This window comes from Maribacter corallii (assembly GCF_047345415.1).
Taxonomy (GTDB): Bacteria; Bacteroidota; Bacteroidia; order Flavobacteriales; family Flavobacteriaceae; genus Maribacter_C.
This window is the reverse complement of sequence record NZ_JBLFEP010000006.1, coordinates 403,700-461,370: the sequence shown is the minus strand read 5'-3', so window position 1 is coordinate 461,370 and position 57,671 is coordinate 403,700. Positions and strand designations below refer to the sequence as shown.

Here is a 57,671-nt window from a genome sequence, read left to right as displayed (position 1 = left end):
GTAAGTCCGTTAGTTGCTTCGTAGTTATCGTCTAAGCCGTTTCCGTTCGAATCTTCATTAGAAGGAGCGATAAACGAGAGTACAGACTGCGCCTCTACATTATCCAAAACTCCATCATTATCGGAATCGAGATCTAAATGGTTCATAATACCATCGCCATCGCTATCGATCGTGGTACCCTCGACCTCATCTAAAATACCGTCGCCATCGTCGTCGATATCCATATCGTCTGGAACACCATCCCTATCGGTATCCATAAAAATGATGTCTAAAGGGGATAAATCGGGGATTGTGTCGAAGGAAGCTGTGGTCGTGAATAAGGTGATAAGAAGTAACGTAATGCCATAAATACCTCTTCCCGTGAAGGTTAAGAAAGTAAATTTTTTCATAATGATGTCAGTTTTCCATTAAACTAATCACCATGGCCTCGTAGGTACTATGTAGTAAGATGCTGGGGCAACTTTATAACGCAAGATATATCTAAAAATTATAAAGCCAAACAGTTTTGAGATTCGAAATTATGAATTCTCCATCAACAACAGGTATATTCGTCAAAGAGCAAGAATATCAATATTTTAACATTTGTATACATACGTCATACCACGATTAAAAGACTATCTCCATTTGGCAAAATTCGATGAAATACCGTAATAACCGACTACTTTTTTGTTGTTTGTAGTATACACGATGCATGAATACAGTAGTTTAGGCATTGTAAAACGCTCTTCGAATTTAAAATGGCACCTGTCCAATAAACACATTATTTGCCTTATTTTTGCTCAAATTTTTGGCATGGGATTTAAAGAAGAGATAGCTAGGCGGAGGACATTCGGAATCATTTCCCACCCCGATGCCGGTAAAACAACTCTCACAGAAAAGCTATTGTTATTCGGGGGTGCTATTCAGGAAGCAGGAGCCGTGAAGAACAACAAAATCAAGAAAACGGCTACCAGTGACTTCATGGAAATCGAAAGACAGCGTGGAATATCTGTTGCAACCTCGGTCTTGGCTTTTATCTATAAGGACAAGAAAATCAATATTTTGGATACCCCCGGCCACAAAGATTTTGCTGAGGACACTTTTAGAACGCTAACGGCGGTGGACAGTGTTATCGTAGTAATCGATGTTGCAAAAGGTGTGGAGGAACAAACGGAAAAATTGGTGGAAGTCTGCCGCATGCGAAACATTCCGATTATCGTATTCATTAACAAATTGGACCGGGAGGGAAAGGATGCTTTTGATCTTCTTGATGAAGTGGAGCAAAAACTCGGATTGTCGGTTACACCCTTGAGTTTCCCAATTGGAATGGGCTATGACTTCAAAGGAATTTATAATATTTATGAGCGGAATATCAACCTTTTTAGTGGTGATAGCAAGAAGAATATCGAAGAAACCATCGCTTTTGATTCGCTGGACAATTCTGATTTAGACGAAATCATAGGTGCTCAAGCGGCAGAAGAGCTCAGGGATAATCTTGAGCTTGTCGAAGGGGTTTATCCTCCTTTTGATAAAGAAACCTATTTAAGAGGAGAACAGCAGCCTGTCTTTTTCGGTTCGGCCCTTAACAATTTCGGGGTACGTGAACTCTTGGATTGTTTCGTCGAAATCGCTCCGCAACCTAGACCTAAGATGGCCGAAGAACGGCTGGTCGAAGCGAACGAGAACGCAATGTCAGGTTTTGTTTTCAAGATTCACGCCAATATGGACCCCAAACATCGTGACCGCTTGGCATTTGTGAAAATCGTTTCTGGCACCTTTGAAAGAAACAAACCCTATTTACATGTTCGTCAAGGCAAAAAGCTCAAGTTCTCAAGCCCGAATGCCTTCTTTGCAGAAAAGAAGGAAATTGTCGATATCTCATATCCCGGTGATATTGTAGGCCTTCACGATACCGGAAACTTCAAAATAGGAGATACAATGACGGAAGGGGAACAACTGCATTATAAGGGCATACCCAGTTTTTCACCCGGACATTTCAGGTACATCAACAATGCGGACCCCATGAAGTCGAAACAATTGTATAAGGGTATCGACCAACTAATGGATGAAGGTGTGGCGCAACTTTTCACTCTGGAAATGAATGGCCGTAAGGTCATCGGTACGGTGGGTGCACTTCAATTTGAGGTTATCCAATACCGCCTAGAACATGAATACGGAGCAAAATGTTCTTATGAAAACTTTCCTGTCCACAAAGCCTGCTGGGTCGAGGCGGAAGATTCTAAAAACGAGGAATTCAAAGAATTTCAACGCGTAAAACAAAAATTCTTAGCTAAAGACAAAAGAGGACAGCTGGTTTTTTTGGCAGATTCTTCATTCTCCCTTCAAATGACACAACAGAAATACCCCTCTGTAAAGCTCCACTTTGTTTCGGAATTCGATTGAAAATCACCGCTACCCTAAAACGGAACTGCGGCAAAATAGATACGCTTTCTACGCTTCTCCGGTAGGGCCGAAGTTCAAAGGAATAGGGGGTTGCTCATAATCCTTAATCGTACCATGGGCCTTCTCAAAACGATTCACGTTGTCATTCAGGGCTTTTAAAAACTTCTTCGCATGTTGTGGCGTTAATACGATTCGACTCTTCACCTTAGCCTTTGGCGCTCCGGGCATCATACTTATAAAGTCAACAACAAACTCTGATACCGAATGATTGATGATAGCCAAGTTAGAATAGATACCCTCGGCCATCTTTTCATCCAACTCGATATTGATTTGCTTTTGTTTTTGCGATTTTTCGCTCATAAGTAAAAAAAATAAACCCTGATAATCGCTTATCAGGGTTTGTTATGGATTTATTTAAAATTTCAAGGCTTCCTTGCGAGCCATGATTTCTTCGTACTCTTCTTTGGAGCCGACGATAATATTCTCATAATCTCGCATTCCCGTACCTGCCGGAATCTTATGTCCGACGATAACGTTCTCTTTCAACCCTTCCAAGGTATCGACTTTACCGCTAACCGCAGCTTCGTTCAACACTTTGGTGGTTTCTTGGAAAGATGCAGCCGAGATAAATGATTTGGTCTGCAACGAGGCTCTGGTAATACCTTGCAGTATAGGCGTTGCCGTAGCTGCAATAGCATCTTTGGCGACGACCAAATTCTTATCGGACCGTTTCAAGATGGAGTTTTCATCTCTCAACTCACGAGCGGAAATAATCTGACCTGGTCTTAAGTTTTCCGATTCACCGGCATCTTCAACCACTTTCATACCATAGATACCATCATTCTCTCGAATGAAGTCATCTTTATGAACCAGTTGGTTCTCTAAGAAAATCGTATCCCCGGGATCTTGAATTCGAACCTTTCGCATCATTTGCCTCACCACAACCTCAAAGTGCTTGTCATTGATCTTCACACCTTGTAGGCGGTACACTTCCTGAACTTCGTTCACTAAGTATTGCTGAACCGCAGAGGGTCCTTTGATCGCTAGAATATCTTCAGGGGTAATAGATCCATCGGATAATGGCATTCCTGCACGTACGTAATCATTCTCTTGAACCAAAATCTGATTTGATAATTTCACCAAATATTTCTTGGTCTCGCCTAATTTTGACTCGATGATAATCTCTCGGTTACCTCTTTTGATCTTCCCGAAGGAAACCACACCATCAATTTCGGAAACAACCGCAGGATTGGACGGATTACGCGCCTCGAACAACTCCGTAACCCTTGGCAGACCCCCAGTAATATCACCGGCCTTCGCAGATTTACGTGGTATTTTAACCAAAATCTTACCTTCTTTGATCTTATCTCCATCGTCCACCATAATATGCGAACCGACTGGAAGGTTATACGAACGTAAGGTTTCTCCTTTACCATCTTGAATCAATAGCGTCGGAATCAACTTTTTGTTTCTAGACTCGGAAATTACCTTTTCTTGGAAACCGGTCTGCTCATCGATTTCAACTTGGTAAGTCACCCCTTGATCAATATTCTCATAGGCAATCTTACCTGTGAATTCCGATACGATAACACCGTTATAAGGATCCCAAGAACAAATTACATCACCTTTGGCGACCTTGGCACCGTTCTCTATGAACAATGAAGAACCATATGGAATATTATTCGTACTGAGCGTGATCCCTGTTTTGGCATCGACGATTTTCAATTCAGATGTTCTTGAAATGACTATTGTCGCTTTACCTCCATCGCCATCTTCTCCGGTCACCGTTCTCAAATCCTCGATTTCCGCAACACCACCAAACTTGGCTTCCAGCTTGTTATCTTCGGAAATGTTACCGGCAATACCCCCTACGTGGAAGGTACGTAACGTAAGCTGTGTACCAGGTTCACCAATAGACTGCGCTGCAACTACTCCAACAGCTTCACCCCTTTGTACCATTTTATTGGTAGAAAGATTTCGGCCATAACACTTGGCGCAGATACCTTTAGGAGCTTCGCATGTCAATGCCGAACGAACTTCTACCCGCTCGATAGGAGAAACTTCGATTTTCTTGACATCACCTTCCATGATTTCCTGACCTGCAGTCAAAAGCAATTCCTCGCTGATCGGGTCATAAACATCATGTAATGAAACACGTCCTAAAATTCGTTCTCCTAGTGTCTCAACGACTTCTTCATTCTTTTTCAACGCTTCGACCTCGACACCTCTTAAGGTTTCACAATCTTCGATATTGATGATCACATCTTGTGAAACATCGACCAAACGTCGTGTCAAGTAACCTGCATCCGCCGTTTTTAGAGCGGTATCGGCCAATCCTTTACGCGCACCGTGAGTGGAAATAAAATACTCCAAAATCGAAAGACCTTCTTTAAAGTTAGAAAGAATCGGGTTTTCGATGATTTCTCCACCACCTGCAGTCGATTTTTTAGGTTTCGCCATCAATCCTCGCATACCCGTCAACTGGCGAATCTGCTCTTTCGAACCCCTCGCGCCTGAATCAAGCATCATATATACCGAGTTGAACCCCTGTTGGTCTTCACGAATACGCTTCATTGCCAACTCGGTCAACATGGCATTCGTAGAGGTCCAAACATCGATGACCTGATTGTAACGTTCATTATTGGTAATAAGACCCATATTATAATTGGCCATAATACCGTCAACCTGACCGTTGGCATCAGCAATCATCTCATGCTTCTCTTGAGGAATGATAATATCGCCTAAACTAAAGGAAAGACCACCTTTGAAGGCGAAATCATACCCCATTGTTTTTATCTTATCCAAGAAATCAGCTGTGGTAGGGACGTTAGTAACTGCCAAGATCTTACCGATAATATCCCTCAAGGATTTTTTGTTCAATACATCATTGATATACCCAGCCGCTTCCGGCACCTCCATGTTAAAGAGCACTCTACCGACCGTTGTCGGTATGATTTGGTATACCAATTCCCCTGCTTCATTGAAATCCTTCGCACGAACCTTAATTCCCGCGTTAAGGCTTACCATTCCTTCGTTAAAGGCTATCTCAACCTCTTCGGCCGAATAAAAAGTTAGGCCTTCTCCTTTAATAGGAACCTCTGGAGTAGACTTTCTTTCTTTGGTCATATAGTAAAGACCCAAGACCATATCCTGAGATGGAACCGTAATCGGAGAACCGTTAGCCGGATTCAAAATATTATGGGAAGCCAACATCAAAAGTTGTGCTTCCAAAATTGCTTCAGGACCTAAAGGAAGGTGTACCGCCATCTGATCCCCATCGAAATCGGCATTAAAGGCTGTACATACCAATGGGTGTAGTCGAATCGCCTTACCTTCTATAAGTTTGGGCTGAAAAGCCTGAATACCCAAACGGTGAAGTGTTGGGGCCCTATTCAATAGCACAGGGTGACCTTTAAGTACATTTTCAAGAATATCCCAAACAACGGGTTCTTTTTTATCGATAATTTTCTTCGCGGACTTCACGGTTTTTACAATACCCCTTTCAATCAACTTACGTATGACGAAAGGCTTGTATAATTCCGCAGCCATATCCTTAGGTAGACCACATTCGAACAACTTCATTTCTGGACCCACGACAATAACCGAACGAGCAGAATAATCCACACGTTTACCCAAAAGGTTTTGACGGAAACGTCCTTGCTTTCCTTTCAGTGAATCGGAAAGTGATTTTAAAGGCCTATTCGACTCGGTCTTGACCGCCGAAGCTTTACGTGTATTATCAAAAAGAGAATCGACCGCTTCTTGAAGCATACGTTTCTCATTTCTAAGAATAACCTCCGGTGCTTTGATCTCGACCAATCGTTTTAGACGGTTGTTTCGAATGATCACCCTTCTATACAAATCGTTCAGATCAGAGGTGGCGAAACGGCCACCATCCAATGGCACCAAAGGACGCAGTTCTGGTGGAATAACCGGAACTACCTTCATGATCATCCATTCAGGGTTATTCTCTCTATTCTCCTGCGATTCGCGAAGCGCCTCGACTACCTGTAGTCGTTTCAGGGCTTCGGTCTTACGTTGCTTTGAAGTTTCCGTATTGGCCTTATGTCTTAGACTGAAGGACAGTTCTTTCAAATCGATTCTAGACAATATATCGATCAAACACTCCGCACCCATTTTAGCAATGAACTTATTGGGGTCGGTATCGTCTAAGTACTGATTTTCTTGTGGAAGCTCTTCAACAATGTTCAAGTACTCCTCCTCGGTCAAGAAATCCATTTTGTTGATTTCCTCTCCTTCAGGGCCTTTTGCAATACCCGGTTGGATTACCACATATCTCTCGTAATAGATAATCATGTCCAATTTCTTGGAAGGAAGTCCCAAGAGGTATCCTATTTTGTTCGGCAACGAACGGAAGTACCAAATATGAGCCACTGGAACCACCAAATTGATATGCCCCACACGGTCTCTACGAACTTTTTTCTCTGTTACCTCTACTCCACATCGGTCACAAACGATACCGCGATAGCGAATACGTTTGTACTTACCACAGGCACATTCATAATCCTTTACAGGACCAAAAATACGCTCGCAGAAAAGACCGTCACGCTCAGGTTTGTGCGTTCTATAGTTAATGGTTTCAGGCTTCAGGACTTCACCCCTTGACTCTGCCAGAATTGCTTCAGGAGAGGCCAAACCAATCGAAATCTTATCAAACCTTTTTTGTGGTGTATTATCGTGTATTCTAGCCATAATCTACTATGCTACTATATTATTATGTGTGTTCTAAAATTATTCTTCCAAACGGATGTCCAAACCTAATCCCTTAAGTTCATGCATCAGTACATTGAAAGATTCAGGTAACCCTGGTTCTGGCATGGTCTCTCCTTTGACGATTGATTCGTAAGTCTTTGCCCTACCAATAACGTCATCGGATTTCACAGTCAATATTTCCCGCAAGGTAGCGGATGCACCATAGGCTTCAAGTGCCCATACCTCCATCTCACCGAAACGCTGACCTCCAAACTGGGCTTTACCGCCCAAAGGTTGTTGTGTAATCAATGAGTATGGTCCGATAGAACGTGCATGCATTTTATCATCGACCATATGGCCTAATTTTAACATGTAAATCACTCCTACCGTTGCAGGCTGATCGAATCGTTGACCGGTTCCACCATCGTATAGATAGGTATGACCGAATCTTGGAATACCCGCTTCATCGGTATAACCATTGATCTCGTCCAAGGTGGCCCCATCGAAAATCGGCGTTCCGAATTTCTTACCTAATTTCAAGCCAGCCCAGCCCAATACAGTTTCGTAAATCTGACCGATGTTCATACGGGAAGGTACACCCAACGGATTCAATACGATATCGACCGGAGTACCATCTTCCAAGAATGGCATGTCTTCTTGACGCACGATTCTTGAGACAATACCTTTATTTCCATGACGACCTGCCATTTTATCCCCGACTTTCAGCTTTCGCTTCTTAGCCACATAAACTTTAGCAAGCTTCATAATTCCTGCAGGGAGTTCATCACCTACAGAAATCGTAAACTTGTCTCTTCTTAGGTTACCTTGAAGGTCGTTCAGTTTGATCTTGTAATTATGTAATAGGTCAGCTACCATGGTGTTAGTGTCCTTATCCGTGGTCCAACTTCCACCTACTAAGTGTGCGAAATCGTCAACAGCATTCAACATCTTCATGGTGTACTTCTTTCCCTTCGGCAAAACTTCTTCACCCAGATCGTTCAATACGCCTTGTGATGTTTTGCCATTGATCAATGAGAACAATTTTTCGATCAACACATCTTTCAACTGCTCAAATTTCACCTCGTATTCCAACTCCAAAGCGTTGATGGCTTCTTTGTCTTCAGAACGCTTGCGCTTATCTTTAATAGAACGTGAGAACAATTTCTTTTCGATCACCACTCCACGTAAAGATGGAGAAGCTTTCAAGGAAGCATCTTTTACGTCACCTGCCTTGTCACCAAAAATTGCTCGAAGTAGTTTTTCTTCAGGAGTCGGATCCGATTCTCCTTTCGGGGTAATCTTTCCAATTAGAATGTCTCCAGGTTTTACTTCCGCTCCAATACGGATCATACCATTCTCATCGAGATCCTTTGTCGCTTCTTCAGAAACGTTAGGGATATCATGGGTCAATTCTTCAGCACCAAGCTTGGTATCACGCACCTCGAGCGAATACTCATCAACATGTATAGAGGTGAAGATATCTTCGCGAACTACTTTTTCCGAAATAACAATTGCATCCTCAAAGTTATATCCTTTCCAAGGCATGAAGGCTACTGTTAGGTTTCTACCTAATGCTAGCTCTCCTTTCTCGGTAGCATACCCTTCACAAAGCACTTGACCTTTTTTGACCTTATCGCCCTTCTTGACAATAGGCTTCAAATTGATGCTCGTACCTTGATTCGTTTTTCTGAACTTCACCAAATTGTACGATTTAGAATCGTCATCGAAACTGATGAGACGTTCGGTATCGGTTCTCTTGTATTTAATCGTTATTTTCTGTGCATCAACATATTCGATGACGCCATCACCTTCAGCATTGATCAATACTCTTGAATCAGAGGCTACTTGACGTTCCAAACCTGTACCGACAATCGGTGACTGCGGTTTCAATAACGGAACTGCCTGGCGCATCATGTTCGAGCCCATCAACGCACGGTTTGCATCATCATGTTCTAAAAACGGAATCAATGACGCAGAAATCGAAGCGATTTGGTTAGGCGCGACATCAGTATAGTTGATCTCAGATGGATCGACCACAGGAAAGTCACCTTCTTCACGCGCAATTACTTTGTCAGAGTCAATTTGTCCATTGTCTTTCAAGGGGATATTCGCCTGGGCGATTTTCATTCCCTCTTCTTCCTCCGCACTTAGGTATACATACTCTTTGGTATTGACCTTGGTACTATCTACTTTACGATAGGGCGTTTCCAAGAAGCCCATCGGATTTACCTTGGCAAAAACCGCCAAAGAAGAAATCAAACCGATGTTTGGACCTTCCGGAGTTTCTATAGGACATAGTCTACCATAGTGCGTATAGTGTACATCACGTACTTCAAAACCTGCTCTTTCTCTTGAAAGACCTCCTGGCCCAAGTGCGGATAGCCTTCTTTTATGGGTGATTTCAGCCAATGGATTGGTCTGATCCATAAATTGAGAAAGTTGATTCGTACCAAAAAATGAGTTAATTACGGAAGATAAGGTCTTCGCATTAATCAAATCGATCGGTGTAAAAACTTCATTGTCACGAACATTCATTCGCTCGCGAATAGTTCTAGCCATTCGTGCAAGACCCACTCCGAATTGAGAGGACAATTGTTCCCCCACAGTACGTACACGTCTGTTGGACAAGTGATCGATATCATCAATCTCCGCTTTTGAGTTGATCAACTCGATTAGATACTTGATGATCGTAATGATATCCTCTTTGGTCAAGACCTGCTTGTCCATTCCAATATCCAACTGCAACTTTTTGTTCATTCTGTAACGACCCACTTCCCCAAGGTTGTATCGCTGGTCTGAGAAGAACAATTTGTCGATAATGCCCCGAGCGGTCTCCTCATCGGGTGGCTCGGCATTACGCAACTGTCTGTAAATATGTTCTACGGCCTCTTTCTCAGAGTTCGTAGGATCTTTTTGAAGTGTATTGTGTATGATCGCGTAGTCAGACTGGGCATTATTCTCTTTATGGAGAAGAATGGTCTTTGCATCTGCTTCCAATATTTCTTCGATATGTTCTTTTTCTAGAACGGTGTCACGATCCAACACGATTTCGTTACGTTCGATCGATACCACTTCACCGGTATCCTCGTCAACGAAATCTTCATGCCAAGTGTTCAACACTCTTGCGGCCAATTTGCGGCCCAGTACTTTTTTCAGTCCTGCTTTAGATACTTTCACCTCTTCCGAGAGGTCGAAAATCTCCAAAATATCCTTATCCCTTTCAAAACCGATTGCACGGAACAAGGTAGTAACAGGCAACTTTTTCTTTCGATCAATGTACGCGTACATCACGCTATTGATATCCGTCGCAAATTCTATCCAAGACCCTTTAAAAGGTATTACCCTTGCAGAATATAATTTGGTTCCATTGGCATGAAACGATTGCCCAAAGAATACCCCTGGTGATCTATGTAATTGAGAAACCACAACACGTTCTGCACCATTTATCACAAATGTACCCGATGGGGTCATATATGGAATGGTTCCTAAATAAACGTCTTGTACAATGGTCTCAAAATCTTCATGTTCCGGATCGGTACAGTACAACTTAAGTCGTGCCTTCAAAGGCACGCTATAGGTTAGTCCACGCTCAATACACTCTTGAATGGAATATCTTGGCGGATCTATAAAATAATCGAGAAACTCAAGTACAAACTGGTTTCTTGTATCGGTAATAGGGAAGTTTTCTTGGAAGGTATTGTATAGACCTTCATCGCTCCTCTCATCGGATTTTGTCTCAAGTTGGAAAAAGTCTTGAAACGATTTAATCTGAATGTCCAAGAAATCCGGGTATTCCGGCGTGTTCTTAGCGGATGCGAAATTAATTCTTTCAGTAGTGTTTGTGAACATCTATGGACAGTATTTTGATCGTGAATACTAAAAATGGGTCGTATACGGCTTTATATACGCGGTATCTATAAAAAGGCTTAGGTCTAGCCCCGCGAAAGCGAGAAAAGACCTAAACCGAAAGCGTTATGGTTGCTGCTATTATTTAAGCTCAACTTCTGCTCCTGCTTCTTCCAATGATTTCTTGATTCCTTCAGCTTCGTCTTTAGCCACACCTTCCTTAACGGCCTTTGGTGCACTATCAACGATGTCTTTAGCATCTTTCAATCCTAAGCCGGTCAATTCTTTAACCAACTTAACTACGGCCAACTTGGAAGCCCCTGCTGCTTTAAGGATAACATCGAATTCCGATTTTTCCTCAGCAGCCTCACCACCATCGGCTCCAGCGCCTCCAGCGGCAACAGCTACAGCTGCAGCTGCGGGCTCAATGCCGTACTCTTCTTTTAATATATCAGCCAACTCGTTAACCTCTTTTACGGTCAAGTTAACCAACTGTTCTGCGAAATCTTTTAAATCTGCCATTTTTCTATCGTTTAATAAAATTTTAAAATATAATTAGTTTAGTGCGTACTATTCTCTTTCTGATAATGTCTTCAAGATACCAGCGATTTTACCTCCACCGGATTTAAGTCCAGAAATAACGTTCTTGGCCGGAGACTGTAACAGTCCGATTATTTCACCGATCATTTCTTCTTTGGACTTAATACTAACTAAAGCATCTAGATTTTCATCACCAATATAAACCGCTTCTTCGACGAATGCACCTTTCAACAAAGGCTTATCCGACTTTTTCCTGAAATTCTTGATCAGTTTTGCAGGAGCATTTCCAATCTCGGAAAACATTAGTGAAGTATTGCCTTTCAGCACTTCAGGAAGTTCACCGAATTCTCTTTCAGAAGCTTCCATTGCTTTTGCAAGCAAGGTGTTTTTCACTACGGACAGTTTGATATCAGCCTTAAAACAAGCTCTTCTCAAATCAGAGGTTGTCTTGGCATCCAAACCGGATATATCCGCCAAGTAAATGGTAGAGTTATCCGCTAACTCCGTAGTCAAATCCTGTATTACGTTTGCTTTTTCTTCTCTTGTCATACTAAAAATTTTTACTACCAGTTAGTTAAACTGTCTTAGGGTCTAATTGAACACTAGGACTCATGGTGCTTGACATGAAGATGCTTTTCATATACACCCCTTTTGCCGCCGTAGGTTTCAATTTATTCAGCGTCTCCAACAACTCTTTTGCGTTACCCGCAATTTTGTCAGCGGTAAAAGATGCCTTTCCAATTGCAGCATGCACGATACCGGTTTTATCGACCTTGAAATCAATTTTACCACCTTTAACGTCAGTTACGGCTTTTGCCACATCCATGGTCACTGTACCTGTTTTCGGGTTCGGCATCAAACCTCTTGGTCCTAAAATACGACCTAAGGGGCCCAATTTACCCATTACGCTAGGCATCGTGATAATAACATCAACATCGGTCCAACCTCCTTTGATTTTATCCAAATACTCATCCAGGCCAACATAATCGGCTCCGGCTTCTTTAGCATCTGCTTCTTTATCTGGAGTGACCAACGCCAAAACCTTCACATCTTTACCCGTACCATGTGGAAGTGTCACTACCCCACGGACCATTTGATTCGCTTTACGTGGATCAACCCCTAAACGTACCGCTATTTCAATAGATGAATCGAATTTTGTATTGGTGATTTCTTTTACCAAAGCTGAGGCTTCGTCAACGGAATAGAGCTTGTCTTTCTCTATTTTAGCACGAGCTTCTTTTTGCTTCTTTGTTAATTTTGCCATTTTTAAAATTGCTTTTTAAGATTTAAAAAGGTCGTTTTCCAGCAACCTTCATACCCATTGAACGTGCCGTTCCCGCGATCATACTCATTGCAGATTCTACAGTAAACGCATTCAAGTCTACCATTTTATCTTCTGCGATGGTCTTAATCTGATCCCAAGTGACACTACCTAATTTCACACGGTTAGGTTCGCCAGATCCTTTCTTAATCTTAGCTGCTTCCATCAACTGAACGGCCGCCGGCGGTGTTTTTACGACGAAGTCGAACGACTTGTCTTTATAGACGGTGATAACAACTGGTAAAACCTTTCCGGGTTTGTCCTGTGTACGCGCATTGAACTGCTTACAGAACTCCATGATGTTAACGCCGGCAGCACCTAAGGCGGGTCCGACCGGTGGCGATGGATTCGCTGCACCTCCCCTAACTTGTAGTTTAACTACTTTACCTACTTCTTTTGCCATTGTTTAAAATTAAATTGAAATCGTGTTAGTGGAAGCAACACAATTTTATATATGTAACAATTACTTTAAATCTTTTCTACTTGCATGTAACTCAATTCCAAAGGCGTTTTTCTTCCGAAAATCTTCACCATGACCTCAAGTTTGCGTTTTTCCTCATTTATTTTTTCGACAGTACCGTTAAAACCATTAAACGGGCCATCAATAACTTTTACCGTTTCACCAAACACGAAAGGTATGGCCACACTATCGGTATTCACGGCCAATTCATCAACTTTACCGAGCATTCTGTTCACCTCGGACTTCCGAAGTGGAACGGGGTCGCCTCCTTTGGTTTCCCCTAAAAAACCGATTACATTGGTAATCGACCGTATAATATGAATCATTTCACCACCTAAATTGGCTTTGATCATGATATATCCAGGAAAATAAACCCGTTCTTTATTGATTTTTTTTCCATTTCGAATCTGCACCACCTTTTCAGTGGGGACTAAAACATCTTCTAGATAATCACCAAACCCGAGTCTAGTGACCTCACTTTCGATGTAGCCTTTGATTTTGTTTTCTTGACCGCTAACAGCCCTTACCACATACCATTTTTTTTCCAGTACTTCGGACATGCCTATTGGTTTTTATTCTTACTTGTAAATGAAGATACTCCTAAAACAAGACCTACCGTTAGTATAGCATACCACAGTAAGCGCAATACGCCGCCGAATCCCGCTTCTAAATAATCCGAGTACGTCTTCGCAGAAAATAAATTGCCTGCAATCAAATCCGAAAAATACTCATCAACCCCCCATGTCGCCAAAGCGAACAATATGGAGAAAACCGCCACAACAACCATAAGGTTAGAAGATTCAGCCTTGGTCGGCAAGGTTACGTGGTTGCGTAACTCTTCAATCGATTCTTTTATATAGGTCAACATGTTGTTTCTTTTTTACCCTTTACGTCAATGGCGAACTAATCCAAAAGTCCTTCTTAATTTCTAAGACACGAAAAATAAAGCCGCGGCCTTATTATTTCGAGTGGACTTCTCTTGTGAAAGGTCGTTAAACTCGTTTCGCACGGGAGGAGAGACTCGAACTCCCGACACCTGGTTTTGGAGACCAGTGCTCTACCAACTGAGCTACACCCGTTTTTATTCACATTTAAAGGTATCCGCCTGTTGGCGGACACCCTTAATGTGTAAATAACTTCTAAAGATTTTTAGTCTAAAATCTTAGTTACCTGACCTGCACCTACTGTTCTACCACCCTCTCGGATCGCAAAACGAAGTCCTTCGCTCAATGCAATTGGAGAAAGCAAATCAACAGTAATGGTAAGGTTATCACCAGGCATAACCATTTCAACTCCTGAAGGAAGATTGATCGTACCAGTTACATCAGTGGTTCTGACGTAGAACTGAGGACGATAGTTATTGTGAAATGGTGTGTGACGACCACCTTCTTCTTTCTTAAGGATATAAACCTCAGCTTCAAATTTAGCGTGTGGCTTAACAGAACCCGGCTTACAGATTACCATTCCCCTTTTGATATCAGACTTTTCGATACCTCTCAAGAGGATACCAACATTATCACCAGCTTCACCTCTATCCAATATCTTACGGAACATTTCAACCCCTGTAATTGTAGAAGACAATTTCTCTGCACCCATACCGATAATATCAACGGCATCACCAGTATTGGCAACTCCGGTTTCAATACGACCAGTAGCAACAGTACCACGACCGGTAATCGTAAATACGTCTTCAACAGGCATCAAGAAATCTTTTTCAACATCTCTTTTTGGAAGCTCGATCCAATCATCAACAGCGGTCATCAATTCCATTACGGTATCGACCCATTTTTGCTCACCGTTCAAAGCACCTAATGCAGAACCAGCGATTACGGGACCATTGTCACCATCATATTCGTAGAAAGAAAGCAACTCTCTGATTTCCATTTCAACAAGCTCTAAAAGCTCTTCATCATCAACCATATCCACCTTGTTCATAAAAACAACGATTCTTGGGATACCTACCTGACGTCCTAAAAGGATGTGCTCACGAGTTTGTGGCATAGGACCATCAGTCGCAGCTACAACAAGGATAGCTCCATCCATTTGAGCAGCACCAGTAACCATGTTCTTCACATAATCCGCGTGACCAGGACAATCAACGTGGGCATAGTGACGATTCGCAGTTTGATATTCAACGTGCGAAGTGTTGATAGTGATACCTCTTTCTTTTTCTTCAGGAGCGTTATCGATAGAATCGAAGCTTCTCTTTTCAGATAATCCTGCGTTCGCCAATACTTCGGTGATAGCAGCAGTCAATGTAGTTTTTCCGTGATCGACGTGTCCAATGGTACCAATATTTAAGTGCGGTTTGGAACGATCAAAAGTTTCCTTTGCCATTTTTAATGAATTTTAATCTTATGTTTATATTAGTGTGTGTGTACAAATTTGTCAACTAATAGAGCCAACGACGGGAATTGAACCCGTGACCTCTTCCTTACCAAGGAAACGCTCTACCCCTGAGCTACGTCGGCCTTTTTGGGGTTTCAGGTTCAAGGTTTAAAGCTATCTCGACCGACACTAAACCGCAAACGCTTACTCAGTATTTGAGCGAGACCCCTGAATTTACCTCGGCTGCGCTCAGCACAGACTTCTCACCCTATTCTTCTTCACAAATCAAAACGAAAGTGTTCAACTAAAACACTTCAACTTCGATATCTAAAGAGCCTTTTTAGAGCGGGAGACCGGGTTCGAACCGGCGACATTCAGCTTGGAAGGCTGACGCTCTACCAACTGAGCTACTCCCGCAATTCTTATAAATTCCAAATTGGAATTTCCTAAAAGATGTGGGGAGAGCAGGATTCGAACCTGCGAAGACATAGTCAGCAGATTTACAGTCTGCCCTCGTTGGCCGCTTGAGTATCTCCCCTTCTTTATTATACTTCACTATTTTAATGAACTTATTTCCATTTTGAATCGGCACAGGAACTCATCTCGTCTACGCTCGGCATAAACTTCGCGTCCCTTGACCATTTCAAAATTTCAATCTGCAAAACCATTTAAAATAATTCCACATTTTGAGCCGATAGAGGGACTCGAACCCACGACCTGCTGATTACAAATCAGCTGCTCTAGCCAGCTGAGCTACATCGGCCTTTTACCCTTTTTTACGCATAAAAAAGTCCGCTATTTCTAACGGACTGCAAATGTATATATTTATTTGTTTAATCAAAACAAAATATGGAAAATTTTAATCAGGCATACACCCTCATTTTTTCTTTCCTTTTTATCAGTTTTCTTTCCAGTGTGTTACAGGCCGAATCGACCGCTTCCTCAAAAGTTTTACACTGCTTTTTCACCATGAATTTATCCTTGGGGATATGTAATTTGATTTCCACTATTTTATTCTCTTTGGAACTAGTGTTCTCAACCTTGAGATAGACATCGGAACTGACCACTTTATTATAAAAAGTTTCTAACTTATTCAATCGGTTTTCGACAAATTGTATAAGCGTTGCATCCGCATTAAAATTTACAGATTGAGCATTTACTTTCATAAGCTAATGATTTAAAGGTTAAATAACTGTTTAGTAGTGCACTATTTTTTATTTCTGGGATGTGAAGCCAAATGCACTTTCTTAAGCTCGGCAATACTATTATGGGTATATACCTGAGTAGAAGCCAAACTTGAATGACCTAATAATTCCTTCACGGAATTCAAATCCGCTCCTTTATTGAGCAGGTGGGTTGCAAAAGTATGCCTTAGAATATGAGGGCTCCTTTTTGCTTTTTGCGATACCTCACTAAGATACTTATTAATAACTCTGTAGACAAGGGTTTCGTATATTTTATGACCGCTTTTTGACAAAAACACATAGTCGTCATCCACAATGCTTTCGAGTTCATCACGGGCGATCAAGTATTGTACAAACAAGTCGGTAATGCCCCCCAAAAGAGGAATGATACGCTCTTTATTTCGCTTTCCCAGCACCTTTATCGTACCCCCGCGTAGATTGAGGTCGACCAATTGCAAATCGATCAGTTCGGCTCTCCTAATACCTGAGGTGTATAGGAGCTCGATCATCAACTGATCCCTTATTCCCTCAAATCCTTCTTTAAAGGAAATTTGCTTTAAAAGCGCACTCATTTCGGCCTCGGAAAAGGGTACTTCCATTTTTTTCGAAGTTTTCAAGGCCTTGTGCTTCGCCAACGGATTTACCTCTATATCACCGACGCGTTGTAGAAACTTGTAGTAAGCTTTTAAAGAGGCTATTTTTCGATTGACGGTGCGGTTCGAAATGGAGTCGTTAACCAAACTTACGATCCAACTCCTGATTTGCGAGTACGAAACCGATTCGATATTGGAGATATCATAGGTCTCCTTACAAAACCTTTTGAAATCACCAATGTCGTTGCCGTAAGCCTTTACGGTATGGGAAGAATAATTCTTTTCTAATGATACGTAGGCCAAAAAAGCTTTTACCGACATATCACAAAGTTATGAAAGTTTTAAGGCATTCTGAGGCCTCGCTTGAAGACCAGGCGGTCAGGCGGTTATCAGCACTACGGTTGGACACAAAAAAATCCCGCTAATGCGGGATTTTAATCTCATATTTGTTCAGTACTAGATTTCCTCTTGGTCTTTAAGACCTTGAATGTACTGGGCTTTTTGTATTTGTGCTCGTCGAGCTACAGAAGGCTTCGTAAATTGTTGGCGTTTGCGCAATTGGCGCATTGTACCTGTTTTATCGAACTTTCGCTTAAAACGCTTTAAAGCTCTATCTATGTTTTCTCCTTCTTTAATCGGTATTATCAACATGGGCTACAACCTCCTTTCTTTAATGATTAGGGCTGCAAAGATATAAACTAATTTACAACTCGCAACCAAATATGCATAAATGTGCAAAAAACTATTTTCAGGCCCTACCGGTCTATCCTTTAGGGGCCTTGTACTCTTTCTTATCAATGATGATCTTGGCAACGATCTCACGAAGAATCTCTGAGGTTCCACCACCAATAGGCCCCAATCTACTATCTCTAAAAAGACGAGCCATAGGATAGTCTTCTATATACCCATAACCCCCAAGAAACTGTAGGCACTCATGGGCGACGTCATCCGCCATTTTTGTCGACTTCAATTTGGATATCGTCGCTTCACGAACCACGTATTCACCCTTATCCATTTTATAGACTACACCGTAGTTATATTGTTTACACATATCCATATCAGCATGTAAGTCGACAATACGATGGCGCAACGCCTGATATTGGTTAATCGGTTTGCCAAAGGTTTCCCGTTCCGACATATAGTCCAACACGTAGTCCAACGCATATTCGGCCCTGGCATGGGCATTAACCCCCATAATCAAACGTTCTAGGGCAAAAGCTTCCATGATGAAACCGAAGCCCTTTCCTTCCTCTCCCATTAAATTATCGGCAGGAACCTGCACATTGTCGAATGCCAGCTCGGCCGTATCCGAAGCTCGCCACCCTAGCTTATTCAATTTGTTCGCGGTGACCCCTTCGCTTTTCAAATCGACGATGAACAGACTAATGCCTTTGTTACCCGCAGTAGCATCTGTTTTAGCCGCCAAGATGATATAGTCTCCGTACACCCCGTTAGTGATAAAGGTCTTCGAACCGTTGAGGACATATACCTCACCTTTTCTAGTAGCTGTAGTTCTCATGGCGGCTACGTCACTACCTCCAAAAGGTTCGGTAACCCCGAGGCAACCTAGTTTCTCTCCAAGTACGCTAGGCCTCAAGTAAGCCTCCTTCTGAAGTGCGTTGGCATTCTTGTTCAGGTGTGTCATTGCCAAATAGACGTGGGCCCATACGGCAGCGGCAAATCCTCCGGAATTGATTTTTTGCAGTTCCTCAAGCAGAATGACGGTGTAGAACAAATCCAACCCCATTCCACCATGATCTTCTGGAGTCGCCAAGCCGAGAAAGCCCATTTCTCCGAATTTTTTCCAAATGGAGCGATCTATGATACCTGTAGTTTCCCAATCGTCGATATGGGGCACTACTTCTTTTTGTAAAAAGTTCTGGAGACTTTCCCTGAAGAGATGATGTTCTTCAGTAAAGTACATACTTTGCATAGCAATCGATTTAAAGCGACAAATATAAGGCTATTCTAGAGATCTTTTCCGCTGGAAAACGGTCAATATTTAACAGTTCGTTTAAGTTTGAAAATGGCCCATTGGCTTCTCGGTAGCGTACGATTTCCTCCGCCAAGTCAAATCGTATATAGGTTATGGAAGCTATTTGCGCTACCGTAGCTGTATTGATATTGATCTTGGTAACTTCGGGTGCGTTAAACACTTTATATTTTCTTAAGACTTTTTTTGTTACCTCTGGTGGCAAACCATACACATCATATAATTGTTCTTCCACTAAAAAACCACCTAATCGATTCCTGAATTTCACAATTCTCTTTGAGAGCACCTCACCGATTCCACTTATAGCCCTCAGTTCGTTGGCGGTGACGGCGTTCAAATCGTGCAACGGAAAGTCCTTAGGAGGTCTTTTTTCAGAAACCAATGGTTTTTCCAAGAATTTCGAATCGCTTGTTTCCACTGGTACCCTCCTTGCTTTTTTTGTCCAATCGGGAAACTTGAAAAAGGGCGTGATAACCATCAACAGGGAATCGGAAATCTGAGTGACTTTTTGAAAATCTTCCGGGGTGTTCACGAATTTGTGCTGCGCCCTAAATTCATGGAGTCTATCAATTTCGGAAATACTCATACCTAAGACATAGCCTTTATGGTCGGTTATAAAATTGGGGTTAAACGGATACATTTTTGGAGCATCTGCCATTGCCGCCTTTTCCTTCAAAGCATCTATGCCGGTCTGAAGCCGAATATTCTCTGAAAAAATGGTCGGCCCATTTGGTTGATAAAAAGAATCCATCAAAACGTACCCGACCTGCAACAGAACTATGAGTAGGAGCAAAAAGAAAATTCCACTACGTTCTTGTCTATTGAAACCGACCAACTTCTAGAAAGGCTTAAAGCGAGATTTAAAACCCTTCAACTTGTTATTATTTGAAGTTGGCTTTTATATCCGACAGGTACTTGTTGAGTTCTTCCCGTACTCTTGGGAACAAAAATAGCAGTCCTATCATGTTCGGAAAGACCAGGGCCAATATCATGGCGTCGGAAAATTTGATTACCGCATCCAAAGTGGCCGCCGCTCCGATGACTACGAAAAGTAAAAACAAGACCTTATAGACCGTATCCATGGTTTTTCCCCTTCCAAATAGATATTTCCAAGATTGGAGCCCATAATACGACCATGAAATCATAGTGGAGAAGGCAAACATAATAATCGCTATCGTCAATACATATCTAAAACCTGGTATCACCGAGTCGTAGGCCATTGATGTCAAATCTACCCCTCCAACATATGTTTGTGAATCATTTAGAAGTACCGTACTACCGACAGCATTTCCATAATCAAACGCTCCTGCGTCCATATTAAAGAAAATAATGACCAAAGCGGTCATTGTACAAATGACAACCGTATCTATAAAAGGTTCTAGAAGTGCTACTACTCCTTCACTGGCAGGGTACTTGGTTTTAACTGCTGAATGGGCAATAGCAGCAGAACCCGCACCGGCCTCGTTAGAGAATGCCGCTCTTTGAAAACCTACAATGATTACCCCAACAATACCGCCCAGACCGGCTTCAGGTGTAAAGGCGCCAGAGAATATCATTCCGAAAGCGTCTCCAACATATTTAATATTAGCAAATATGATCACTAGGGAGGCGAGAACATAGATACCTGCCATGAAAGGCACGATTTTCTCCGTAACACTGGCGATTTTTTTGATTCCTCCAATAATTACGATACCCACTAAAATTGCCATGACCACACCAATAATAACGCCAGTAGCACCGCCTTCCCAGCCAAACATCGAGGTCAACTGTACAGCGGCCTGATTCGATTGAAAAGCGTTACCCCCGCCAAAAGAGGCACCAACACATAATATAGCAAAAATGACCCCTAAAACCTTGCCGAGACCTTTCAAACCTTTTTCGTTCAAACCCCTTGACATGTAGTACATGGGGCCGCCGTATACGGTACCGTCGCTACCCACATCCCTATACTTCACACCTAAAGTACATTCCACAAACTTGGTCGACATTCCGATCAAGCCACAGACTATCATCCAAAATGTAGCCCCAGGACCTCCTAAAGCTATCGCTACGGCCACACCTGCAATATTACCAAGACCGACGGTTCCGGAAACCGCGGTGGCCAACGCTTGAAAATGGCTTACTTCTCCTTCCTTGCTCTCATCCGCAATAGTATCGACCAAATCACCATCAACAATATTGACATCTGATTTCTCTACTCCGTGATGGTCCATTTCATCATATTTTCCTCGTACCGTATTTATGGCCAAACCAAACTTCGATATGCCGGGAACTTTGAAATATACTGTGAAGAACGTGGCGCCCAAAACCAGTAAAATAAGAACAATAGGCAAATCGTACCCGCCAATGCTAATCGGGGTTAGTACCGTGTTTTCCCACCAAACGGCAAACGGCATGAATGCATCATTGACTCTCTCATCAAGACCTTTCTCAACGGTCTCTTGAGCGGTACTTAAAATTGGTAAGAATAAAGAAATTAGGGCAAGAAGTCTATACTTCATAATTAGGGTTTGTTTGGTATATTTTTTAATTAGTCGTGGACAATATCCTAAAAATAAGCATCACAATCAAGCAATAGGGTTAAATTAACTTGAAATGCCGCCGTCAATATGGAACATTTCGTTCAACTTTCTAATCTGTTCAGGACGTCCGAGAACGATGACCTTACTTTTCGGCTCAAGTTCCATATCGGCCTCGGGGTTAATAATATAGTCTCCGTCGGGTGCAATATATCCAATAATCGTACAACCTGTTCTTCGCCTAAGGTCAAGATCGCGCAGTGAATTGCACTCCATCTGATCTGAAAAGTCCTCAATAGGCACTTCTTCTAGATTCGTGGTATGTTCCCCTTCTGTGGAAAGTTTATCCATAAATGTTATAAGGTCGGGCATGACTACCAGCGATGCCATATGATCACCTCCGATTTTATCAGGCATAATCACTTTATTGGCTCCGGCAAGTTGTAATTTCTTTTGTGAGGTGACCAAAGAAGCACGACTGATGATAAAAAGTTTCTGATTCAATTGACGCGCGGAGAGCACAACGAAAAGATTCGCCGCATCATCGGGTAGGGCCACAATCAAATATTGCGCGTGGTCAATACCGGCTTCTTTTAATACATCATCATCATTGGCGTCACCTTCAACAAAAAGTATATCCGCTTCATAACGTTCAATGATATCACGATTACGCTCTATAACGACAAAAGGTCTTTTGTAGGCTTTTAGGCGTTCTGCTGCTTGCATCCCATTTCTTCCGAACCCACAAACAATTACATGTTCGGATAAATTCTTGATTTTATTTTTCACCCTCTTTTTTTTTAAAAGTTGCATGGAATTCCTTCCCAAAATATACTCGGTAAGCACTGAAATGGCAAACCCTAAAATAAACACACTTGCCACAATTAAGAATACCGTAAAAATCTTTGAGGTATCGTCTAAGGGATGAACCTCCTTAAACCCGACCGTGGCCATTGTTATGATGGTCATGTAGAGCGCATCGATCCATGTATAATCGGAAATATAACGATAGCCGATTGTACCACATAGGACCACCGCAAGGGTCAAGGACAGGGCCAGATACAGCTTGGAACGAGAAAGTTTAATCATATTTAGAGGTCAAAAACCGAGGTTCTTTTGGTGTACACCAAGTCCTTTATCTTTAGCCAAAAAGCCAAAAACAAATAGAGTGCAAAACCAAAGCCCACTGTCACAAACGTAAGATAAATAAATGATGTTCTCACTACTCGAGCACGAATGCCCAATCTTTCAGCTATTCGCCGACAAACTTCAAAACCACGTTTCTGAAAATAATACAGAATAGAATAGAAAAAATTCATGCCTAAAATTACACATTTCTATGTAATATCGTACTGCCTATGGCGCAATCCAAACATTTATTCGCGGTACAATACTCTTGATATAATTGTAGTAGTGCCTGAGTTTGCATAGCGGTTTCGATCGTTACCCCTAAACCATCATAACCTTTGATTATAGCATTCTGTTCCGCTTTGATCTGGGTGATAATGTGCAGTATTTCGCCCGCAGAAGCTTTGCCTAAATGCCGAGAATAACAAAACTTCAATGGCAAGACCGTGTTGATGATCAGTAAATCAATAAAGGGCTTGGTCAACTTTTTCGCCTTTTCCTTGGATGACTTACCAAAAACATAATGATCGTTCCAATAAGCGGTCGCCGAGCTTTCAAAAACCGAATACAACATATTTAAATCGGTAGCTTTGATTACTTTTTCAAAAAGACTGCCTTGCTTACCATATAAATTGGCAAACTGCGACAGGCGGAGCGTTGGAAAATTGGCTGGACGCAATTTGAAAAATTCAGGTTTGAGAACACCTTCATTATCCAACTTGAATTTTCGTTTTAAAAATTCAAAATCCCGTTTCAATCGTAGATAGTATAAATCAACAATGTTTTCATCTTCTAACAAATGTGACATTCCGAATAGCAAACTCTCCAGCTGATCCACACTATGCCCTACTTTGCGAACAATGGAAAATTCCAAGTGATCGGCTAGCGTCAAAAAAGCGTCGCTATTGATTTTCGATCCGAAGCTTTTCAGAAGTAAGGTAAAGAGCACTTGCTCCCAATCGTTTTTGGAATTCTCAAGCAATTTAGAAATGGTTTCGGACTTGTGTTCCAAACGTTCGAAATACAATCGTTCTAACCAATGCTCAAAAATAAACGAGTCGACCTCCAACATATCGGTCTCACAATTGATGAAGGAATGTTTCTGTTTGTCCAAAAGCTCTTGATAGACCTCTACGAATTTTGGAGAAACCACGTTTTTCAATTCAAGCGTGGGGATAACAGTCCCATTTTTCCTAAAGACCATAGTGTCTTCTTCCCAGACCACGTGCAAGATTACATTTTCATACTTCGGATCTTCTTCGTGGTGGTGGGCATACCAATCCGAAGCTTTTACATGGATTTCCACATTACCTGCCCAAAGTTGGCCGTCAATATGGATTTTTGCATTGAAAAAATCAGGTCCTGACAAATGATTGTGAGTGCCTGTATCGCCAATTGAAATAGATTCGGAACAGGTCGTATATAAATCAGATGGGGTCAGTTTATTATACTTCCATAAGAAATGAAGCAAATCTTCTCGCACGAAAAAGGAGGTTTGTGTTTCGTGCTAAAATAATTGAAAAATACTAAAAGTAAGAAAAAACTGTATAAAAATTACTCCACCACCTCTCCTGTCCAATTCATAAAACCACCTTCTAGATTAAAAGTATTCTCAATCCCGATACTGTTCATGATAGCGCAGGCCTGACCACTTCGGTTACCGCTTCGGCAATACACGTAGTAATTTTTTGAAGCATCTAATTTCTGAAGCTCGTCGATGAAACCTTGCCCTAAATAAATATCTATTTGCTTCGCATTGGGAATATACCCTTCTTCCACCTCATCGTCCGTTCGAACATCCAAGATGAACGCGTTATCATCATTCTGCAATTGCTCTGCCCACTCTTCTTGTGATAAATCTGCCATAACTGAATCTTTGCTTTCAAAAATACTTCTTTTCGATCATATATCCTTCCTAAAAAATTAACAAAAGATTAGACCTTTTGTATTTGGTCAGAAAGAAAATCGACATACATTTGTATATACAATTATTGTAACAACATGAACGTTGAAGAAACCATACAAACCGAAAAAAAGATTCCGCTAGAGAGCAGGACCATTATTCATTTCATGTTGGTCAACAACAAGATCAATGAGACTATTTCAGGTGTATTGAAGCCCTTTGACGTCTCGTTACAGCAGTTTAATGTGTTACGCATCTTAAGGGGGCAAAACGGGAAACCCGCCCATCTTTCTACCTTGAACGAACGAATGGTCACAAAAATGAGCAATACCACTCGTTTGGTAGACAAATTAATTTTAAAAGGGTATGTCAATAGAATCGTTTGCCCATCAAACCGTAGAAAAGTAGAAATTAATATTACCGAAGAGGGAGATAAGGTATTGAAGAAAATGGATGTAGCCATGGCGATTGCGGAAAAGGCTATTTTGAAGAACATCTCCAAAAAAGAACTGGAACAACTGAACGCATTGTTCAATAAATTTTAAATAAACACAAATAATTAATTACATTTAAGTTACAAACATGAAAAAGACAGTTTTAAGTTTAGCATTAGCTATAGTATTCGGAGCAACAGCAACGGCAACTACACCTGTTGAGGGTGAAAAAAAGGAAGTAAATTCTGAAACAAGCAAAGTGACGTGGAAGGCGTACAAAGTTACCGGATCCCATACTGGTACCGTCGATTTGAAATCGGGCGCATTGCTGTTTGATGGCGATAAATTGACCGGTGGGGAATTCGTGGTCGACATGCCTACCTTGATTTCTACCGATCTAGAAGGTGAATACAAAGGAAAGCTGGAGGGGCATCTGAAATCTGACGATTTCTTCGGGGTTGCCAATCACCCAACTTCCAAATTGGTTTTCACCAATGTGAAGGCTTCTGGAAAGAACTCGTACGAGGTTACCGGAGACCTGACTATAAAAGGTATTACTAAACCTATTACCTTTGATGTATCCGTATATGGAAGTAAAGCGACCGCCACTTTGAAAGTTGACAGAGCAGAATACGATGTCAAGTATGGTTCTGGTAGTTTCTTTGAAAACCTTGGAGACAAAACTATCTATGATGAGTTCGATCTTGTTGTGGATTTAGAATTTTAGTAGACTTGACCTCACAGTTAAGCGGCCCCGTGTTTCATTTGAAGCGCGGGGTTTTTTGATTCTTGAAAATAGGGACGACCGAAGACCTTAGAACTTCAAATTATAGCCTGATGCCGTACCTATTAAAATAATCATCATGACATCGGATTTCTTTTTATCGGCATTTCATTTGTAGGCAAAAAAAATGATTTCTATATTTGACACATAATGATTGAATTACGAAATAATACATGGTGGTGGTCTAACTCTCGAAAGTTATCGTGAGCTAAGCATCATTGTAGTAAAACTATATAAGGCTTGTCATCACGACAAGCCTTACTCTTTTTATAGCATCAGATGAAATACAAATTACAATCACATTACCGAAAAATATTAGCGGACACCATCACTCCTGTAAGTGTCTATCTGAAGATTAGAGATCGATTTCCGAATAGCATCCTTTTGGAAAGTAGTGACTACCATGCCAACGATAACAGTTTTTCGTATATCTGCTGTAATCCCATTGCCTCTTTTAAAGTGGAGAATGAGATAATATCCCGACAGTTTCCCGATGGTTCGTCAGACGAAATAAAAATCGACCCGCAAACCGACGTGGTACAAGTGATTCATGATTTCAGTCAACGTTTTGATACAGGAAAAAGTGATTTTAAGTTCATAAATAATGGGCTATTTGGCTATATGGCCTATGATGCGGTTCGGTATTATGAAAGCGTGGCGCTTGAAAAAAAGGAGGGTACCATTCAAATTCCGGATATCTATTATGCGGTGTACCAGAACATCATTGCCATCAATCACTTCAAGAACGAAGCCTATATCTTTGCACATTGCTTTGAATCGGAAAACAATATTCCGGAAATCGAACAGATTCTAAATGTCAAGAACTTTGCGTCCTACAATTTTACCATGGACGGAACAGTATCCTCCAACTTAAGGGATGAAGAATACAAAGAGCATGTGGAATTGGCCAAAAAGCATTGTCAGCGTGGCGACGTGTTTCAATTGGTTTTATCGCGACGATTCTCACAAGGTTTCAAAGGAGATGAATTCAACGTATACAGAGCCCTGCGCTCGGTGAACCCTTCACCTTATCTATTCTATTTTGATTATGGGGATTTTAAAATATTTGGAAGTTCTCCCGAGGCACAACTGATCGTTCAAAACGGTAAGGCGGAAATTCACCCTATCGCCGGAACTTTTAAGCGCACCGGTAATGATGAACAAGATGCTATTCTAGCCAAACAACTTACCGAAGACGATAAGGAAAATAGTGAACATGTGATGTTGGTCGATCTAGCCAGAAACGATCTGAGCCGAAATGGCAATATGGTAGAAGTGGCCAACTATCGCGAAGTACAATTCTTCTCTCATGTGATTCACTTAGTGTCAAAAGTGACCGGCAAAAAGAAAAAGGATATTGCAACGATGAAGGTGGTCGCGGATACATTTCCGGCAGGAACGTTGAGCGGAGCACCTAAGCATATGGCAATGCAACTAATCGAAAAGTATGAAAAAACAAGTCGTGGATATTATGGTGGCGCAATCGGCTTTATGGATTTTAGTGGAAATTTCAATCATGCGATAATGATTCGAACTTTTCTGAGCAAAAACCATGAGCTCCATTACCAAGCTGGCGCAGGTCTGGTGGCCGCATCAAATGCCGAAGACGAATTGCAGGAGACCTATAACAAACTGGGGGCATTGACCAAAGCTCTTGAAATTGCAGAAACGATTTAAGATGAAGAAGATACTTGTTATAGACAATTACGATAGTTTTACCTACAATCTCGTGCATTATCTCGAAGATCTGGATTGTGAAGTTATCGTGAAACGCAATGACCAACTAACCCTTGATGAAGTCGATGCATTTGATAAAATCGTACTCTCGCCAGGACCAGGAATACCTGAGGAAGCGGGGCTCTTGAAGGCGATTATTAACAAATATGCGCCTCGGAAGAGTATATTCGGTGTATGCCTAGGGCAACAGGCCATAGCAGAGGTATTTGGTGGCTCACTGATTAATTTGGATGAGGTATATCATGGCATCGCCACAAAAATAACGATTGCGAAAGAAGATAAATTATTTGAAGGAATACCTAAGGAAATCGAGGTCGGTCGGTACCACTCATGGGTGGTTCATCCAGAACTACCTGAAATGCTTGAGGCGACTTCTTTTGATAAAAACGGACAGGTCATGTCTTTGCGACATAAAGAATATGACGTGTGTGCAGTTCAATTTCACCCAGAATCGGTTTTAACACCTGAAGGAAAAAAGATTCTGGAGAATTGGTTGAAGAATTAAATTGATTTGGTGCTCAATTATAGGCAAGGGTCTTCCTGTAAGATAAAGGCATTTTCCATTGCAAGAATGGAACATAAAATTTCTAGTGATGAAAGAAACACTCAACAAACTGATCAATCACGACATCCTCTCGAAAGAAGATGCGAAACAAATTTTGGTGAATATTGCCAAAGGCGAATACAACACCAGTCAAATTGCGGCCTTCTTGACCGTTTATATGATGCGCAGTATTACCATAGAAGAATTAGAGGGTTTCCGCGATGCGCTTTTAGAACTGTGCTTAGCCGTTGATCTTTCCGCCTATAATCCCATAGACCTTTGCGGTACGGGAGGTGACGGAAAAGACACCTTCAATATTTCAACCTTGGCATCCTTTGTAACGGCAGGGGCCGGAGTGAAAGTGACCAAACACGGCAATTATGGGGTTTCCTCAAAATGTGGAAGTAGCAACGTGATGGAGTTTTTGGGTATCAAATTCAGTAATGAGGCGGACTTCTTAGAGAAATCCATCGACGAAGCCGGAATTTGCGTTTTGCACGCCCCTCTCTTTCATCCTGCCATGAAAAATGTCGCCCCCATTCGAAGGGAGCTTGGCGTAAAAACCTTTTTCAATATGTTGGGACCTATGGTGAATCCTGCCTTTCCAAAGAATCAAATGGTAGGGGTTTTCAACTTGGAACTGGCCCGTATGTACGGATACCTCTATCAAAATACCGACAAGAATTTTACCGTACTGCATGCCTTGGATGGTTATGACGAAATCTCTCTGACCGGAAATACAAAAACCATTTCAAACCAATCGGAAGGCATGTTGACCCCGGCCGATTTTGGGATTTCCCCCATTCGACAAATCGATATTATAGGGGGTGAGAGCATTGAAGGATCGGCCCAGATATTTCTGGATGTTTTGCAGGCGAAAGGTACCGAAGCCCAGAACAATGTTGTCTGCGCCAATGCCGGTGTCGCCATTGCAACGGTCGAAAATATAAGCGTGAAAGAAGGGTTCGAAAAAGCAAAGGAATCTTTGTTGAACGGAAGCGGGTTAAAAGCCTTGCGGAAATTACAAGAGTTGAGTAACTGATTGCCCTATACTAAAAAGGTGCGTAAAGTAGAGAAATGAACATTTTAGATAAAATCATAGCGGACAAACGCAAAGAGGTCGCGTTGAAAAAATCGATTATTCCAACAAAGCAATTGGAGGCTTCCGTTTTATTTGAAAGGAACACCCATTCTTTGGTAAAAGCATTACGAAATAGCACTTCCGGAATTATTGCCGAGCACAAAAGACGTTCCCCCTCAAAAGGAACCATCAGTCAGCTTACTAACGTGGCTCAGGTCGCTAAAGGATATCAAAAGGCAGGTGTTTGTGGTATGAGCGTGCTGACCGATATCAAATACTTTGGAGGTTCATTAGAAGATTTAGTGCTGGCCAGGGCGGCTGTGAATATTCCCTTGCTACGAAAAGAGTTTATTGTTAATGAGTATCAACTAGTGGAGGCCAAAGCCCATGGTGCCGATGTCATTCTGCTCATTGCGGCAGTATTGTCAAGGGAAGAAATCAAGGTGTTTTCGGAGCTTTCCAAAAGTTTGGACTTAGAAGTCCTCTTAGAAGTGCATAATGAAGCCGAGTTACATAAATCGATAATGCCCAGTTTGGATATGTTGGGGGTGAACAACCGTGATCTGAAAACTTTCGAGGTGAGTTTGCAAACCAGTAAGTCATTGGCGGATATGATTCCTACGGATTTTGTCAAAGTTTCGGAGAGCGGTATCAGTTCAATTAATGCCATTCAAGATTTAAAACCCTTTGGATACGAAGGGTTTCTCATTGGAGAAAATTTCATGAAAACCAAAAACCCTGCGGAAAGTGCAGCAGCGTTCATTCAAAATTTAGACTAACGGTGGACTATTATTATTCAAATAAAGACGCGACGTCCCTTAAAGAAGGTACTGTTTCCCTGAAGTTAAAGGTTTGCGGCATGAATAAAAACACTGGAGAAGTAGCGGCCTTGAAGCCAGATTACTTAGGTTTTATATTCTGGGAACCTTCGCGACGTTATTTTGAGGGAGAAATGCCCTCTATTCCACATAGCATAAAAAAAGTCGGAGTCTTTGTCGACGCCACAATTTTGGAAATCGCCGAAAAAACAAAAACCTATGGATTATTGTACGCCCAATTGCACGGAAGTGAAACACCGGCATTTTGTGACGAACTGAAGAAAGCGATACCGCAACTAAAAATCGTAAAAGTGTTTTCGATACAAGATGACTTTGACTTTGGTAAATTAAACCATTTTGAGGATGTCTGTGATTACTACCTGTTCGACACCAAGGGAAAACTTCCAGGAGGAAATGGATACACCTTCAATTGGGAAGTTTTGCAAAGATACCCCTCTACCAAACCTTATTTTTTGAGCGGCGGTATAGGTTTAGAGGAGATGATATCCATCAAGGAATTCATGAAACGTCCTGAGGCCCGGTTTTGCCACGCTATCGATGTCAATAGCAAATTCGAGACCGAACCCGGATTAAAAAATATTGAAGAACTGAAAACCTTACAAAAAGCAATACAGACAAATAACACTAAAGCACGATAAACAGGCAACTGATCATCAATAATTATTTACTGAATACTGAAAATTATGAGATATCACGCAGATGAAAGAGGATATTACGGGGAGTTCGGAGGGGCTTTTATTCCTGAAATGCTCTACCCTAATGTTGAAGAGTTACGTCAAAAGTATTTGGAGTTCATGTATGCCGATTCTTTTCAAAAAGAATTCCATCAACTTCTCAAAGATTACGTAGGGCGGCCTTCACCACTCTATTATGCCAAACGCCTTTCCGAAAAACATGGGTGCAAAATCTACTTGAAACGTGAGGACCTAAACCACACGGGGGCCCATAAAGTCAACAACACAATCGGACAGATTTTGATGGCAAAGAAGTTGGGAAAAACCAGAATTATTGCAGAAACAGGTGCAGGTCAACACGGGGTGGCTACGGCCACGGTTTGTGCTTTAATGGGCATTGAATGTGTTGTATATATGGGTGAAATAGACATTGCGCGTCAAGCCCCAAATGTAGCGCGAATGAAAATGTTGGGCGCCGAGGTGCGTCCTGCCCTATCTGGAAGTCGTACCTTAAAAGATGCTACAAATGAGGCCATTCGCGACTGGATCAACAATCCGGTAGACACCCATTATATCATTGGATCGGCCATCGGCCCGCACCCTTACCCCGATATGGTAACCCGTTTCCAGTCTGTCATTTCGGAGGAAATCAAGTGGCAATTGAAAGAAAAAGAAGGACGGGAAAACCCTGATTATGTAGTCGCTTGTATTGGAGGGGGAAGTAATGCGGCAGGTACCTACTACCATTTTCTAGATGAGGAAGAAGTTGGGATCATCGCCGTAGAGGCTGCCGGAAAAGGAATCGAGACCGGGGAAAGTGCCGCAACTTCCGCACTGGGCAAAGTGGGTATCATACACGGCTGTAAGACCATGTTGATGCAAACTACGGACGGACAAATAACAGAGCCTTATTCTATTTCCGCAGGATTGGATTATCCTGGAGTTGGGCCAATGCATTCCCATTTATATCAATCTGGCCGAGCGGAATTCTATTCTGCCACCGATGATGAAGCCATGACTGCTGGTTTGGAACTATCACAATTGGAAGGTATCATTCCCGCCATTGAAACCGGACATGCCTTTGCCATTTTTCAACATAAAAAATTCGAAGCCGATGATGTGATCGTTATCAGCTTATCTGGTCGTGGTGATAAGGATTTAAATACATATATAGACTATTTCAAGCTCGCATGATGAACAGAATAAATCAAAAACTACAGGGAAATAAAAAACTGCTTTCCATATACTTCACCGCAGGCTACCCAGCACTAGATGATACGGTTCAAATCATTCAAGATTTAGAACGTAGTGGTGTCGATATGATCGAGATAGGCTTGCCTTTCAGTGACCCCTTGGCAGACGGCCCTACCATTCAAGAGAGCTCTACTGTGGCCTTGAAAAATGGCATGACCACCGAACGGCTGTTCGAGCAATTGAAGAACATTCGAAAAAGCGTTTCCATTCCTTTGATCGTAATGGGGTATTTCAATCCGATGTTACAATATGGGGTTGAGGCGTTCTGTAAAAAATGTCATGATATCGGTATCGATGGAATCATTATGCCAGATTTGCCGCTAGATGTGTACAAAAAGGACTATGAAGCTATTTTCACCGCATATGGACTTATAAATATCTTTTTAATTACTCCTCAGACCAGTACGGAAAGAGTTAGGCAAATAGATAGCTCCTCTACTGGTTTTATCTATATGGTAAGCTCGGCAAGTGTTACCGGTTCAAAATCAGGTTTTGGGGATACGCAAACCGATTATTTTGAACGCATCGGTCAAATGAATTTAAAAAATCCTCAAATCGTGGGTTTTGGGATCAAAGACGCCCTAACCTTTCAACAAGCGACCAAACAAGCTAAGGGCGCCATTATCGGATCAGCTTTCATCCAACATTTGACAGCAAATGGCGTAGATTCTATTTCAGCCTTTGTTTCAAATATACGTTAGCACCAGAAACAGTGCCATAAGTTAAAGAATATCGTTTTATTGCTTTGAAATTTCAGCTGGCTATGCCCCTTTCTTTGCTCTTCATGGGCCTCTATCGCAGAGTTTAAACTCTTATCACTACCATGCGCTGTCAAAACCTCAAGTCTTTAAATCCACGATTTCTGTAATCGTTGAAAGGTTAAAAAAACCGTTATTCTGATTTCCTCTCCCATAAGAAACCTTAGGATTTTGTCCATCTATCCATAAAAATGACAGTTCATCGAAAATCGGATTGTGTTTTAATACCCAGCCATGCACTTTACCGATCTTGCGCCGTAAACACTAACAATACAATAAAACTAAACTTAGAATCATATGATTTGAACTTACTCTGCTAGAGTATTTCTAGCTTTTCACTTTCCAAAAACGGCATGTAAATCATATCAATAGCGTCCTTCATTTGATAACATGTTGTTCAATGATTTAAACTAATTACCATCAGAATCGGATTTCAAAAACCCCGATTCAATTCTGGCACGCTAACCGGCCAATTTAAAACCAAACCAAAATGACAAATAAGCAATCTTTTGTTGCCTTATTGACGTTTGCTACGGCAATAGGCCTATTGTATTTCTTCCGGACTGAAAACAACGGAGTATACACCTCCGATTATGAGCTTTTAGCTCTTTCGAATAGTGAAAATCGCATCTCGGGAACTTTTTTGGAAGCGCCTATCACCTTAGAATCCAATGATTTCTCCATCGACATCCAAAAGGATCACCTCGCGAAATTCAGTGAGGCAACCACGCAAAACCTTTTTGCACCAGCAATAAATGCGGTAGCGATTGGAAAATTCTTGAACAACAACCTTCCCACAACAACACCCGTAGGCAACAATGCGGTTCCTACCCTATTATCGCAAACAGGAGCTTTTGCAAATTTGATTACGTTGGAACCAAGTCCGGGACTTATTCCGTATGACATGATCGAACCGTTTTGGTCCGATGGGGCCGACAAGAAAAGATGGATGGCCATACCGAATGACGGCACGCACAACACGGCTGCGGAACAAATTCAATTTTCCCCTGACAATGCCTGGGACTTTCCAAAAGGAGCCGTACTTATCAAGCACTTTGAGTTTCCCGGAAACCGATTGGAAACGCGTTTTGAAGTGAAAGGAGACGATGATGTATACTATTACCTGACCTATAAATGGAACGCCGCGCAGACCGATGCGATACTACTGAATGCATCTATTGATGAAGACATCGTCGTAAACGGAGTTGTACAATCATGGCATTATCCTAGTAGAAACGAATGTGCTTCTTGTCACTTTCCTCAAAATGGAAGTGTTTTAGGGCCAAAAACGAGAAACTTGAACAAGTCAATTGTATATCCAAGTTCCGGTATCGCTATGAACCAATTAGTAAACTTCAGTGAACTTGGTATCATCACGGAAAACATCACACCGAATAATGTAACCAATTACATGGCCGTTTCTGCCAAGGATGACCTCAGCGCCTCACTAGAAGATAGGGCACGAGGCTATCTCGATGTCAATTGTTCCAGTTGCCATAATCCGCAAGTCGATAATATCGCCATGTTCGATGCGCGCTATACAACGCCATTGGAAAACCAGAACCTTATTTACGGAGATGTGATTTATGATGAAGGTCTTAATGACCCCAAAGTAATTATCCCACAAGACGTTTCCAATTCCATGGCCCATTTTAGAATGAACTCTACCCAAACAGGAATAGCAATGCCTCCTTTGGCAAAAGATGTGGTCGATACCGAAGGCGTTCAACTTATCGCCGATTGGATCAACAGTTTGATACCAACCACTTCAAATCTACCGGTCGCAATGATTTCCGCTTCAACAACCTATGGACCGGCCCCATTAAACGTTTCATTCGATGCTTCGGATAGTACTGATCCCAATGGAAGCACGCTCACTTATGCCTGGACTTTCGGAGATGGTACTACGGGCCAAGGAGCTTTTACAAATCACATATACCAGAGTCCTGGTTCCTATACAGCTACGTTGACCGTTAGTAATGGACTTGGGTCTGATCAAGAAACGATTACCATTATTGTCAACAATGCCAACCCCGGCACTAATACCGTCGCTTTTACCGATGGTACCAGCCTAATCGGGCAAAACAACTATAGCGGTTTACCCATGGGCGTCATCGACATGAACGGTGATGGCAAAGACGATATTGTTCAATTCAATTCGGCCAAAAATCTGCGTATTCAATATCAGAATGGGGCCGGACAAGTATTCAACAGTTATAATTTTGGGCAAGTGAGTACTAGAAATCAATGGAGTACGGCCATTGCGGACTACGATCAGAATGGGTACAATGATATCATCTCAGGTGGCGCTTACGATAATATCAAACTCATCAAAAACAACAATGGAAACAATTCATTCTCAATGAGCACCCTTCAGAATTCGAATATTTTTATTCAAGGAAGCAATTTTGCGGATATTAACAATGACGGTTGGGCCGATATTTTTGCCTGCCATGATGATGCCGAATCAAGGGCCTATCAAAACAATCAAAACGGAACTTTTTCATTCAATGCGAATATGATCCGTACGGCAACAACGCCGACCAGCGATGATTCGGGAAATTATGCCAGCATGTGGGTCGATTACGACAACGATCGTGATCTAGATCTTTATATTTCAAAATGCCGAGGAGGAGTTACTAGTAGTAGTGACCCTAGGCGAATCAATATGCTCTGGCAAAATGATGGAAATAATAATTTTACAGAAGTAGCCGCACAAGCCAATCTTAAAATTGGAGATCAAACCTGGTTAACGGATTTTGGAGATATTGATAATGATGGTGATCTAGATGCAATTGTCATTAATCATGGTACCGGGCCCAACCTCATGCGGAATAACGGCAATGGAACTTTCACTGAAGTCACGGCCGGAAGTGGATTATTGCCCACATTGTCCCCACAGGATTTTTATGGTATTCAAGGGTTCTTCAGAGACTTCAACAATGATGGACACTTAGATTTGATGGTTTCCGGTGATAATCACTACATCTTTTACAATAATGGAAATGGCACCTTTCAGAATGCAGCAAACCCATTTAATTCAAATCAAATACAATCTTTCTCTGTGGGCGATTTAAACCATGATGGGTTCTTGGATATTTACGCAGGTTATGCAAGTGGATTGAACTCACCAACATCTACTCGAGACCGTATTTGGCTAAACCAAGGTAATTCGAACAACTTTCTGAACATTCAACTCAAGGGAACCCAAAGTAATATCAATGGCATAGGGGCCCGTGTCGAAATATACGGTGCCTGGGGCATACAAATTCGGGATGTCCGTTCAGGAGAAGGGTATGGCCTCGTCAATTCATTCACACAACATTTCGGCATTGGCGTAAATAGCGAGGTAGATCGTGTAGTGGTCAGATGGCCTTCAGGGGCAGTAGATGAAGTTTTCAATCCTGAAATCAACCAATTTCTTCAGATAGTGGAAAACCAACCAGAACCGACTTGTACTGATGGCATACAAAATGGCGATGAAACCGGAATCGATTGTGGCGGGTCTTGCGCTAATCCTTGTCCATGTCAGGGTACCGAATCGGTTTCTATCGACTTTGAAAATGGTTCGGGCACAAACTGGATTACCTCTGGAACAGCGCAGACAGGAACATTCGTTATTGCAAACCCTACAGCACAAACAACATCCGGGATACAAACCCAACCGGAGGATGATCATAGTCTAGAGGGAAGTAATGCCTTTTTCACTGCAACGAATTCATCAGCTGGGGTAAGCGATGTCGATGGAGGGGTAACGACTGCCACATCACCCGTTTATAACATTCAAGACGATTCTACATTATCCATTTGGTACTTTTTTGGACAACGCGATGCCGGAGATGATTCTGGGGATTATTTCTTGCTCGAATACTCCTTAAACGGAGGTGCAACGTATACTCCATTGGCCTCATATGGAGACATTCAGATGAGCGCACAATGGACAGAGGCCATGGCCAATATTCCAAGCGGATCGAATTTAATTGTCAGGGTTTCAGCATCAGATGGCCCAACCATAGGTGACATTATTGAAGCTGGAATCGATGATTTCAAGGTGACATCTATTTGCGTCGATCCGATACCAGTCACCAGCGTAACCGTTACGCCTGATACCGTTACCTTAATCGAAGGCAACACGCAACAACTTATGGCAACAGTGGTGCCTACGGATGCCGATGATACCTCGGTAAGTTGGTCCTCAAGTGATACTAGCATTGCTACAGTGGATTCCAACGGATTCGTAAATGCCATCGCACAAGGTACAGCGACCCTTACAGCAACAACTACCGATGGTAATTTCCAAGCTTCTTCGATCATCACGGTAGAAAGAGCTGTAATCAATGCTACAGGAGTAACTATCGCACCGAACGTGGTCACGCTATTCGAAGGTAATACGCAACAACTTACGGCGACAGTGGTGCCCGCGAATGCAAATGATACCTCCGTAAATTGGTCCTCAAGCGATACTAATATCGCCACGGTAAACACGAATGGATTAGTTACAGCAATAGCTCAGGGTATAGCGACGATTACCGTCACCACTACAGACGGAAACTTTCAGGCCACAAGCAACATTACCGTCCAAAGAACGGCAGTTGCGGTCACTGGAGTCACCGTTTCTCCCGAAACGGTAAATATGAATGTGGGGCAAACATTTTTGGTAACGGCAAATGTTCAACCAGTCGATGCCGAAAATCAAGAGGTAAGCTGGAGCACCAACGATCCTACCGTGGCCACAATAGACCAAACCGGAACGATTATCGCCACCGGTGTAGGGCAAACATTTGTGCTCGCCACAACTCAAGATGGTGGCTTCCAGGCTATTTCCATAGTTAATGTAGAAGAGTCAACAATACCTATTCCGGTGTACAATGTAATAGTTACGCCAACATCAGTAGATTTAGAAGTCGGTGAAACCATTCAACTATCGGCAATTGTTGAACCGGCAAATGCCACCGATCAATCTGTTAGTTGGTTTTCAAATAATTTAGCGGTTGCGACCATTGATCCAAATACAGGCCTTGTCACCGCCGTAGGTGAGGGAGCAATTGATGTTACAGCGATTTCAACAGACGGGGGTTATCAGGCGAGCACGACTATTACAGTTACGGACTTGACGGCCATTGTAAATGTCTATAATGTTCTGATAGCGGAATCACTGGTTGAATTAAACGTCGGGGAAACTTTTCAGTTAACGGCAACGGTCGAACCAGCGAATGCAACCGATCAATCGGTGAGTTGGTTCTCCAACAACCCGGAGATTGTAACCGTAGACCCCAATACCGGGCTAGTTACTGCCATAAGTGGAGGTGAAATCGATATTACGGCAGTTTCAACTGATGGAAGTTATCAAGCAAGTGTTGTTATTAAGGTTACCGGAACGGCAGCACCAATACGGGTTTATAATGTGTTTGCAACTCCTTCCAGCATATCTTTGGAAGTGGGCGAGACCTTTCAACTATTGGCATTAGTCGAGCCGAGCAATGCAACCGACCAATCGGTGAGTTGGTTTTCCAATAATCCGAATATTGCCACAATCGATACAAATACAGGGCTGGTAACCGCAATAAGTGCAGGGGAAATCGATGTCACGGCAATCACAAATGATGGCGGTTATCAAGGGAGTTCAATAATAACGGTGACGCCGCCATCGCCAAACCTTAGCATATATCCGAATCCTACTTCGGGGAACCTAACTGTTGACCTATCCGATTATATGGGTATGGCCGTCGAAATTCAACATTTCACTCAAAACAATCAGTTTCTGGGAACCCAATTTTTTGATCAAAACCACGGGGAAGAAGTAACCTTGTCCTTTTATGGCTATCCAGAGGGATATTACTACCTCCTGTTCCAAACCCTAATTGGCACGGAGACCCGTTCATTTATAATTAGATATTAATCAAAAGAAGCCCTGAGTAAACATCAGGGCTCCTTTTTTAAGGATAATAGACGAACATACTATAGAGACGGTTCGATAAAAAATAGACTGCCGCACTCTCAAGGGGGGTTTTGGTACTTCAAACAACCTTCGAAAAATCAAATGTAATCCTTCATTTATCCTTACTTTTAACCTTGGAAATTTGAACTATCATTTAAATGAAAAAAATATTTCTCTTGGCGTTATGCCTCGCTGCCTTTAGCGCTTCGTCGCAAGAAGATGCACAACTAAAACGGCAAGTTCGTCAGGCCATAAACGAGATTCGCAGTTTTGTGAAAATTCCGAATGACGCCTTAGACCATGCCGACATCAATCGCAATCTCACTTGGCTTGAAAAGACTTTTAATGCTCGAGGATTCAATTCCTCTATTCTTGCCACCGAAGGAGAATCCTTATTCTTTGCATCTCTACCGATGGTGGATAGTAAGCCGACTATTCTGTTTTACATGCATCTTGACGGACAATCTGTTGATCCCAGCAAATGGAATCAACCCGATCCATACGAAGTGGTATTAAAATCGCCGGAAGTTGACAATTGGAAGAATCAGGCTTTTGAAGACCTAAACGAGGATATTGATTATGATTGGCGATTGTTCGGCCGTTCTACATCGGACGACAAAGGCCCGATTGTCATGTTCTTGAATACAATCGATTTATTAAATGAAAACGAGGTCGAAATTCCATTCAATATCAAGGTGATATTGGATAGTGAGGAAGAAAGGAGCAGTAAACCCCTTCCAAAGGCCGTGAAAACCTATAGAGAGTTACTAGAGGCAGATTTTTTGGTCATTAACGACGGGCCGGTTCATGTATCGGGAAAGCCGACCATAATTTATGGTTGTCGCGGCATTACTACCCTTTCTCTAACAACCCACGGTCCGGTGAAACCACAGCACAGCGGTCATTATGGCAACTATGCCCCGAATCCAGGCTTTCAGTTGGCCCAAGTTCTAGCAACAATGAAAGACGCCGATGGGCGCGTTCGCATCGAGGGATATTATGATGGAATCACCTTGGATGAAAATGCCATGTCCGTTTTGAAAAGTGTACCCGACGATGCCACCACGATCAATACCAACCTGGCAATCAAAACCCCGGAGAAAGTAGGCACTTTTTATCAAGAGGCCCTGCAATACCCTTCGTTGAACATTCGAGGCTTGGGATCAGGATGGATTGGCGATCAGGCCCGGACCATCGTACCTGAATCCGCCACAGCGGAACTTGATTTGAGATTAGTCCCTGAAAGTGACGGAAGAAAACTAAAAGATTTGGTCAAAACCCATATCAAAAAACAGGGCTTTCATATTATGGATACCGTTCCGACAAGAGCGCAGCGTATGGCCCATGACAAAATCATGACGATTACAGAAGGCAATGTGACCGATGCTTTTCGAACCGATTTGACCAATCCGTATGGTGACTTTCTGGTGAATACCTTGAAAACCACTCTAAATGAAGATGTGGTTCAAATTCGGATTATGGGAGGTACCGTACCAATTTCACCGTTTATCAATGAATTGAAAATTCCCGCTTTCATTGTTCCTATGGTGAATCCGGATAACAATCAACATAGCCCCAATGAAAATTTGAGAATTGGTCAAATTGCCTATGGCATTCGGGTTTTCTATGGATTGTTAAGCACAAAAATGCAGTAGTCGCACTATACGCGCTTTTGTGACGTTTAAGTAGCATATGCGCTATATAATCATCATCTTATTTTTATCCCTTACCTTTCAAACTAACGGACAGCAGATTACTGTTCGCGATAGTATCAACAAAGAGGTTATTTCCTTTTCGACCATATCATTCGGCAACGGTCTTGGAAATTTCGCCGATGAAGAAGGCAGGTTTGTATTTGCAAAAGAGAACTACAAAGATGTAGACACTTTGTTCATCTCTGCAATGGGTTATGCCGAAAAAATGGTATTGACCAAAGCGCTGCCCAAAGATGTTTTGCTCAAACCCGAAGTTTCACAATTGAACGAGGTAGTGGTTTCGGCACCCAAACAAGGTAAATTCAAGGTTCGAAAGCAAAAGCCGAAAACCCACGGAGATATATTTGCCTCATGGCTTCCGACCGTTGAAAGTGAGGTGGCCGTGTTATTCGAGCGCCATGAGGATAAACCCTCTCAAATTTCAAAACTCCTACTTCCCATAAATGCGGAAACAAAATATAAAACCAAGGGTAAAGGTAAGTTCGCGACTATTTTTCGGGTTAATTTTTATAAAAATCAAGGGGGACTTCCTGGTCAGCCAATCGGCTACGAAAATATGGTGTTCTCCATAGATGAAAACGAAGACAAGGTTTTTGAACTCGATGTTAAGGATGAATTTATTTATATACCTGAGAACGGAATTTTTGTATCCCTTCAAGTATTGGGTTATGAAAATTCTAAAGGTCGCTTGGCACAGACCAAACAATATCGAGAAATTAAAACCGCCCGCGGAATACAGAAAATCTCCACTTCATTTCGACCGCTGCTTCCCTTCACCAATGCACTTCCCTTAGAACATACCTTTGTACGACGTGTCTTCTTGAATAATAAAAAGTGGCAGATTTTCGATAAAAGTTACAATTCGAAATCGAAACTAATACAGTCAGGACACCAAAATTACGGTATGGGTGCGGAATTCAAGGTATTCGAGAATTAAGAACCCTATTTCAATGTGATAATAAATACCCCTGGAGCGCCCCTCGCCCCGTACAAGGCAGTATCTTCCCCTTTCAAAAGTTCGATCGATTTTAATTCATCAACATTGATATTGCCGATACCGCTCACGTAGTTACCATCAACAATGTACAAGGGAGTTTGATCTCCGCCAATAAATCCTCTAATGTATAAGGAATTATCGATGATGGTGACCCCGGTAAACTTTTCTCGGATTATCTGGAAAATATTATTGTATTCGGAATAATCGTTCTTTCCATTATTTCGAAATACGTCGGTGTCAAATACGTATCCCAATGCAGTCAGTTCCTTCTCGGTCATCATATTGGTGATTTTAGGAAACGTAATATCAACACTTTCTTCTCCGTTGTAAACCGCGCTCTGCATCCCTTTTTCTTTAGAGAAAATGCTGATGAGATTGGATTCTGCCGGAATTCTAAGCTTGTACTCCCCCCTTTTATTGGTACGGAAGCCTGTTTTTAATGAATCAACGAAAACATAGCCCTTATTTACAGGAAAACCTTCGGCGTCGAGAACCGTGCCTTTTACCTGAACTCTTTTGGAAGCTTTGCTTTGCGCATGTAAGACGGCAAACAAAGTCCCCATCAAAAAAATAATAATGGAAATTTTAGTTTTCATAATTTTCGATACGTTTGGATTTGTAATTTAACTCACGCTATAGATGATAAAATACCCACAAAAACAGTACCAAATAAATTTCCAAAACTCGATCTATTCGCAAATATTTTTCAGGCTAGGCCGAGTTACGGCTGGCATTTATATTACCATATAATGATCTGGTGACTATTTTCTCGTAAAGTTCCTTCAAGTCTGCTTTTTGTCCTATTTTCTGTAAGGCGTACTGTTGAATGACCAGGAGCGGCAATACGATATTCTCACGTATTTTTATGGACTCACGGGATACAGCCTCTCTTTCCATTAAAATATCCATATTGGAAATCATAAGTAGCATTTTCTTTGACAATTGGTATTCCGCATGGAGAATTTTCCAAAACTCCCCGTATTCAGGGTCCTCCTCCATATAGCTCGTCAATTCAAAGTAACACTTTGATAGTGACATCATACTGTTGAGCATCAAAGCCTTGAAGAATGGCACCTCCTTGAACATTCTCCTAAGGTCTTTCAATTTTCCTTTTTCCTTCAGGGTTTGAATTGCGGTACCGATACCAAAGTAACCGGGAACATTTTGCTTCAATTGACTCCATGACCCCACAAAGGAAATTGCCCTTAGATCGGTCAATTCGAGTTTGGCCTTATTTCCCCTTTTACCAGGCCTACTACCGATGTTGGCTTTGGTATAGTACTTTAAGGTACTCATATTCTCTAGATAGGACATGAATTTTTCGTGATGCTTCAGGGCATCGTACTTCTCAAAACTCAATTCGGCCAGCTCTTCCATAAGTCTTCGATCATCTCTGGAAATTACATTTTCCTTTCCGAATAGGTTATTCGAGAGGCCTGCGGTCAAAAGCTGTTCACAGTTATAACGAAATTGCTCTTTAGTACCATACGTACTGGTAATGGTCTGACCCTGAATGGTCAACTGAATTTCGTTATTGGCGATGTCCTTGGTCTGCGCGGCGTAAAAACGATGCGTTTTACCCCCACCACGTGCTGGTGGCCCACCTCGGCCATCAAAAAATATCGCCTTGATCTTATTCTTTTTACAGACCTTGGATAGGGTTTCCTTGGTTTTTAGAATATTCCAATTCGCTTTGAGGTATCCGCCATCTTTAGTTCCATCGGAGAACCCTAGCATAATGGTGTGCATATCTTTCCTACGACTCAAATGGTCACGGTACATTTTTAAATCGAAAAGACGTTGCATAGTATCTTCCGAACTTTCCATGCCTTTCATGGTCTCAAATAAAGGAACGATGTCAAAGCTAATCGCATCGGTATTCCAACCGCACCAGCGAAACAGTCCAAAAACGAAAAGAACGGAAAAAATATCTTCCGAATTACTTATGATATATCTATTGCAACCCTCTTCCCCATTTTTATTTTGAATGGTCTTTAACTGACGGATATTCTTAATGGTGTCTTTGACAATTTCTTCTTTGTAATCCGCAGCTAGTGCCTTGATATCCGATTTTAAGAGGAGGTCGATCAGTTGCTTTTCGGTCAATTCATCAAGATCTTCCTTTATATTTCCGTTCTTTTTGAGAATCTCTTGAACCACTAGCTTATGCTTGCTGTGGTCTTGCCGTATGTCAAGAGTAGCGAAATGGGTTTTGAATATTTTGACCTTGTCTATCAGGCAATCTAGATCTTTGAGGTAAAGGCTATGATAATTGGTGACAAGAATCGACCTGATTTCTAAAAGGGTATTTAAAATTTCCTCGTATGAAATCACTTTACTGGCATCGAACATGGTCGTATAAAGCTTGCCCCTTAAATCAAATAAGAGTGTTTGCAAACCTTTAAAGGATAATTTGGGCAGCAGTGCCTTCAAATCATTATAATAGCATTTCATCAAAGTCAAACGCAATTCATCGGCCACGTCTTTTGTTATCGATGCCGTTACGTAAGGATTCCCATCACGATCACCTCCAGGCCAAAATCCGAGTTTGACGATATTATGATTTGAAAAATTGTCTTTGCCGATATTCTCTTTGATATAACTATAGAGATCACCGACCGCGTCATAATATACATTTCTAAGAATAAAAATGATGTTCTTTGCCTCGTCTAGCGGCGTGGGTTTTTTAGCGTTGATCAAAGAGGTAAGACCCAATTGTTGCAATGCAATGTCTATTTCATCTATTCTATTTTCTACAATGAGAGATCTCAAATTCCCCATAATCTCCAGTACAGCAGGCGTATAGAACTGAGTAGGGTGTGCCGTCAATACGATTCGGGCGCTGAACGTAGATAGTTTTTCCGAAATCTTCTCCCAATTCTTATTCTTCTCGATAAGTTGAATATAGTCGCGTATGGAGAGTGTTGTGCTGTGTTGATGCAGCTCTGGGAAAGCGGCATCTTCCACACTATCGTACAACACCACTTGACGCTCCACATACTGCACAATTTTGAACATGAAGTCGATACGTTCCTGCTCCGATTCAATGTGGGAATAGTTTTCGAAAAAATCATCCAATATCTGTTGGGGGCTATGTCCTGATTTGAGTCCTTTTTGGCACCGGTCAAGTAGCAGTGGAATCAGCATACCTACATTCTCAATATTTCGATAGGGTAAGTTGAGAAAAAGGCTGTTGTAAATATTGAACTTATTGTTAACCGATTTTTTGAATACTTCCAGTCTTTCCGATTGTTGCAGCATAGGTAATTACAAATTAAACTCTTTTTAATGCGCTCCAATATAGGAAACGCTTTTTCAAGCCTAAATATCGCCAATATATGAGAATCTTTGAATGGCATATCACTTGAAATCACAAAATAGACAGCCTACACCACAAAACCAACACAGTTCACAACAATATTTTCGAAACACAAGCCGAAGGTGGTAGTTTTATCATGTAATAAAGAAGTAAATTTTTTCATTTTCATATAGTGTTCTCGTAAAAGAGCTCAATCCGCAAAGGTTGGGCTCTTTTTAGTTTATCTTGACCTTTCCGTAATTCAAAATCAAAACCTCACTACCTCATGACTGAAAAAAAGGGCGGTATTGCATCACTCGAAAGTCAACAGTAGTAAAATTTGGGTTTTCATTCTTCATTTTTTTATACAGATCCATACTACCGACGGCCCTATTTGCTGCTCCCGAAGGAGCGGTCAGGGAAACGGTTCGTATGGTTCGAATATTCCCATTATCCAAACCTGGCGTAGTATTGAAGGGCAATTCAAACTGATGGATTCTCGGCACTATGTTTGAAACGACCTTCAAGGTGAGGTCGTGTTCCTTAAGATGTCTTCTAAAGAAATATTCCGGACCATTTTTACTATTGCCGCCCATGAATAAAATGGTGTCGATATTATTGAAGTCCTTCAAATAAGCAATAATGTTTCGAAGTTTGGCATCTTTCATTCCCAAATCTGAAGCATCGATTTTGTCACGCATAGCACTTTCCACAATATCACAAACCCCAATTTTATGGCTCAATAAGAACTCAGTTCGCTGTCGCGTAGCAAAAGCTGTGGTTTCATATACAAGGTTTAGATTGAAAATACGATCTAAAATGGGCCATAACTGTCCATTTTTACTACCGTAGCAGAAATCGACGTCTTCAGGCTTCAGTTCCCCTGTGGTAAATCTGGGTGGCGGTAAGGTACCTACGATCAACTTGGTAGCTTCCTTAAATAAAAAGGGTTCATACGGATGGGTGTGAACGAACATACTCAAAGGGTGGTCAACAATTCTTTGGCTTTCTGGATCAGTTGTCGATTTTGTCGAAAACTCGATTTTGACATCCTTTCCGATTCAAAGACTATTTCTTGAAGAATTACCTTGGCCTCTTTCATCTTGGTATGCCGAATATAAAACTTCGACAACTCTAATCGTTCTTGATATCTACTGTAAGGTGCATTGAATCCCTCCAGGAAATTTTCCGCTTCTTCTGTATGACCGATCTTTTCCATGGCTAAAGCGTATAAAAAAGCTGCCCGTGATTTTTTGAATTTCGGGAACTCCCTAATTTTTTCCGCACAAGCGACCGCCTCATTAAATCGTGAAGAGCAATAGTAGGCCTCGGTGAGTTGGGCAAGCGTATAAAAATCATTCTGAAAAACATCTTTTAACGAAGCCTCATAGTGCTCGATCGATTTGTCATAATGACCCGCTTCGAGGTACGCATCCGCCAAAGCAACTTGATTCTCAAAGGTCTCTGAAAACCTGAATTTCTTCTCCAACTCGGTAATCTTCTTGCTCGGATTAATTGCCGATATGATGGTATCTTGTACCGCATTGACCTCACTGGCACGAACAACGTTGATAAACAAATATGCCAGACAGCCAATGAGTGGCAAGAAAATAATGGCGAAATACCAATAGTAGTTGTTTCTATTGGTATAGCAGTGATATGTACAATATACTTGCAAAGCAATGATCAGGTAATAATACATAGTCCGAAAATAAGAACTTCATGTTGTTTTCAACCTATCATATTGTCAAAAACACCAATAATCATTAAGTGTACAGCAATTGTTTTTCGACTACAATTCAGTAACTTACATAGATATCACAACTAAAGGGTACTCGATTTTTTCGAGAACACCGATAAATTTACTTTCTTATGGGAAAAGGAGATAAAAAGTCTCGAAGAGGAAAAATATCAAATGGAACTTTTGGGGTAAGAAGACCGCGTAAAATCAAGAAAAGAATCAGTGTAGAAGAAAAAGTAAGCGGTAGAAAGAAAAAATAATCAGTCTTTCAATATTTCGATTTCCAACGTTTCATCTTCCAATGACCTTTTAATGCGATACGTAAAAAGGTGCAATTTGACAGAGTCCAATTCTAACATCGTATCGACCGCAATACTAAAATCAAGGGAGTCCGTTTTCAAGGCAACACTTCTGGGAAGAACGAGGCTATCGTATTTTTGATAGAATGCGATTTCTTCAGGTTGCAAATCCTGAAAGAGCAAACTATCAATGACTACTTCACTGAAAGTAGTTTCTGTGGTATTTTGAACGCGAATCTGAACGCCCTCTAAATTATCATCACGATCAGTACAGGAAAAAAGAATAACCGTACATAAAATAGTAAATGAGATAATCAATTTCATAAGCACCGACTTTTTGAAGCACTACCTATAAAACGTATACTTTCTAAAAATATTCTATCGGATAAAGACAGGTTCGGTCTCCTTCAGTGTATGCTCTTTACTGTATATGTAATCATCGTAGTTAAAACCTTTAATATCCTCCAAGGTCTTGGCATCGGTATCGATGATATAACGCACCATAGATCCCCTAGCCTTCTTCGCGAAGAAACTGATGACTTTCAGTTTGTCGTTTTTCCAGTCTTTGAAAACAGGCGATATTACCGGAACTTTTAACATCTTGACATCGACAGCACCGAAATATTCATTGCTGGCAAGGTTTATGAAAAGCTCATCATCCTCCAATTCTGAGTTTAATTGGGTAGTTATCTCCTTCTTCCAAAATTCGTAAAGGTTCTTTTTCCGTCCGATTTTAAGTGATGTCCCCATTTCCAAGCGGTACGGCTGAATCAAATCTAGAGGTTTCAAAATGCCATACAGGCCCGAGAGGATCCGCAACGTATGCTGTAGTTTATCCATTTTTTGCTCCGTTAAGGAATAGGCGTCCAGCCCTTGGTAAACATCACCATTAAACGCATAAACCGCTGGGCGGGCATTATCGGAAGTAAATGGTGTAGAAAAGTCTTGGTTACGTTGCCAGTTGAGCTGCGCCAGGTTATCTGATATCCCCATTAGCTTGGAAAGGGCCTTGGGCTTTTTCTTGATCAAAACTTTATTTAGCTTTTCTGAATGTTGCAAAAAGCACGGTTGTGAATACCGTTCTATGGGTAACTTCGTTTCGAAATCCAATGATTTTGCCGGAGAGATTACGATTTTCATTTCCTCTATTTTAGTGTAAAAGTAGTTGCAATTTCATTTAAATCCTATAAAGTAAAAAACGAGTTTTTGATGCTACTATCAACATAAACTATACCTCACTGGCTATGCTTTGAGTACTGTCGCCATTTTTCGATACAGTTCGACATATCGTCCGGAATTTCAGAATCAAAACGCATCATTTCGCCACTTATAGGATGTACGAAACCCAAGGTCTTGGCATGCAAGGCTTGCCTCGGGAGAATTTTAAAGGCATTTTCAACAAACTGTCTGTACTTGGTAAATGTAGTGCCTTTCAAAATCTTTTCGCCTCCGTATCGGGCATCATTAAAAAGGGTGTGACCGATATATTTCATATGCACCCGTATTTGATGGGTTCTACCGGTCTCCAATTTACAGGAGACCAAGGTCACATAGCCCAATCGCTCCAAAACCTTGAAGTGTGTTACGGCCTCCTTACCGGTTTCACCTTCAGGAAACACATGCATTTGCAATCTATTCTTTGGATGCCTACCGATAGCGCCGGTAATCGTGCCTTCGTCATCTTCAAGATTTCCCCAGACCAAAGCTACATATTCCCGTTCTGAAGTCTTGTCAAAAAACTGTTTTGCCAAATGGGTCATGGCATCTTCGGTCTTCGCGACAAGGAGGAGTCCAGACGTGTCTTTATCAATTCGATGCACCAGACCTGGTCGTTCATTACTGTTCGTCGGCAGGTTATCAGTATGATGAAGTAAGGCGTTGATAAGGGTACCTGAGTAGTTACCGTGGCCAGGGTGCACCACCATGCCCGCAGGTTTATTGACCACTAACAGTACTTCGTCTTCATAAACAATATCTAAGGGAATGGCCTCGGGCACTAATAGAAACTCATGAGGGGGATGCTCGAAAAGCACCTTTACTTCATCACCCGCTTTGACCTTATAATTTTGCTTGACAGTTGCCCCATTTACCCAAATATGTCCGTCTTTGGCGGCCTTTTGAATTTTATTCCGTGTAGCGTGCTCAATAAAGTTCATTAGAAATTTATCCACCCGCAAAGGTTCTTGTCCCTTGGCAGCAACAAATTTGTGATGCTCGAAAAGTTCGTCCTCTTGAAGTTCAGGACTATTTTCAGGTCCCATAATTATTCCGAATCTGCCTTGACCTGTGCCCGCTCTCCGATATTCCCATTGCCGCAGACCAGCTCCACTTTTGAAGTCTTGGGTAATTTATCACCAGGTTTTATCTGTTTACCCTTGTATTTGATGTAATAGACCATATCCTTCCCAATTTGATCAATGTACGTCGTTCGCTGAATATCCAAACCAACCGCTCTAAGCATAGAGGCCGCGTTCCGTTGGGTAACTTGAATGACATTGGGTACAGTCACTTTCTTATACCCTGAAGGGTTAACGGTAAAGTAAATCTTTCGGTTTTGCTTCACCTTATTTCCTGCCTTCGGGTTTTGATCTATAATGGAGAATCTCGGGTAATCAGGATTGTAATTTGCCGAATCCAACACTTCGTACCGCAGGTCTGCATCCTCGATGGCCTTTCGCATATCCATCACCGACATTTTCGAAAAATCGGGTACTTCAACAAAATCCCCATGATTTGTAGTGCTCTTTAACCAGCTCAAAAGCACAAAAACCAATACGATGGAGGCCACAAGAGCCAACCCAAGCTGTATCAAAAAGATTTTACTCGTAAGAAATTTAAAGAAATTCCGCATGCTGTTGTATTAACAGGACAAATATAGGAAATGCCCTAGTACTAACGGTAGAACTAAACTAATTATTGGGGAGCGTTCCTTATCCAGCAAAAAAATTAGCCTTATCTGAAACATTCCCTCTTCTTTTTTTCTTTACTTTGATGTGTTCAGAGCTTTTTACCCGATACAAATGAAAAAAAAGATTGCCATAATCATGGGCGGCTACTCAAGTGAGTATATGATTTCTTTAAAGAGTGGCAATGTGGTGCACAAATACCTGAATAGCGAGAAATACATTGGGTACCGCATTCACATTTTGAAGGATAAGTGGGTCTATGTTGATGAGAATACTCAAGAACATCCTGTCAATCGACATGATTTTTCGGTATCCCTGAAATCGGATACGTTGCGATTTGACTGTGTATTCAATGCAATTCATGGCACCCCTGGAGAAGATGGTTTGTTGCAGGCTTACTTTAGCTTGATCGACATTCCTCAAACATCCTGTGACTACTACCAATCGGCACTAACCTTTAATAAAAGGGATCTTTTAAGTGTCTTGAAGCCTTATGGCATTCAATCGGCGACGTCGTACTATCTCAACGAGGGCGATACGATTCGCCTAGAGGAGATCGTAGAAAAAGTGGGCCTCCCCTGTTTTGTCAAGGCCAATAAAGCCGGCAGTAGTTTTGGCATATCAAAAGTATACGAAAAGGATAAGCTTCTTGATGCCATAGAAAAAGCCTATAAGGAGGATGATGAAATCATTATCGAATCCTTTTTAGATGGTATTGAAGTTTCGGTAGGTGTCATTAAATATAAAGGGAAGACGAAAGTTCTACCCATTACCGAGATTGTTACAGAAAATGATTTTTTCGATTACGAAGCCAAATATGAGGGAAAATCAAAAGAAATCACTCCTGCAAGAATTTCCAAAGCGCAAGAAGAAAAGGTATCGGAAGTAGCAAAACGCGCCTATGACCTGCTTAAAATGACAGGATACTCTAGAAGTGAGTTCATCTTTGTGGGTGATGAACCTTTCATGCTTGAAATGAACACTACGCCCGGGCTGACCGAACAGAGTATATTACCACAACAAGCAGGGGTAGCAGGCATTTCATTATCGCAATTGTTTGAAAGTGCCATTGAGGAAGCATTAAACCAAAACCCCTAACTTTATAGGATGAGAAGAGCGATTTTTCCCGGTTCATTCGACCCACTTACCTTAGGTCACGCCGATATTATCAGAAGGGGTATAACCTTGTTTGACGAATTGATCATCGCCATTGGGGTCAATGCCGAAAAAAAGTATATGTTTTCTTTAGAGCAACGAATGGGGTTTGTAACCAAAGCTTTTGCCGACGAACCCAAGATCAAGGTACTGACCTATCAAGGCCTCACCGTTGATTTTTGTAAGGAAGTCGATGCCAATTTCATTTTACGAGGTCTAAGGAACCCTGCGGACTTTGAGTTTGAGAAGGCCATTGCGCACACAAATCGTAAGCTTTCCGAAATCGAAACGGTGTTTCTGCTGACTTCCTCGGGCAAATCTTATATCAGTTCTTCCATTGTAAGAGATGTCATCAGAAATGGAGGGGATTATACCGGTTTGGTTCCCGATTCGGTAAGGGTAAAATAAATCCATATAGGATTTTACTTACTTTTTTGGCTTAATTGATAGTTTTCTCCAATAAAATTGAGGCGATCACCACTATATTTCTCCAATTCACAACAAAATTTTCTTTATACTTGGTATTTATAGCTAATTTGTAAGAAATTATCTATACAGATGTTTGCGAGAAGTACACTTTATACCAATAACTATCTTATTAAACAATTGCCCCAGGCAATCACTTTCATAAACATGAAGGGGGTTATTGTACTGGCATCCGACAAATGGATATGCGACTTTTCACCAATGGGTGATTCTTGCATAGGAATGTCGCTCACAGATCTCTTTAGTGCGCACTCCGAAGATTGGCAGTTGGTTTTGAAAAAGTGTTTGAGCGGGGAGCCTGGTTTACCCAGAGTTGGGCGCTATCTTGATGAAACTGGTAGCGAAAAATGGTTTGAACTTGAAAAAACCGCATGGCATGATGATGAAGAGAATGTTATCGGGTGGATTGTTCAAGGTGAAAAGGCCAGCCAGCGGATGCAGAATGAGGTGCAACTCGATAAACTTCACATTCTTTCGACAGAAATGTCCGATATCGCTAAAATCGGCCTGTGGGAATACAGCTTGGAAGATGATGAGTTGTATTGGTCCGAAATGACGAAAATCATACACGAGACGGCCCCTGATTATCGCCCTACCCTTGAAGATGCAACGAATTTCTACAAATCAGGGCATAGTCGAAATACAATTGCCATGACTGTGCAAAGGGCAATTATCAACCAGACTCCCTGGAGCAGCAAATTGCAATTGATTACCGCCAAAGGCAATGAGATATGGGTCATCGTATCTGGAAAACCCATCTATAAGAATGGGGAATTTACCGGTCTTATCGGTACCATTCAGAACATCAACTCACTCACCTTGTCCGAAATCAAAACTCGGGAAAATGAATACCACCTCAGAACGTTGATCGACAATTTACCCTTGAATGTATTCATTAAAGATCTTGAATCTCGAAAAATCTTGGTCAATAGATCCGAAATGAAGTACTGTGGGGTAACCAAAGAGTCCGAAATACTGGGAAAGGACGACTTCGAGTTTCTAGATAAAGAAACGGCCAAAAAGTCACGAAAAGATGATTTGAGGGTAATGCACGACCTCAAACCGGTACTGTCAAAAGAAATGGTGCATGTCAAAAATGACGGTAGCAAAACAGCTTTCTTGACTTCAAAGATACCACTAATCAATACCGACGGCAGTGCGTATGGGCTCGTTGGAATAAGCATGGATATCACAGAGTTGAAACAAAAGGAAGAGAAACTAAAAAAATTGATTTCGGTAACATCGAAACAGAATGAAAAACTACTCAACTTCGCACACATAGTTTCGCATGACCTCAGATCTCACTCCGCAAATTTTTCGATGCTATTAGATTTCCTGACTCATGAGAAGGACGAAATCGAAAAGCAAAAAATATTGGGAATGCTGACCAGTGCTTCCGACAATCTCTTGGAAACCTTGGACAATTTGAACGAGGTTGTAGACATCAGTTCAAAATCAGGACTAGAGAAAAAACCCATTCAACTAACGAAAGCACTCAGAAGTGTCAAGCAAAACTTGGCAATGAACCTTACCAAGCATAATGTCAAACTGTTCAATAAAATAGATTCCAAGGTTTTTGTAAATGTTGTTCCCGCCTATCTTGAAAGCATCTTGATGAACTTTCTGACCAACGCTATAAAGTATAAATCGCCCAATAGAAGACCTGAAATCACACTTCGTACCGTCAGCGAAAATGGCTATAGGGTTCTTAGCATTCAAGACAACGGACTGGGTATTGACCTTGACAAATACGGGGACAAACTTTTCGGAATGTATAAAACATTTCATGATACCGTAGATGCTCGCGGCATAGGCTTATATATCACCAAGAATCAAATTGAAGCCATGAACGGCAAGGTTTCGGTCGAAAGCGAAGTAGATCAGGGTACAACATTCAAAATATACTTTAGTGAAAAAAATTGACTCTATATACATCATTGATGATGATCCGATAACCGTTTTCGGAATACAGAAGATGTTGGAATCGATAGTCGACTGCCCTTGTATAGATACCTTTAGAAACGGAAAACTGGCCATCGATGAAATAAAAAGCAGAATCGATACACTTAAACCGATTCCTAAAATAATTTTTTTGGATATCAACATGCCGATTATGGATGGGTGGCAGTTTTTAACCGAATTTAGTTCCTTACCTATAACCCAAAGCATTAAAATCAATATCGTTACCTCTTCGATTGACAAGACCGATCGTGACCGATGGAAAAAAATCGCAAGTAACACCCATCACACCATAACCTTCAACAACAAGCCCCTCCGTAGAGAAAATCTACTGAAAATAACTACGGCCGCTTAACTTCATACCACAAGCTTTTTGACTAATTTTACGTGAGGCAAACAACCTTGAAGCAAGCCCGTCTCTTGATAATGGCGCGCTCGCTAGGGATTCAAGGCAAACTAAATTTATAAATCGACACCCGCTTGGCAAACGGGCAGTCAAGCGTCGGGCCTTTTAAAGCTCGATTATCGTGTAAAATCTAAAGAAATCATGAAGTCAATTGTTGCGTTTCTCTTGCTCTTTGTCATAGTGGCCTGTGAATCAACTCCGGCGGATGAAACGGTGAGCTTTCCTACCCATTTTGAACTTTCGGAAGGAATGGAAACCGCTACCTACCTTCAGGTAATCGATTTTTATATTCAATTGGCAAAAGAGTTTCCGGAAATCAATATTCAGACCATAGGAAATACCGATAGTGGGTATCCATTGCACGTCGTGACCTTTAATTCCGAAGGGGACTTCAATTTTCAAAAAATAGGAAAGGATAAGATTATCATGCTTATCAATAACGGTATTCATCCCGGTGAAAGTGACGGCATTGACGCCACCATGCTAATCTACCGCGACTTGGCTACGGGAAAATTGAATGCGCCGAAAAATACGGTTTTGGTGACCATTCCCGTATACAACATTGGCGGCGCCCTAAACCGAAACAGAACAACAAGAGCCAATCAAAACGGCCCTAAATCCTATGGCTTTCGGGGAAATGCCCAAAATTACGATCTCAACCGTGACTTTATTAAGGCCGATACCGAAAATGCAAGGACCTTTGCTGAGATCTTCCATTTGGTAAATCCTGATATTTTCATAGACAACCATGTGAGCAATGGTGCCGATTATCAATATACCCTGACCCATCTCTTTACCCAGCATGATAAGCTTGGGGGTGAATTGGGTCAATACCTCCACACAGAAATGATGCCGGCCTTAGAAAATACATTGGAGAAAGATAGTTGGGATATCACACCTTACGTCAATGTCTTCAATCAAGTTCCTGAACAGGGGTTTTCACAATTTTTCGACCACCCTAGGTATTCTACCGGCTATACTACTTTATGGAACACTTTGGGGATGATGGTCGAAACGCACATGCTGAAGCCCTACAAACAAAGGGTAGAGGGCACTTATCAATTAATGAATTCCCTAATCGCTATTTCTGAAGCCGATGGCACCAAAATAAAAGAGTTACGACAAACGGCACTTACTCGGCATAAAACTTGGGACCACTACCCCATCAAGTGGAAAGTGGACACTACCCGCAGTTCAATTTTGAATTTCAAGGGTTTTGAAGCGGATACCTTGACAAGTAAGGTCACTGGGCTCCCAAGATTAAAGTATGACCGTTCCAGGCCTTTTACAAAAGAAGTCATGTATCAGAATTACTATGTTCCTTCCGATTCGGTACTGATACCGGAGTTTTACATCTTAAAAAAGGGTTGGGCAAAAGCCTTGCAGGCATTGGAGATGAACAAGGTGGCTTATATACCCCTTGAAAGTGATACGGTTTTAAATGTTGAATCTTATCGAATTCAAGATTTCCAAACCCGCACTCACCCCTATGAAGGACATTATCCGCATTACGACACCACCGTCAAGGCTACACAAAAAAGCGTTCGATTTATGGAAGGTGATATTGTCATACCCACCAATCAAGATGCAATACGTTATTTGCTGGAAACCTTAGAGCCATCAGCTGCCGATTCGTTCTTCAACTGGAATTTCTTCGATACCATTTTACAACAAAAAGAAGGTTTCTCTCCCTACGTTTTTGAAGATAACGCGGTTGCCCTATTGGAACAGGATCCAGAGCTGAAAGAATACTTTGAATTGAAAAAGGCCAGTGACCCAGAATTTGCTACCAATTGGTATGCGCAATTAAATTGGTTGTTTAAAAAATCGGAAAACTATGAACCAGCCCATATGCAGTATCCTGTTTACCGCGTATTGAAGAAGTAATTGTGACCCTTTGGGGTCAATGTCCAAAAAGAATCTTGATGTTGGTATATGAATTCTCTAGTGCTTTTTTGATTTTATCCGGACCTTTCCACTTTACTTTCTCGATACCCTCGTTCTTTTGACCTATCAATTTCCCGGTATAAGATGTTTTCATTGCAAACCAATGCACCTCTTTGAGTTTGTAGGTACCGTTCCTTTTGAAAACATGATAAGTAGTCTTTAAAAAATTCTCGATTTTCAGTTTTTTGACACCTGTTTCCTCCTCCACTTCGCGCAAAGCACATTCTTCTATAGTTTCCCCTTTATCCAATTTACCCTTGGGTAAATCCCATTTATCATTCCGATAAATGAACAGTACCTTACCCTTTTTATTGGTGACCACGCCGCCGGCCGCAACTTCCAACGGAATTTTCTTGGTGAACTTCTTTAAGATCTCCTCGTGATTCGGGTGATAGATGTAGGCCACTTGCAGCTTCTTTTTGCGCAAGGCATCAATGGCATCTTGAATGGCCGCTTCATTGAGTAGGAAGTATTCACTATTTGCTGTTTCAGAGAGTTTATTTGTTAAAATGAGGGGCAACTCATTGACAAAAACTTTATACATTTGCGTCATGATTTTGAACAAAGACACTGCCAAAAAAACAGCCGAGCTTCTCTTGCAAATTAATGCAATAAAATTGGAACCGGAAAATCCGTTTACATGGGCTTCAGGCTGGAATTCTCCCATTTATTGTGATAATCGAATCATTCTATCCTACCCGCCCATTCGCACCTATGTACGTGAACAGATAGGCAAACAAGTTGAATCTTTATACGGCAAACCCGATGTCATTGCGGGTGTAGCAACCGGTGCGATAGGAATAGGAATGCTGGTGGCCGAGTATCTGGGGCTTCCTTTTATTTATGTTAGACCAGAGGCAAAATCACATGGCCGGCAAAATCAAATAGAGGGAATTTTAGAGGTAGATCAAAATGTGGTGGTCATCGAAGATTTGATTAGTACCGGTAAGAGTAGCCTCAATGCCGTTAAGGCTTTAAAGTCGAGCGGAGCCAATATCAAAGGGATGGTCGCTATCTTTACGTACGGTTTTGAGGTGGCGAAGAAAAATTTCGAGGAGGAGCATCTTGATCTGTACACGCTAAGTGACTACGAACATCTGGTCAATTTAGCATCGGAAACCGGATATATCAAAGAAGAACAATTACAAACATTAATGCAATGGAGAGAAAATCCATCTGCTTGGAAACAATAATTCATGTTCATAGAAACCCCAGAAAAGCGAATTACCAGAGGTGATAAAGAAGTTTTCGAATTCTTATCGGATTTAAGGAATTTTGAAAAATTGATGCCCGACAACATAGAAAAGTTCGAGGTATTATCGGAAGATCGATTTTTATTTGCGTTGAAAGGGATGCCGCAAATCGTGTTGGAAAGAAAAGGTCAAACTGAATTCAGTCAACTGGTGCTCGGTGCGGCCAGCGATAAACTACCCTTTACGCTTACCGCGGACATCATCGATCAGGGCGATTCGCAAACCGATGTTAAATTGAGTTTCGAAGGGGAGTTCAATGCCATGATGGCCATGATGATCAAATCACCGATTACGAATTTTATGGGAACCCTTTCCGATAACCTATCTAAAATTGGGGAAAGCGCTTAATAGAGCAATTTAACTTGCTTAAGACCATACTCTCTGATTGCCTCATTATCTTGTTCAATACGCAGTTTTCCGGCCTCGGAAACACCGCGAATAATACCAACAAATGAATTTCCATCAGGGCCTTTGAATGTCGAAGGTCTGTTTTTTCGAAACAACTGTTGCTCGTACCGTATTCGCAAAACAGATGACTTGCCTGCGACCATGTTGG

Annotated in this window: 51 protein-coding genes, 5 tRNA genes and 1 pseudogene (2 of these 57 running past the window's edge); 21 read left to right on the top strand and 36 right to left on the bottom strand. The window is 41.6% G+C overall.

Going from position 1 to position 57,671, the window contains the following annotated elements:
* Window positions 1-389, bottom strand: the beginning of a protein-coding gene (locus ACKWCA_RS21920; protein WP_413980385.1) for a gliding motility-associated C-terminal domain-containing protein. It extends 3,013 nt beyond the left edge of the window; the window shows 389 of its 3,402 coding nt (coding positions 1-389); it begins with the start codon at window positions 387-389; its stop codon lies off the left edge, out of view.
* A 403-nt stretch (window positions 390-792) separates the two neighbouring features.
* Here ACKWCA_RS21920 and ACKWCA_RS21915 point away from each other — a divergent pair, with 403 nt between their 5' ends.
* The gene (locus ACKWCA_RS21915; protein ID WP_413980384.1) at window positions 793-2,382 is read left to right on the top strand and encodes a peptide chain release factor 3; all 1,590 of its coding nucleotides are present in this window, start codon (window positions 793-795) and stop codon (window positions 2,380-2,382) included.
* 48 nt (window positions 2,383-2,430) lie between these two features.
* Here ACKWCA_RS21915 and ACKWCA_RS21910 read toward each other — a convergent pair whose 3' ends face one another.
* From ACKWCA_RS21910 to ACKWCA_RS21790, 25 genes and pseudogenes are all read right to left on the bottom strand, one after another.
* Entirely contained in the window at window positions 2,431-2,742 is a 312-nt protein-coding gene (locus tag ACKWCA_RS21910) for a DUF3467 domain-containing protein (RefSeq protein WP_413980383.1), read from the bottom strand.
* A 54-nt stretch (window positions 2,743-2,796) separates the two neighbouring features.
* Window positions 2,797-7,095 carry a DNA-directed RNA polymerase subunit beta' gene (rpoC, locus tag ACKWCA_RS21905; RefSeq protein WP_413980382.1) on the bottom strand — a complete coding sequence of 1,433 codons (4,299 nt, stop codon included), beginning with the start codon at window positions 7,093-7,095 and terminating at the stop codon, window positions 2,797-2,799.
* A 39-nt stretch (window positions 7,096-7,134) separates the two neighbouring features.
* Window positions 7,135-10,944 carry a DNA-directed RNA polymerase subunit beta gene (rpoB, locus tag ACKWCA_RS21900; RefSeq protein WP_413980381.1) on the bottom strand — a complete coding sequence of 1,270 codons (3,810 nt, stop codon included), beginning with the start codon at window positions 10,942-10,944 and terminating at the stop codon, window positions 7,135-7,137.
* Between the two features lie 138 nt (window positions 10,945-11,082).
* Window positions 11,083-11,463, bottom strand: a complete 381-nt coding sequence (gene rplL / locus ACKWCA_RS21895) for a 50S ribosomal protein L7/L12 (RefSeq protein ID WP_413980380.1) — start codon at window positions 11,461-11,463, stop codon at window positions 11,083-11,085.
* A gap of 48 nt (window positions 11,464-11,511) precedes the next feature.
* The gene (gene rplJ, locus ACKWCA_RS21890) at window positions 11,512-12,030 is read right to left on the bottom strand and encodes a 50S ribosomal protein L10 (RefSeq protein WP_413980379.1); all 519 of its coding nucleotides are present in this window, start codon (window positions 12,028-12,030) and stop codon (window positions 11,512-11,514) included.
* Between the two features lie 25 nt (window positions 12,031-12,055).
* A complete protein-coding gene (rplA, locus tag ACKWCA_RS21885; protein WP_413980378.1) occupies window positions 12,056-12,745 on the bottom strand; it encodes a 50S ribosomal protein L1 in 690 nt (229 codons plus the stop codon).
* A gap of 22 nt (window positions 12,746-12,767) precedes the next feature.
* Window positions 12,768-13,205 (bottom strand): 50S ribosomal protein L11, encoded by a 438-nt coding sequence (gene rplK / locus ACKWCA_RS21880; protein ID WP_413980377.1) that lies wholly within the window; start codon window positions 13,203-13,205, stop codon window positions 12,768-12,770.
* A 65-nt stretch (window positions 13,206-13,270) separates the two neighbouring features.
* Window positions 13,271-13,822 (bottom strand): transcription termination/antitermination protein NusG, encoded by a 552-nt coding sequence (gene nusG, locus ACKWCA_RS21875; RefSeq protein ID WP_413980376.1) that lies wholly within the window; start codon window positions 13,820-13,822, stop codon window positions 13,271-13,273.
* A gap of 149 nt (window positions 13,823-13,971) precedes the next feature.
* A pseudogene (gene secE, locus ACKWCA_RS21870) lies at window positions 13,972-14,130 on the bottom strand (preprotein translocase subunit SecE); the annotation flags it as partial.
* A 138-nt stretch (window positions 14,131-14,268) separates the two neighbouring features.
* Window positions 14,269-14,341, bottom strand: a tRNA-Trp gene (locus ACKWCA_RS21865).
* 70 nt (window positions 14,342-14,411) lie between these two features.
* Complete coding sequence (gene tuf, locus ACKWCA_RS21860; protein WP_413980375.1) at window positions 14,412-15,599, bottom strand: elongation factor Tu; 1,188 nt, start codon at window positions 15,597-15,599, stop codon at window positions 14,412-14,414.
* A 62-nt stretch (window positions 15,600-15,661) separates the two neighbouring features.
* Window positions 15,662-15,733: transfer RNA gene (locus ACKWCA_RS21855), tRNA-Thr, on the bottom strand.
* Window positions 15,734-15,934: 201 nt separating this feature from the next.
* Window positions 15,935-16,007: transfer RNA gene (locus tag ACKWCA_RS21850), tRNA-Gly, on the bottom strand.
* 39 nt (window positions 16,008-16,046) lie between these two features.
* Window positions 16,047-16,128: transfer RNA gene (locus tag ACKWCA_RS21845), tRNA-Tyr, on the bottom strand.
* Between the two features lie 151 nt (window positions 16,129-16,279).
* A tRNA-Thr gene (locus ACKWCA_RS21840) sits at window positions 16,280-16,353 on the bottom strand.
* 100 nt (window positions 16,354-16,453) lie between these two features.
* A complete protein-coding gene (gene hpf, locus ACKWCA_RS21835; RefSeq protein WP_413980374.1) occupies window positions 16,454-16,756 on the bottom strand; it encodes a ribosome hibernation-promoting factor, HPF/YfiA family in 303 nt (100 codons plus the stop codon).
* Window positions 16,757-16,797: 41 nt separating this feature from the next.
* Window positions 16,798-17,688, bottom strand: coding sequence for a tyrosine-type recombinase/integrase (locus tag ACKWCA_RS21830; protein WP_413980373.1), 891 nt, complete (start codon window positions 17,686-17,688; stop codon window positions 16,798-16,800).
* 135 nt (window positions 17,689-17,823) lie between these two features.
* Window positions 17,824-18,018, bottom strand: a complete 195-nt coding sequence (gene rpsU / locus ACKWCA_RS21825; RefSeq protein ID WP_413980372.1) for a 30S ribosomal protein S21 — start codon at window positions 18,016-18,018, stop codon at window positions 17,824-17,826.
* Window positions 18,019-18,130: 112 nt separating this feature from the next.
* The gene (locus ACKWCA_RS21820) at window positions 18,131-19,300 is read right to left on the bottom strand and encodes an acyl-CoA dehydrogenase family protein (RefSeq protein WP_413980371.1); all 1,170 of its coding nucleotides are present in this window, start codon (window positions 19,298-19,300) and stop codon (window positions 18,131-18,133) included.
* A gap of 10 nt (window positions 19,301-19,310) precedes the next feature.
* Complete coding sequence (locus tag ACKWCA_RS21815; protein ID WP_413980370.1) at window positions 19,311-20,153, bottom strand: ComEA family DNA-binding protein; 843 nt, start codon at window positions 20,151-20,153, stop codon at window positions 19,311-19,313.
* 88 nt (window positions 20,154-20,241) lie between these two features.
* Window positions 20,242-21,861: an alanine/glycine:cation symporter family protein gene (locus ACKWCA_RS21810; RefSeq protein WP_413980369.1), complete on the bottom strand. Its 1,620-nt coding sequence runs from the start codon at window positions 21,859-21,861 to the stop codon at window positions 20,242-20,244.
* Window positions 21,862-21,945: 84 nt separating this feature from the next.
* On the bottom strand, window positions 21,946-22,968 hold the full coding sequence (locus ACKWCA_RS21805) for a potassium channel family protein (protein WP_413980368.1): 1,023 nt from the start codon (window positions 22,966-22,968) through the stop codon (window positions 21,946-21,948).
* Between the two features lie 2 nt (window positions 22,969-22,970).
* On the bottom strand, window positions 22,971-23,198 hold the full coding sequence (locus ACKWCA_RS21800; RefSeq protein ID WP_413980367.1) for a PspC domain-containing protein: 228 nt from the start codon (window positions 23,196-23,198) through the stop codon (window positions 22,971-22,973).
* Window positions 23,199-23,206: 8 nt separating this feature from the next.
* Complete coding sequence (locus ACKWCA_RS21795; protein WP_413980366.1) at window positions 23,207-24,490, bottom strand: DUF2851 family protein; 1,284 nt, start codon at window positions 24,488-24,490, stop codon at window positions 23,207-23,209.
* A 71-nt stretch (window positions 24,491-24,561) separates the two neighbouring features.
* Entirely contained in the window at window positions 24,562-24,873 is a 312-nt protein-coding gene (locus tag ACKWCA_RS21790) for a rhodanese-like domain-containing protein (RefSeq protein ID WP_413980365.1), read from the bottom strand.
* Between the two features lie 135 nt (window positions 24,874-25,008).
* Between ACKWCA_RS21790 and ACKWCA_RS21785 the strand changes: the two genes are divergently transcribed.
* The 12 genes from ACKWCA_RS21785 (at window position 25,009) to ACKWCA_RS21730 (ending at window position 41,605) form a co-directional block, all read left to right on the top strand.
* Entirely contained in the window at window positions 25,009-25,455 is a 447-nt protein-coding gene (locus tag ACKWCA_RS21785) for a MarR family winged helix-turn-helix transcriptional regulator (protein WP_413980364.1), read from the top strand.
* Between the two features lie 37 nt (window positions 25,456-25,492).
* Entirely contained in the window at window positions 25,493-26,071 is a 579-nt protein-coding gene (locus tag ACKWCA_RS21780; RefSeq protein WP_413980363.1) for a YceI family protein, read from the top strand.
* 336 nt (window positions 26,072-26,407) lie between these two features.
* Complete coding sequence (locus ACKWCA_RS21775; protein ID WP_413980362.1) at window positions 26,408-27,805, top strand: anthranilate synthase component I family protein; 1,398 nt, start codon at window positions 26,408-26,410, stop codon at window positions 27,803-27,805.
* A 1-nt stretch (window position 27,806) separates the two neighbouring features.
* Window positions 27,807-28,370, top strand: a complete 564-nt coding sequence (locus tag ACKWCA_RS21770) for an anthranilate synthase component II (RefSeq protein ID WP_413980361.1) — start codon at window positions 27,807-27,809, stop codon at window positions 28,368-28,370.
* Window positions 28,371-28,458: 88 nt separating this feature from the next.
* On the top strand, window positions 28,459-29,451 hold the full coding sequence (trpD, locus tag ACKWCA_RS21765) for an anthranilate phosphoribosyltransferase (RefSeq protein WP_413980360.1): 993 nt from the start codon (window positions 28,459-28,461) through the stop codon (window positions 29,449-29,451).
* 35 nt (window positions 29,452-29,486) lie between these two features.
* Window positions 29,487-30,269: an indole-3-glycerol phosphate synthase TrpC gene (gene trpC, locus ACKWCA_RS21760; protein ID WP_413980359.1), complete on the top strand. Its 783-nt coding sequence runs from the start codon at window positions 29,487-29,489 to the stop codon at window positions 30,267-30,269.
* A gap of 80 nt (window positions 30,270-30,349) precedes the next feature.
* Complete coding sequence (locus ACKWCA_RS21755; RefSeq protein ID WP_461445189.1) at window positions 30,350-30,967, top strand: phosphoribosylanthranilate isomerase; 618 nt, start codon at window positions 30,350-30,352, stop codon at window positions 30,965-30,967.
* 45 nt (window positions 30,968-31,012) lie between these two features.
* Window positions 31,013-32,197, top strand: coding sequence for a tryptophan synthase subunit beta (gene trpB, locus ACKWCA_RS21750; protein WP_413980358.1), 1,185 nt, complete (start codon window positions 31,013-31,015; stop codon window positions 32,195-32,197).
* Window positions 32,197-32,958 carry a tryptophan synthase subunit alpha gene (gene trpA / locus ACKWCA_RS21745; protein WP_413980392.1) on the top strand — a complete coding sequence of 254 codons (762 nt, stop codon included), beginning with the start codon at window positions 32,197-32,199 and terminating at the stop codon, window positions 32,956-32,958. Before trpB ends, trpA begins: the two co-directional genes overlap by 1 nt.
* A gap of 547 nt (window positions 32,959-33,505) precedes the next feature.
* A complete protein-coding gene (locus ACKWCA_RS21740; RefSeq protein WP_413980357.1) occupies window positions 33,506-38,914 on the top strand; it encodes an Ig-like domain-containing protein in 5,409 nt (1,802 codons plus the stop codon).
* A gap of 197 nt (window positions 38,915-39,111) precedes the next feature.
* Window positions 39,112-40,608 carry a M20/M25/M40 family metallo-hydrolase gene (locus ACKWCA_RS21735; RefSeq protein ID WP_413980356.1) on the top strand — a complete coding sequence of 499 codons (1,497 nt, stop codon included), beginning with the start codon at window positions 39,112-39,114 and terminating at the stop codon, window positions 40,606-40,608.
* 37 nt (window positions 40,609-40,645) lie between these two features.
* Window positions 40,646-41,605 carry a peptidase associated/transthyretin-like domain-containing protein gene (locus ACKWCA_RS21730; protein ID WP_413980355.1) on the top strand — a complete coding sequence of 320 codons (960 nt, stop codon included), beginning with the start codon at window positions 40,646-40,648 and terminating at the stop codon, window positions 41,603-41,605.
* A 5-nt stretch (window positions 41,606-41,610) separates the two neighbouring features.
* On the opposite strand, the gene ACKWCA_RS21725 is transcribed toward ACKWCA_RS21730, so the two are convergent.
* The 4 genes from ACKWCA_RS21725 to ACKWCA_RS21710 form a co-directional block, all read right to left on the bottom strand.
* A complete protein-coding gene (locus ACKWCA_RS21725) occupies window positions 41,611-42,261 on the bottom strand; it encodes a TonB-dependent receptor plug domain-containing protein (RefSeq protein ID WP_413980354.1) in 651 nt (216 codons plus the stop codon).
* Between the two features lie 115 nt (window positions 42,262-42,376).
* On the bottom strand, window positions 42,377-44,923 hold the full coding sequence (locus ACKWCA_RS21720) for a phosphoenolpyruvate carboxylase (RefSeq protein WP_413980391.1): 2,547 nt from the start codon (window positions 44,921-44,923) through the stop codon (window positions 42,377-42,379).
* Window positions 44,924-45,247: 324 nt separating this feature from the next.
* Window positions 45,248-45,940 carry a uracil-DNA glycosylase family protein gene (locus ACKWCA_RS21715; protein WP_413980353.1) on the bottom strand — a complete coding sequence of 231 codons (693 nt, stop codon included), beginning with the start codon at window positions 45,938-45,940 and terminating at the stop codon, window positions 45,248-45,250.
* A 2-nt stretch (window positions 45,941-45,942) separates the two neighbouring features.
* Window positions 45,943-46,665: a hypothetical protein gene (locus tag ACKWCA_RS21710; RefSeq protein ID WP_413980352.1), complete on the bottom strand. Its 723-nt coding sequence runs from the start codon at window positions 46,663-46,665 to the stop codon at window positions 45,943-45,945.
* Between the two features lie 170 nt (window positions 46,666-46,835).
* Between ACKWCA_RS21710 and ACKWCA_RS21705 the strand changes: the two genes are divergently transcribed.
* Window positions 46,836-46,964 carry a 30S ribosomal protein THX gene (locus ACKWCA_RS21705; protein ID WP_413980351.1) on the top strand — a complete coding sequence of 43 codons (129 nt, stop codon included), beginning with the start codon at window positions 46,836-46,838 and terminating at the stop codon, window positions 46,962-46,964.
* Here the strand turns inward: ACKWCA_RS21705 and ACKWCA_RS21700 are convergent, their stop codons facing one another.
* The 4 genes from ACKWCA_RS21700 to ACKWCA_RS21685 all read right to left on the bottom strand — a co-directional run bounded on the left by ACKWCA_RS21700 (window position 46,965) and on the right by ACKWCA_RS21685 (window position 49,854).
* Entirely contained in the window at window positions 46,965-47,327 is a 363-nt protein-coding gene (locus ACKWCA_RS21700) for a hypothetical protein (RefSeq protein WP_413980350.1), read from the bottom strand.
* Window positions 47,328-47,381: 54 nt separating this feature from the next.
* Window positions 47,382-48,143: a peroxide stress protein YaaA gene (gene yaaA, locus ACKWCA_RS21695; protein WP_413980349.1), complete on the bottom strand. Its 762-nt coding sequence runs from the start codon at window positions 48,141-48,143 to the stop codon at window positions 47,382-47,384.
* Between the two features lie 95 nt (window positions 48,144-48,238).
* Window positions 48,239-49,264, bottom strand: coding sequence for an RluA family pseudouridine synthase (locus tag ACKWCA_RS21690; protein WP_413980348.1), 1,026 nt, complete (start codon window positions 49,262-49,264; stop codon window positions 48,239-48,241).
* Window positions 49,265-49,266: 2 nt separating this feature from the next.
* Window positions 49,267-49,854 carry a PASTA domain-containing protein gene (locus ACKWCA_RS21685; protein WP_413980347.1) on the bottom strand — a complete coding sequence of 196 codons (588 nt, stop codon included), beginning with the start codon at window positions 49,852-49,854 and terminating at the stop codon, window positions 49,267-49,269.
* Between the two features lie 169 nt (window positions 49,855-50,023).
* Between ACKWCA_RS21685 and ACKWCA_RS21680 the strand changes: the two genes are divergently transcribed.
* The 5 genes from ACKWCA_RS21680 (at window position 50,024) to ACKWCA_RS21660 (ending at window position 55,802) form a co-directional block, all read left to right on the top strand.
* Window positions 50,024-51,007 carry a D-alanine--D-alanine ligase gene (locus ACKWCA_RS21680; protein ID WP_413980346.1) on the top strand — a complete coding sequence of 328 codons (984 nt, stop codon included), beginning with the start codon at window positions 50,024-50,026 and terminating at the stop codon, window positions 51,005-51,007.
* A gap of 9 nt (window positions 51,008-51,016) precedes the next feature.
* Window positions 51,017-51,472, top strand: a complete 456-nt coding sequence (gene coaD, locus ACKWCA_RS21675) for a pantetheine-phosphate adenylyltransferase (protein ID WP_413980345.1) — start codon at window positions 51,017-51,019, stop codon at window positions 51,470-51,472.
* A gap of 150 nt (window positions 51,473-51,622) precedes the next feature.
* Window positions 51,623-53,473: a PAS domain S-box protein gene (locus ACKWCA_RS21670; RefSeq protein WP_413980344.1), complete on the top strand. Its 1,851-nt coding sequence runs from the start codon at window positions 51,623-51,625 to the stop codon at window positions 53,471-53,473.
* A complete protein-coding gene (locus ACKWCA_RS21665) occupies window positions 53,460-53,864 on the top strand; it encodes a response regulator (RefSeq protein ID WP_413980343.1) in 405 nt (134 codons plus the stop codon). The genes ACKWCA_RS21670 and ACKWCA_RS21665 overlap by 14 nt, the downstream gene beginning before the upstream one ends.
* 192 nt (window positions 53,865-54,056) lie before the next feature.
* Window positions 54,057-55,802, top strand: coding sequence for a M14 family metallopeptidase (locus tag ACKWCA_RS21660; RefSeq protein WP_413980342.1), 1,746 nt, complete (start codon window positions 54,057-54,059; stop codon window positions 55,800-55,802).
* Window positions 55,803-55,818: 16 nt separating this feature from the next.
* Here ACKWCA_RS21660 and ACKWCA_RS21655 read toward each other — a convergent pair whose 3' ends face one another.
* Window positions 55,819-56,406 carry an NUDIX hydrolase gene (locus ACKWCA_RS21655; RefSeq protein ID WP_413980341.1) on the bottom strand — a complete coding sequence of 196 codons (588 nt, stop codon included), beginning with the start codon at window positions 56,404-56,406 and terminating at the stop codon, window positions 55,819-55,821.
* Between the two features lie 7 nt (window positions 56,407-56,413).
* Between ACKWCA_RS21655 and pyrE the strand changes: the two genes are divergently transcribed.
* Window positions 56,414-57,055 (top strand): orotate phosphoribosyltransferase, encoded by a 642-nt coding sequence (pyrE, locus tag ACKWCA_RS21650; protein ID WP_413980340.1) that lies wholly within the window; start codon window positions 56,414-56,416, stop codon window positions 57,053-57,055.
* Window positions 57,056-57,058: 3 nt separating this feature from the next.
* Window positions 57,059-57,463, top strand: coding sequence for an SRPBCC family protein (locus ACKWCA_RS21645; RefSeq protein WP_413980339.1), 405 nt, complete (start codon window positions 57,059-57,061; stop codon window positions 57,461-57,463).
* Here the strand turns inward: ACKWCA_RS21645 and ACKWCA_RS21640 are convergent.
* Window positions 57,460-57,671, bottom strand: the end of a protein-coding gene (locus ACKWCA_RS21640) for a biotin--[acetyl-CoA-carboxylase] ligase (protein WP_413980338.1). The gene runs 520 nt beyond the window's last position; 212 of the gene's 732 nt are visible here — the last part of the coding sequence; its start codon lies off the right edge, out of view — the gene reads right to left on this strand; the stop codon is at window positions 57,460-57,462. The two genes, ACKWCA_RS21645 and ACKWCA_RS21640, sit on opposite strands and share 4 nt — an antisense overlap.

Excerpts from the sequence above, each read along its gene's own strand:
- ACKWCA_RS21705 (WP_413980351.1), top strand. The coding sequence starts at position 46,836 with ATGGGAAAAGGAGATAAAAAGTCTCGAAGAGGAAAAATATCAAATGGA.
- hpf (WP_413980374.1), bottom strand. The coding sequence starts at position 16,756 with ATGAAAGTAAATGCTCAATCTGTAAATTTTAATGCGGATGCAACGCTT.
- ACKWCA_RS21830 (WP_413980373.1), bottom strand. The coding sequence starts at position 17,688 with ATGTCGGTAAAAGCTTTTTTGGCCTACGTATCATTAGAAAAGAATTAT.
- ACKWCA_RS21725 (WP_413980354.1), bottom strand. The coding sequence starts at position 42,261 with ATGAAAACTAAAATTTCCATTATTATTTTTTTGATGGGGACTTTGTTT.
- trpB (WP_413980358.1), top strand. The coding sequence starts at position 31,013 with ATGAGATATCACGCAGATGAAAGAGGATATTACGGGGAGTTCGGAGGG.
- ACKWCA_RS21805 (WP_413980368.1), bottom strand. The coding sequence starts at position 22,968 with ATGATTAAACTTTCTCGTTCCAAGCTGTATCTGGCCCTGTCCTTGACC.
- rpoB (WP_413980381.1), bottom strand. The coding sequence starts at position 10,944 with ATGTTCACAAACACTACTGAAAGAATTAATTTCGCATCCGCTAAGAAC.
- rplA (WP_413980378.1), bottom strand. The coding sequence starts at position 12,745 with ATGGCAAAATTAACAAAGAAGCAAAAAGAAGCTCGTGCTAAAATAGAG.
- trpD (WP_413980360.1), top strand. The coding sequence starts at position 28,459 with ATGAAAGAAACACTCAACAAACTGATCAATCACGACATCCTCTCGAAA.
- ACKWCA_RS21715 (WP_413980353.1), bottom strand. The coding sequence starts at position 45,940 with ATGTTCGTTCACACCCATCCGTATGAACCCTTTTTATTTAAGGAAGCT.
- ACKWCA_RS21755 (WP_461445189.1), top strand. The coding sequence starts at position 30,350 with ATGAATAAAAACACTGGAGAAGTAGCGGCCTTGAAGCCAGATTACTTA.
- ACKWCA_RS21700 (WP_413980350.1), bottom strand. The coding sequence starts at position 47,327 with ATGAAATTGATTATCTCATTTACTATTTTATGTACGGTTATTCTTTTT.
- ACKWCA_RS21645 (WP_413980339.1), top strand. The coding sequence starts at position 57,059 with ATGTTCATAGAAACCCCAGAAAAGCGAATTACCAGAGGTGATAAAGAA.
- yaaA (WP_413980349.1), bottom strand. The coding sequence starts at position 48,143 with ATGAAAATCGTAATCTCTCCGGCAAAATCATTGGATTTCGAAACGAAG.
- ACKWCA_RS21775 (WP_413980362.1), top strand. The coding sequence starts at position 26,408 with ATGAAATACAAATTACAATCACATTACCGAAAAATATTAGCGGACACC.
- rplL (WP_413980380.1), bottom strand. The coding sequence starts at position 11,463 with ATGGCAGATTTAAAAGATTTCGCAGAACAGTTGGTTAACTTGACCGTA.
- ACKWCA_RS21680 (WP_413980346.1), top strand. The coding sequence starts at position 50,024 with ATGAAAAAAAAGATTGCCATAATCATGGGCGGCTACTCAAGTGAGTAT.
- pyrE (WP_413980340.1), top strand. The coding sequence starts at position 56,414 with ATGATTTTGAACAAAGACACTGCCAAAAAAACAGCCGAGCTTCTCTTG.
- ACKWCA_RS21780 (WP_413980363.1), top strand. The coding sequence starts at position 25,493 with ATGAAAAAGACAGTTTTAAGTTTAGCATTAGCTATAGTATTCGGAGCA.
- trpC (WP_413980359.1), top strand. The coding sequence starts at position 29,487 with ATGAACATTTTAGATAAAATCATAGCGGACAAACGCAAAGAGGTCGCG.
- ACKWCA_RS21710 (WP_413980352.1), bottom strand. The coding sequence starts at position 46,665 with ATGTATTATTACCTGATCATTGCTTTGCAAGTATATTGTACATATCAC.
- coaD (WP_413980345.1), top strand. The coding sequence starts at position 51,017 with ATGAGAAGAGCGATTTTTCCCGGTTCATTCGACCCACTTACCTTAGGT.
- ACKWCA_RS21660 (WP_413980342.1), top strand. The coding sequence starts at position 54,057 with ATGAAGTCAATTGTTGCGTTTCTCTTGCTCTTTGTCATAGTGGCCTGT.
- trpA (WP_413980392.1), top strand. The coding sequence starts at position 32,197 with ATGAACAGAATAAATCAAAAACTACAGGGAAATAAAAAACTGCTTTCC.
- rplJ (WP_413980379.1), bottom strand. The coding sequence starts at position 12,030 with ATGACAAGAGAAGAAAAAGCAAACGTAATACAGGATTTGACTACGGAG.
- ACKWCA_RS21670 (WP_413980344.1), top strand. The coding sequence starts at position 51,623 with ATGTTTGCGAGAAGTACACTTTATACCAATAACTATCTTATTAAACAA.
- tuf (WP_413980375.1), bottom strand. The coding sequence starts at position 15,599 with ATGGCAAAGGAAACTTTTGATCGTTCCAAACCGCACTTAAATATTGGT.
- ACKWCA_RS21690 (WP_413980348.1), bottom strand. The coding sequence starts at position 49,264 with ATGGGACCTGAAAATAGTCCTGAACTTCAAGAGGACGAACTTTTCGAG.
- ACKWCA_RS21685 (WP_413980347.1), bottom strand. The coding sequence starts at position 49,854 with ATGCGGAATTTCTTTAAATTTCTTACGAGTAAAATCTTTTTGATACAG.
- ACKWCA_RS21915 (WP_413980384.1), top strand. The coding sequence starts at position 793 with ATGGGATTTAAAGAAGAGATAGCTAGGCGGAGGACATTCGGAATCATT.
- nusG (WP_413980376.1), bottom strand. The coding sequence starts at position 13,822 with ATGTCCGAAGTACTGGAAAAAAAATGGTATGTGGTAAGGGCTGTTAGC.
- ACKWCA_RS21655 (WP_413980341.1), bottom strand. The coding sequence starts at position 56,406 with ATGTATAAAGTTTTTGTCAATGAGTTGCCCCTCATTTTAACAAATAAA.
- ACKWCA_RS21785 (WP_413980364.1), top strand. The coding sequence starts at position 25,009 with ATGAACGTTGAAGAAACCATACAAACCGAAAAAAAGATTCCGCTAGAG.
- rpoC (WP_413980382.1), bottom strand. The coding sequence starts at position 7,095 with ATGGCTAGAATACACGATAATACACCACAAAAAAGGTTTGATAAGATT.
- ACKWCA_RS21735 (WP_413980356.1), top strand. The coding sequence starts at position 39,112 with ATGAAAAAAATATTTCTCTTGGCGTTATGCCTCGCTGCCTTTAGCGCT.
- rplK (WP_413980377.1), bottom strand. The coding sequence starts at position 13,205 with ATGGCAAAAGAAGTAGGTAAAGTAGTTAAACTACAAGTTAGGGGAGGT.
- ACKWCA_RS21820 (WP_413980371.1), bottom strand. The coding sequence starts at position 19,300 with ATGCAAAGTATGTACTTTACTGAAGAACATCATCTCTTCAGGGAAAGT.
- ACKWCA_RS21910 (WP_413980383.1), bottom strand. The coding sequence starts at position 2,742 with ATGAGCGAAAAATCGCAAAAACAAAAGCAAATCAATATCGAGTTGGAT.
- rpsU (WP_413980372.1), bottom strand. The coding sequence starts at position 18,018 with ATGTTGATAATACCGATTAAAGAAGGAGAAAACATAGATAGAGCTTTA.
- ACKWCA_RS21770 (WP_413980361.1), top strand. The coding sequence starts at position 27,807 with ATGAAGAAGATACTTGTTATAGACAATTACGATAGTTTTACCTACAAT.
- ACKWCA_RS21740 (WP_413980357.1), top strand. The coding sequence starts at position 33,506 with ATGACAAATAAGCAATCTTTTGTTGCCTTATTGACGTTTGCTACGGCA.
- ACKWCA_RS21810 (WP_413980369.1), bottom strand. The coding sequence starts at position 21,861 with ATGAAGTATAGACTTCTTGCCCTAATTTCTTTATTCTTACCAATTTTA.
- ACKWCA_RS21730 (WP_413980355.1), top strand. The coding sequence starts at position 40,646 with ATGCGCTATATAATCATCATCTTATTTTTATCCCTTACCTTTCAAACT.
- ACKWCA_RS21790 (WP_413980365.1), bottom strand. The coding sequence starts at position 24,873 with ATGGCAGATTTATCACAAGAAGAGTGGGCAGAGCAATTGCAGAATGAT.
- ACKWCA_RS21800 (WP_413980367.1), bottom strand. The coding sequence starts at position 23,198 with ATGAATTTTTTCTATTCTATTCTGTATTATTTTCAGAAACGTGGTTTT.